The organism is Mesorhizobium sp. M0152 (assembly GCF_040322415.1).
In the GTDB taxonomy this organism is placed as follows: Bacteria; Pseudomonadota; Alphaproteobacteria; order Rhizobiales; family Rhizobiaceae; genus Mesorhizobium.
In genome coordinates this window covers 53,751-109,960 of sequence record NZ_JAMYTH010000019.1, presented here as the reverse complement: position 1 = coordinate 109,960, position 56,210 = coordinate 53,751, and the positions used below count along the sequence as shown (strand labels likewise).

Below are 56,210 nucleotides of genomic sequence, written 5' to 3'. Positions count from 1 at the left end.
TAGCCCAGCCGGATCAGCCCGTTGGTCATGGTCAGGACGATGATGGCGCCCATCAGTCCCTTGATCACCGAACCGCGCCCGCCGCCGAGGCTGACGCCGCCGACCACCGCCGCCGTCAGCGCCATGATCTCGAGGTTGAGGCCTGTACCCGGCCCTGCGCCGCTCAGCCGGCAGGCGATCAGGAAGCCGCCGATCGAGGCGCAGAAGCCGGAGAAGACATAGGTCATGAACACGGTTCGGCGCACGCGGATGCCGGCATTGTGGGCCGAGCGCCGGGAGCCGCCGACCGCCAGCACATGCCAGCCCGGCCGCGAACGCGTCAGCGCGACATGGGTGACGACGGCGAGGATGATCGCCAGCCAGACGGAGACGGAGAGCCCCCAGAAAGTGCTGTCGCCGATGAAGTCGAGCACATCCGATGTGGCTGTCGAAAGCTGCACATCGGCCGCATAAGTGGTGACCAGGATGTCGAACAGCGCCCGCCCGAAGATGAAGGTGACCAACGTGGTGAGAAAGGCGCGCAGCCTGAGATACCCGACGAGATAGCCGTTGACGGCGCCGAAGACGAGGCCGGTGGCAAGCGAAGCGGCCAGCGCCAGCCATATCGACTGTTCGAGGATGAAGAAGACGTAGACGGCGGAAAAACAGGACAGCGCGAAGATCGAGCCGACAGACAGGTCGATGCCGCCGCCCAGCATCACCACCGTCATGCCGGTGACCACCATCGAGAACTCGCCAAGCTGCCGGGTCGATTCCTGCAGCGACGTCAGCTTGAAGAAGCCAGGAATGATCGAGCCGAAGGTCGTCAACGTCGCCACCAGCGCCAGGAACGGAATGGCATTGTCGGTCCAGCGCTTGGTCAGGATCTCGCCGACGAGATGGTCGGGCACGAGATTGTAGCGCCAGGACTGGAGGCGTTCGCGAAAGGACATCGGCTGCTGTTCCGAGAAGAGAGAAAAAAGGGCAGAGCTATCGTTTCAGGGCAATTCCCAACCTCGGCGCCGCCCCTCATCCGCCTGCCGGCACCTTCTCCCCGTATAGTGACGGGGAGAAGGGTGAAGCTCCAGCGCCGACGCCCCTCTCCCCGTCACTATACGGGGAGAGGGTAAGGGTGAGGGGCAGCGCCGAGGTTGGAAGATTGCCAACCCGGCCGCCACTATCGGGCGCAAGCGCGCAGCTTACTTCGCCGCAGCTTCGGCCTGCAGCGCCTTCAGGTCCCAGCAGCTGTCGGGCTTGAGGTCGGCCTTGGTCGTCGCCTTCTCCAGCGTGTAGATGTAGGTGTGCGACGTGCCGGCCGGCTGGCCGCTCTGCAGCAGGAACTTGATGATGGCGTTCATGTCACCCGACTGGCGGGCAAGGTCGGTCATGACAACGGCGCCATAGGTGCCGTCGGCCAGCTTGTCGCAGTCGGCCGCCTTCTCGCCGCCGCCGGTGGTGACGAGAAAAACCTTGCCGTCGAGCTTGGCATCGCGGATCGCGGCCGAAGCGCCGGTGGCGTCGCCATCCCAGAAATCGATGATCGAGCAGATGTCCGGATTCTGCTGCAGCATCGTCGTCGTCACATTGCGCGAAGTCGTCGCGTCCCAGTTGGAGTCCGGCTTGGCCACCACCTTGAAGTCGGGATGCTTGTCCAGCACCTTCATGATGCCGGCATACTGGTAAAGGCTGGAAGAGTTCGCCTGGTCGCCCTGCACCAGGCCGATCTTCTTCGACGAGTTTTCACCGCAGCCCTTGATCGCAGCTTCGGCCTCTAATTGGCCAAGCCGATCCCAGTCGCTGCCGACAAAGGCGTCGGCGGGGAAATTGGCGGGATTGTCGACCAGCAGCACATAGGTGCCGGCGGCCTGCGCCTTCTTCATCAGCTTGGAATAGGAGTTGAGATCAGGCGCATGGATGATCAGCACATCGGGCCTTGTGTCCGAGGAGATCGCGTCGGTGATCGCCTGCGCGCCGGCGTCGACGACCCAGTTCGGGTCGCGCGTCTCGAACACGCCGCCCCAGGCTTCGACTTCCGTCTTCAGAAAGTGCGCCCAGCCCTGTGCCAGGTCGAAGCCCATCGCCAGCGGCACCAGCATCACGCGCTTCCCCTTGAGCGCCTGCGCATAGGCGGCCGGGCCTGGATCGTCGGCGGCGAAGCTCGGCGCCACGAAGGCCGTGACGGCAAGCGCCGTCGCGGCGGCCATCAATGTTCTGATCAGTTTCATGTCACGTCCTCTGGTTGGTCGTTGTTATCCGCGGCCGGCCCCAACCGTCCGCTTGGTTAAGTCTTCCTGTTTGAGCATGATCTTTTCCGAAAACCGGTTTCCACTTTTCGGGATCATGCTCTAGATATCGCCCTGCTGGGCGGTCTGCTCGTCGCGTGGATTGATGATGCCGTCAACGATGATCGCCCCCAGCAGGATCGCCGCCTTGATCAGGTTCTGGTAGAGCAGCGGAATGTCGATGATGGTCATGGCGTTCAGGAGAATGCCGATCAGCGCCGCACCCACCAGCACGTTGCGCACCCCGCCTCGCCCGCCGGACAGGCCGATGCCGCCGATCACCGCGACCAGCACGATGTCGTAGAGCAGCGTCGAATTGACGACCCGGGTGTTGATCGAATGCAGGCTGGCCGCCGTCAGCAGGCCGGCAATCAGCGCCACGAAAGCCGAGAGCACATAACGCAGCACCAGCATCGGCCGCACCGGGATGCCGATGTTACGGGCGGCAACCGGATTGTCGCCGGCGAAATAGATGTAGCGGCCCCATTTCGTGTAGCGCAGGAACAGGAAAAACAGGAAGGCGAGGCCCGCGAAGACGAACACCTCGATGGGGATGTCGAGAAAACGCAGGCCGCCGAGCAGTTCCACCCAATGGCCCTGCGGCACCGGCACGGCATCCTGCGTGATCAGTTGCGAGCGCACATAGCCGAAGACGAAGGAGCCCGTCGCCAGCGTCACGAAGATCGCCGGCACGTCGGCATAGGCTACGAGAAAGCCGTTGAGCAGGCCAATGGCGAGCACGCCGGCCAGCACATAGACGAAGGCCAGCCCGTCCGAGGTTCCGGTGTTGAGCAGTTGCAGATACCAGGCAACCGACATCGCCATGATCGCCACCGCCGACAGGTCGATGCCGCGGCCGATGATGACGACCGCCATGCCGAGCGCCAGTATGCCCAGCACCGACACCGAGCGCACGATTGCGACGAGATTGTTGGGATCGATGAAGCCCGGCAGGCCTATTGCCGCGGCAATGAACAGCACGACCGCTATGGCAAAGACAATGCCTTCCTGATTCAGGCTCCTGAAATTCGGCCAGCCAATCGCGTTCATGTCTGCTTTCGCCCCGATGGCAGCGCTGCCATCCCGAAAACGAAAGCTAATCGGCTCGATGCCGGCTCGTCAAATGAATCCGCTTTCAGGTGGCCGGGTTCATGGCGATATTTATCGAGTGGACGCATCGAATGCCCAGACTGGCGCAACGCCCGGAAACTCCTGCGCTTTTGGCATTTGATTGCGCCATTGAAGCGTCGCGCGAAAGCGCCGCCCCGATGCTAAGGAACAAGGCGGAATTTATCTCCGCTTCAGATCGAGAAATCCGATTTCAATTCCCAGGCGCGTGGCCTGAAACCTCGGCGCCGGCTCCGGGCGGCAGCACGAGAAAGCGCAATGCCGCCACCAGGCCGATGGCACCGATCGCCAGGAAGGCTACTCGAAAATCGACGAGACCGAGCGCCGTCCCGCCCCTGGCGATCTGCGACAAATTGAGGATCGCCGCAGCCACCGCGACCCCGAACAGCATCGCCACCTGCTGGAGCATGCTGGACAGCGTCGCCGCCGAGCTGCGCTGAGCCGCGCCGATATCGGCGAAAGCCAGCGTGTTGAGCGCGGTGAACTGCATCGAGCGCGACAGGCCGGCGATCAGCATCAGCCCGATCACCAGCGCTTGCGGCGTCTGCGGCGAGATGGCCGCGCAGGCAGCGATCGATGCCGAGGCGACCAGGCCGTTGACGACCATGACCGAGCGAAAACCGAAGCGCCGCAGCGTCGGCGTGGTCACGGTCTTCATGCCGAGATTGCCGAGGAAATAGGCAAGGATCATCATACCCGCATCGATCGGGCTGAGCCCGAAGCCGACCTGGAACAGCAGCGGCAACAGGAACGGCGTGGCGTTGATGGCCACCCGGAAAATGGTGCCGGCCGCGAGCGTCGAGATGGCGAAGGTCTGCACCTTGAATGACGAGAGGTCGAGCAGCGGATGCGGCGCGCGCCCGAGATGCCGTACCGCCAGCCAGCCGATGACGATGCCCGCCGCGACCAGGGCCACCGTCGGCAAGGCGCCGTCGTCGGGATGCGCGATGCGTTCGAGGCCGTAGAGCAGGCAGGTCAGCCCCAGCGACGTCAGGAAGAACCCTGGCCAGTCGAGCGGCTTCGGCTCGGCCTCGCGGTCGCCCGGAATGAAGCGGGCGACGAGCGCCAGCCCGACCAGTCCAAGCGGGATGTTGATGAAGAAATTCCAGTGCCAGGACAGAGCGGTGGTGATGAAGCCGCCAAGCACCGGCCCGACGACCGGCGCGAACAGCGCCGGCCAGGTGATCAGCGCGGTGGCGTTGAGAAGCTCGGATTTCGGCGCGTTGCGCAAGACGAGAATGCGCCCGACCGGCGTCATCAGCGCGCTGCCCAGGCCCTGCACGGCGCGCGCCGCGACGAATTGAGTGAGATTCTGCGAAAGCCGCAGGCGAGCGAGGCCAGCGTGAACAGCGCGATCGCCACCAGGAAGATGTTGCGCGCGCCGAAACGGTCGGCGAGCCAACCGGACAGCGGCACGAACACCGCCATGGTCAGCATGTAGACGGTGATGCCGATGCTCATCGCCACCGCCGGCACGCCGAACGAAGCGCCCATCTGCGGCAGCGAGGTCGAGATGATCGTCGAATCCAGCAACTGCATGAAGAAGGCGATGGCCACGATCAGCGCCACGCGCCGTGCCTGGCGCGCCGGCGTCGTCAATGATTGGGGCGAGGCTTCGTTTTCGGGAATGGCTGTCATGCGGGGAATTGGCGTGAAAACTTTCCGTACGGCCGGCATGGGACAATTGTCCGGCAAATCGATGGCGCACCGGTTTGAACAGCATTCGGGCGTTGGCGTCCACAGCCCGGCGAACAAACTTTCGCGATTATCTGCCTGGAGGCGTTAGAGAGACAGCGCGGCGGCGAGCGGCGGCTGATCACCCCTCGAGCCGATGGCTGCCGAACAAGCGGTGACTTGCGCGGCGGCTTGACGCTGGCGCCGCATTCGCCGGTGGAAATTGGCAGCCGGCCCTAGCCCCGGCCGACCTTGTCCAGGAACAGGCGTAGCTCCGCCGGATCCATGTGCACGACATGCCGGTCCTCGGGATAGGCCAGGCTGTTGACGTCGGCGACGTACTCTGAGAAAGCGGCGATGCGCTCGGCCTGCAAACGATCATATTCGGCGGCGAAATTGCGATAGACCTTGGAGTGCCGGGGCATGTGGCCGCGGTTCTGGCCGAGTATATCGTCGGCGAAGAGGTATTGCGCGTCGCACCCTGTGCCCGCCCCCATCGACAGCATGATCAGCGAGGTGCGCTCCGAGATCGCCTTGGCCACCTCGACCGGCACCACCTCGATCTCGGCGCCGACGGCGCCGGCGGCCTCCAGCTGCTTGACCGCCTCGAACACCTGCATGGCGGTATCGGCGGTCTTGCCGACTGCCTTGAAGCCGCCGGTCCAGGTGGCGCGGGATGGAATGAGCCCGACATGGCCGATGACAGGGATAGCGTCGTCCGCCATGCGCTTGATGGTGGCATAGCCGGCGCTGCAATAGACCGCGTCGGCGCTTGCCTTGTAGAGCCGGAAGGCCCAGCGCACGAAATCGTCCGCCGTGCCGATCTCGAAGAAGTTCTCGCCCGGCATGGTGAACAGGCTGGGCGCTGCGTCGCGATATTGCGGATTGAGCACCAGCTCGGGCGGCACCGACACGATGTCGACTCCTGCCCGTTCGGCCGCCTCGGCCTCGTCCATAGTCAGCACGCGCAGCATGGTCAGCTGACGCTTGCCTTTCATGGCGCGCAGATCGGCGACGGTCGGTCTCTTTCGGCTCATCGAACTCTCTTCCTTCGTTGCTCGGGTGGGCGGCTGCTCAGCCGATCTCGATCATCACCTTGCCAGCTTCGATCCGCACTGGATAGGTGGCGAGGTTGACGCAGACCGGCGCGCCCTTGGCCTGGCCGGTCTTGTAGTTGAAGCGGCCATTGTGCTTGGGGCACTCGATGATGTCGTCCATCACCAGCCCGTCGGCCAGATGCGCCTTTTCATGCGTGCAGTAGCCGTCGGTGGCGAAAAACTCGTCGTCCGGGCTGCGATAGATGGCGAAGGTTCGTCCGCCATGGTCGAAGCGGATGACATCCTCTTCCTCGACATCGTCCACGGTGCACGCTTCGACCCAATCGGCCATTTCAGTCTCCTCGCAATTGTAGCCCGCGGCCGGGGCAAACTATTCGGCCGCCGCCGACATATCGACCTGGTGGAATTCGCCGCGATAGGGCTTGGCCGTCGGCGGCAATTCGCGCTTGAGGTAATAATCCTCGTATTTCAGCTGCCTGAGCAGGACCGGCCAGACCTCGCGATAGGCGTGCCAGATCGACGGGTTCGGCTCTGGCAGATCGTGCTTGATCAATTCGTGCAGCCTGGGCAGCGCGTGATAGGGCACCATCGGGAACATGTGGTGCTCCACATGATAGTTCATGTTCCAGTAGATGAACCGGCTGATCGGGTTCATGTAGACGGTGCGGGTGTTGAGCCGGTGGTCGACGACATTGTCGGCCAACCCGATATGCTGCAGCAGGCCGGTCATCACCATGTGCCAGGTGCCGTAGAGCCGAGGCAGCCCGATCAGTACAAGCGGCAGCCACGACCGCGTGTAGAGCGCCAGCGCGACCGTCGCGACATAGATGGCGATATGCCAGCGGGCCGTGACCACCGCCTTCCCCTGCTCCATCTCGGGAATGTAGCTCTTCTCGTCGTCCGACAGTCTGCCGAATGCCTGGCGCACCAGTGTCGGCAGCGAATAGCGAAAATCGAGGATGCCGGTGAACGCGAGTGCCGCCTTCAAGAGGTCGGGCGGCCGCATGACGGCGATCTCGGCGTCGCGGCCGACGATGATCGTGTCGGTGTGATGGCGGGCATGGCTCCAGCGCCATTGCACGGGATTGCGCATCAGCATGAACGACGCGATGTGATAGACGACGTCGTTCATCCAGCGGGTGCGGAAAGCCGTGCCGTGGCCGCATTCGTGCCAGCGCGAGTCGCTGGACGAGCCGTAGAGAACGCCATAGACGAACAGGAACGGCACCACCCACCATGTGCCCCAGAACCAGGCGATGCCGGCGGCCGAGCCCAGTATCAAGGCGATCCAGACGATGCTGTCGCGGATCGCCGGCCCGTCGGAACGCTGCATCAGTTCCTTTATCGCCTTGCGCGAGACATCGGTGTGATACCATTCCGCCGAGGCCAGGCCGGTCTCGATCGCAAGGCGGGTGCTTTCGCCGACCAGGCTGTAGTCGCGCTTTTTGCCCATCACATCGACCTCCGGTTTCCGGCCTGCCAGCCGGAGCATTCATTTCGCATCATGCCCTGCCCGCCAATCTCGGGAAATTCCCCGATGGCCTGGGATAATCCTGCTGCGGCTGCCTGGCGATCGACGCGATCCTGTTTTCCGCGGCAGCGATGTCGCCGGCGCCGTCCAGCACGCGAAACATCGCATCGTAGGCGCGGCTTTCGCCATGCTCCAGCCAGATCATCTCGCCGCGCTCGCGCGCCGCGCGATTGCCGAGCACATGATGCGTCGACGGCTCGATACCCATTGCATATTGGCCGGCCTGGAAATTCTGCCACTGATAGGCGCAAGGCAATTGATCCTTGCGGGTAATCACCTCGAAGCCGAGGCCGAGGCGGTCGTTGACGACGGCCACCGGCACCGCGCCCGCCGCGTCGGCGCCGAGCTCGTGCTGCCAGACCTGCTCGCTGAACCCAAGTTGCGGCGCCGGCGCGGTGCGGTAGCCGACCTTCTGCGCCTCGTAGCGCTCGCCGGCATGCGCCGCCCACACCACGTCGCGGATCGGCGCCAGATAGCGCGAACCCTCGTCGAGCAAGGGATGGCTGACATTGACGTGGTAGAAATACATGTGCGGCGTGCGGTTGAAGCCGTGGTTGACGACACGGTCCGACAGCCGGATCTCGTTGCTCCCGACATCGGCCTCGATCCTGCGGATGAGATGCAGGTCCTCGCCGAACACCGTCGCCTGCTGGACGATGGCCTCGGCCCATAGCACGCAGCGGTCGCCGTCCCAGCTCTCGCCATAGCCGGTCAGCCGCGCCGGAATGGTGCCGATGCGGCCATGCAGCGAATGGACTACGGTCGTCTTGCCAGGATAGTTGTAGCTCTCGGCCGGCACTTCTTCCCGGCCCAATATGTGGTCGAGGCCGCAGGTCACCAGCAGGCCGGAGAACGACCGGCCCCAGCCCATCCCGCCTTCCCCCTCATACTCATGCAGCCCCGGGTGGCGAAAACCGCTCGGCGAATGCCAACCGATCGCCTGGCCCCTGAAATCGCAATCGGCAATGTCGAGCGCACGGTCGACGAGGGCCGTGAAGCGCAGGCCCGAACCGGTGCGGAACTCCAGCATGCGGATGCCGCGCTCTACCCCGTCGCCGAGCGTCATCAGCCGCACGCCGGCGAATTGCGACAGCATGCCGGAACGCTCCGCCACTTGCCTTCGCGACAGCGTCTTGCCGTAAAGCTCTACCATGCGACGTCCTTCACTTTGCCCTCGCCTCCTTGAGCAGGGCCGACATGTCGGCGCCGGTGATGATGCTTTCCACGGTCAAAAGGTCGGTGTCGGCAACCGTCTGTTCGGCGACGATTTCGCCGCGACGCATGACGATGATGCGGTCGGCGACCTGGAATACATGGTGGATATTGTGGGTGATGAGCAGCACCGAATGGCCGGCGTCGCGCACCTCCTTGACGAAGCGCAGCACGCCATGGGTCTCCTCGACGCCGAGATTGTTGGTCGGCTCGTCGAGGATGATCACCTTGGCGGCAAACTGCATGGCGCGCGAAATCGCGATCGACTGGCGCTCGCCGCCCGACAGCGTCGAGACCAACGCGTCGGCGTCGAGTTTCTTCGATATGCCGACACGCTTCAGCAGCTCCGACGCGGCATTGCGCAGTTTGGCGAGATCGAGCGGCGCGAACACGCCCAGCCATCCGAAATTGACCGGCTCGCGGCCAAGGAAAAGATTGCGCGCGATGCTGAGATCCGGCGCCAGCGACGTGTCCTGGTGGATGGTCTCGATGCCGAGGTCCATCGCGTCGCGTGTCGAGCGGATCGAAACCTTCTCGCCGCGAACGTAGATATCGCCGCGGTCGACGGGAAACACGCCGGAGATCGCCTTGATCAGCGTCGATTTGCCGGCGCCGTTGTCGCCGAGCAGTGCCACCACCTCGCCCTCGTTGAGGGTAAAGGAGGCGTTCTTCAGCGCGCGCACGCTGCCGAAGGATTTTTGCAGGTTTTGCAGCCGAAGCACTTCCATCGTCAGCTCCTTGCGGCGTTCTTCTGCAGCAGAGCGTGCAGGATGAGCATGGCGAGGATGATCACGCCGACGAAGATGTTGTAGGCCAGGCCCGGCACGCCGATCAGCACGATGCCGTTGCGGATGGCGCGCAGCATCAGCGCGCCGACGATGGTGCCGAGGATGGTGCCCCGCCCGCCGGTCAGCGCCGTGCCGCCGACCACAACCATGGCGATCACTTCCAACTCGTAGCCGGTGCCGGCCACCGGCGAAGCGGCCGAGATGCGAAACGCGCTGATCATGCCGGCAAGGCCGGCCAGCACCGAGGTCGCGATGAACAGCCAGATCTTGACGGCATCGGCCGGCACGCCGCGCGCCACCGCCGCGTTGCGATTGCTGCCGATGGCGCTGATCCAATTGCCGAGCTTGGCATAGCGCAGGACGTAGATCGCAAGCAGCGACAGGCCGATGAACCACCAGAGCGAGGTGTAGAAGCGGAACGAGCCGACATTGAAACTGCCCGCCAGCAGCGTCACGAAAAAGCCGGGCTGGTCCCAGGATTTCAGCGGAAAGCCCTGCGTGATGTAGAGCGCTGCCCCGCGCACGACGAGCAGCATCGACAGCGTGACCAGGAACGAGGAGATGCCGATCTTGGTGACGATCAGCCCGTTGATCGCTCCGATCGCGATGCACAGCAGCAGCCCGGCCAGAAGCGCGACGCCGATATCCACGCCGCCATTCTGCGCCAGAAGCATCACCACCACCGGCGCCAGTCCGAACACCGCGCCAACGGAAAGGTCGAACTCGCCCGCCGTCAAAAGCAGCGTCATGCCGAGCGCGATGATGCCGAGCTCGGGCAGGAAAGCCATCATGTTGGAGATGTTGAGCGGCGACAGGAAATTGGCGTCGGCGACCGCGAATACCGCCAGCAGGATGATGAGGATGATGAAGGAAGAAAATTGTGGAGAGCGCATCAGGGCGGACCTGCCCTTTGCTCCCGGCGCATCGTCTTCTGCTGTGATTGCCATGACTGTCTGAACCATGCGTTTCATGCGGCGCCCGCCATCTCGCAGGCGGGCACCGCTTCACATCACTTGTCGTAGAGTTTCAGGATCGGCTCGACGCTCGAGGCGTCGTAGAGGCCGAACGTATGGATGTCGTAGCCGATCGGCTCGCCCGAGGCGGCAAGCCCGAGCAGCGCGACCGGCATGAAGCCTTGCGCCGACGGATATTGCCAGGCGGCCGCGTTGACGAAGCCAGACTTGACCGCCTCGGCGGTCTCCTTGGAATTGCCCCAGCCGACGACCGGTATCTTGCCTGCCGGCACGCCGGCGCCGTCGAACACCCGCTTGACGCTGGCCGCGACGGAATCGCCAAGTGCGATGATCGCCGGCGGATTGTTGGCCACCATATAGTCGGTCATCTTGGCGATGATGCCGGCCGGATCGGTGCCGCAATCGACGACGTCGTATTTGATGCCGAGCGGATCGAAGACGCTGGCGATGCCCTCGGTCTCCAACTGCTGGTAGCTGGCACCGGGAACCTCGACCGGCAGGAACACCTTGTCGCCCTGCTTCACCATTTTGTGGTCGACCAGATACTTGGCCCAGACGACGCCGGCCTCCTTGAGATCGGCGCCGACATAAGCCTGGCGGCCGGTCGCCGGATCGTCGGTGTTGAAGAACACGATCGGGATGCCGGCGGCCTTGGCAGCCTTCACCTCCTCGGTCCACAGGCCGGGCTGCGCCGAAGTGGTGGCGATGCCGTCGGGCTTGGCGGCGAGCGCCGAATTGAAGGCCTCCTTCTGCGCCGCCATGTCGCCGCCGCTGAAGGAGATCTTGCAGGTCACCTTGAGCTGGTCGCAGGCTTTTGTCGCACCCGCATTCCAGTCGATCCAGAACGCATCCGACGGACCGCCATGCGACAGCAGATAGAAGGTCTTCTGGCCATCCTGCGCCTGGGCGGCCGAACCAAGCGCCACGCCGGCGAGCACTGTCGCGGCGGCCGCCAATTTCCAAGCGAATTTCAACATTCTTTCCTCCCTTGCTTCGGGCCGCGCCGCCGCGAGCCGGCGGCGCGGAGTGATCGTCAAAGACCGTTGGCGCGGAACTTCCCGTCGAGGAACTTCTTGGCGCGCGGCACGTCGTCTTCCGACAGATGCTCGATGATGACCGGGATGTTCGGATGCTTCTGCGCCAGGCGCTGGAGATACAGGTCGTAGTTCAGCGAGCCTAAGCCGGGGGCCGGCAGCTCGATCTCGCCGACACCGCGGAAGGTGTGGCTTTCCATGGCGTCCTCGTCGCCGATGTCGGCGTGCTTCTCCGATTTGTCGCTGCCCGAACGCTTGACGTCCTTGGCGTGGGCAATGCTGATCTTGTCGCTCAGCGTGTCGAACACCTGGTTCAGGATCTGGTCCATGCGGTCGATGTTGTGGGTCTCGAAATAGTTGGTCGGGTCCATCAACAGGCCGAGACCCGGATGGTCGACCTGCGCGAACATCTTCACCGTCTCCTCGACCGAGCCGACGACGTTGTTGACATAGGTTTCGAGCAGGAAGACCGCGCCGTGGTCATAGGCGGTCTGGGCGAGGTCGGCGACGACCTTGCGGCATTCCTCGAAACCTTCCTCGGTCTTGTTCTTGGGGTGATGAACCCAGTCGGATTCGGTGTTGTAGGTGCCGGTTTCCGAGATCACGTAGGGCGAGCCGAAATGACGGGCGTTGCGGATGATCTCCTTGAGGTAGCCGACGCGCTTGTCGCGCTCCGCCTTGTCGGGATGAATGATGTTGGTGTAGCCCGACACGCAGCAGACCGGCAGGTTCTGGTCGCGGAAGACGTCGCGCACCGTCTTGGCCTTGTCCTTGGTGATCTGCCCGGCCGACAGGTCGACATCCCTGAAGTGAAGGTCGAGCTGAACCGTGTTGAAGCCAAGCCCGCGGATCTTCTTCGCGGTCTCCTCGAGGCCATACGGGAAATAGCCCGTAAAAATACCTGCCTGCATCATGGTGTGAATTCCTCCCTGTAAGCGATTCAGTTGTCAGTGGTTTCAGTTGATCGAGATTTCCGAAAGCTTGACCGTGCGGCCCTCGTCGATCGAGCGGTAGCCCGCCTCGACCAGCGCCATGGTCTTGACGTTGTCGGCGACGGAAAGCGCCGGCGGCGTGCCGGTCTTCACCGCGTGCTGGAGCTGTTCCATGACGCCGATGAAGGCATGCGGAAACCACATCGTGTCCCAGCTCGGGCTGACCCACTCGCCGCCGGTGGTCTCGGCCGAGGCATAGGTCAGCGTCGAGGCAGAACCCGTCGGCCAGCCGATCGTGCCCTTGGCGACGCCCTTGGTGCCGTCGACGCGCCAGTTGATATGCTGGTCGTCCTTGTAGCCCTCCTGGCGCGGGCCGGACCAGACATCCTCCAGCGACACCGCCAGCACGCCGGACGGAAAGCGCAGCGTCGACACGGTGATGCCGTCGGAATGGTCGAATTTCGTGCGCGGATCCTTGCGCGTCAGCGTGGTGATCTCGTCGGGATCGCCGAACAGGAAGCGCAGCACGTCGAGATGGTGGACGCTCATATTGGCGAGCGTCAGCCTGTCATAATCTTCGAGGAAGCTCTGCCAATGCGGGATGGCATGCATGTCGATCTGCGCGAAGACGATCTCACCCAGCGCGCCGCTGTCGATGATCTGCTTCAGCACGCGCATCGACTGGTCGTAGCGCATGTTCTGGTTGACCGAGAGGATCTTGCCGGCCTTCGCCGCCTCGTCGCGCAGACTGATCGCTTCCTCGACCGAAAGCGCCAGCGGCTTCTGCGCCAGGATCGCCTTGATATGCTTCTGTTTCAGCGCATGCCGGATCAGGGCCGGCTGCTGGTCGGGCGGAAAGGCAAGATCGATGATGTCGACGTTCTGGTCCTCGATCAGCTGTTCCGGCGTGTCATGCACGGTGGGAATGCCCCAGCGCGTCGCCACCTTCTCGGCGCTGGCCCTGGTGCGCGAGGCGATCGCCACCACCGGGAACCCGGCCTCCCTGTAGGCGGCGAGATGGCACTCGGCCATGATCATGCCGGCGCCGACGCAGCCGATCCTGTATTCCTTTGCGCGGACCTTCACGTCCGGCTCGAAGCCATTGTTTGCCATCTGATCCTCCCGAAGTTCTTTTCTTGCGGCCGCATTCATCGTGCCAGCGCTCCCCCGCTTTGGTCGAAATAATGCACGCTGCCTGGCTCGCAGGATATCGCCACCATGGCATCGGGCCGAATGTCGGGCTGCCCGCGCAACAGCGCCTTCAGCCGCGCCTGCCCGGCTGCGAGCGTCACCACGGTGTAGCCGCCGAGCGGCTCGACCTCGAACACCCGCGCCGGGCGGGCCGAGCCCCCGTCCTCTGTTTCCTCATTGGGCCACGGTCTGACCTTGATGTCCTCCGGCCTCAGCCCGATCTCGACGGCGTCGGCGGGAGCCGCCTTGTCGGCAATGCGGATCGTACCATCGGCAGCCTCGATGCCGCCTTCGCCGCGCGCCGATTTCAATATGTTCATCATCGGCGAGCCGAGCAGCCGCGCCACATAGGTGCTGGCCGGACGGTCGTAGATTTCAGCCGGCGCGCCGATCTGCCTGATCCTGCCGTCCTCCAGGATGGCGATGCGGTCGGCGATCGACATCGCCTCTTCCTGGTCGTGGGTGACGTAGATCAGCGTCTTGCCGAGCTCGCGCTGGATGCGCTTCAGTTCGACGCGCGTCTCCTCGCGCAGCCTGGCGTCGAGCGCCGAGATCGGGTCGTCCATCAGATAGGCATTGGGATCGCGCACCAGCGCGCGCGCGATCGCCACGCGCTGCCGCTCGCCGCCCGAAAGCTGTGCCGGCGGCTTGTGCAGGATGTGGCCGATATGCAGCTTCGCCGCGACGTCGGCGACACGCCTTTCGATTTCGGCCTCGGCGACCCTGCGCTCGACAAGCGGAAAACGGACGTTGTCGAGCGCGCTCATATGCGGGAACAGCGCCAGGTTCTGGAACACCATGGCGACATTGCGCTCGGCCGGCGAAACCGCGTTGACCGGCTTGCCGCCGATCAGGATCTCGCCCGCATCCGGCGCTTCCAGCCCAAGCACCAGGCGCAGGATCGTCGACTTGCCCGACAATGGCGGACCGAAGAAGCAGAAGAACTCGTTGTCGTTGACCGTGAACGAGGCGTCGTCGACGGCGAGTGTCTTGCCGTAGCGCTTGGTGACATTGCGGAAGACGATATCGGCCATCTCAACCTGCCTTGCTGGTTGTGGACAGACTGTCGGCCTTGGCGCCGCCCCTCATCCCCCTGCCCGTCCTCCGCAGCAGCTGCGCTGCAGCTGCGGAGGGTGGACCGGCACCTTCTCCCCGTATAGCGACGGGGAGAAGGGGAATGGCCGCAACGCTGACGCCCCCCTCGCCCCGTCCTTCACGGGGAGAGGGTAAGGGTGAGGGGCAGCGCCGACCTGAGGGTATTTGTGCAAGCATCTCAGCCCCTCGCCTCGATCGCTTGGCCACTGGCAGCATCAAACAAACGCACCGACGACGCATCGGGCGCGATGATCGCGGTTTGCCCGATCGAGAGCCCGACATCATTGTCGAACACCGCCTTTGCAGCAGCCTCGCCTTGGCCGAGATGGACAATGGTGCGCGCGCCGATGCGTTCGACGAAGGTGACCGGCATGGCGAGCCCGCGCCCGTGCTCCACCAAAGCCACCTGCTCCGGCCGGAAGCCGTAGAGCACCTCGCCGCGCGCGCCACGCAAGGCGGCCGCGAGCCCGTCCGGCAGCGGCGGCGTGATGCCCAGCGGCCCGAGATCGACGACCAGCCCCCGGTCGCTTTCCGCCGGACTGCCCTTGAGCAGGTTCATGCCCGGCGCGCCGATGAAGCGGGCGACGAAGACGTTGGCCGGATTGTTGTAGACTTCGAGCGGCGTGCCGACCTGCTGCAAAACACCATGGTTCATGACAGCGATGCGGTCGGCCATGGTCATGGCTTCGAGCTGGTCATGGGTGACATAGACCATGGTCTGCCGGAACTGGCGCTGCAATTGCTTGAGCTCGGTGCGCATCACCGCGCGGAAGGCCGCGTCGACATTGGACAGCGGCTCGTCGAGCAGGAAGATGGCCGGTTCCATGATTGCCGAGCGGCCGATCGCCACCCGCTGCAATATGTTGACCGAGAGCCGATCGGCCTTGCGGTCGAGCAGCGGCGTCAGCTGCAGCAGCTCCGAAATGGCGCCGACGCGGCGGTCGATCTCGGCTTTCGCCGCGCCCCGCATCCTCGGCCCGTAGGCGAGGTTCTGGCGCACCGTCATATGGGTGAAAATCGCATAGTTCTGGAACACGAAGCCGACGCCGCGCCGACCCATCGGCACGCCGGCCATGTCGCGCTCGCCGAACAGGATTTTACCGCCGGTCGGCTCCTCCATGCCGGCGATCATGTTCATCGTCGTGGATTTGCCGCAGCCCGACGGCCCGAGCAGCGCCATGAACTCGCCGTCGGCGATTGCCAGGTCCATGGTCTTCAGCGCGGTGAAGTCGCCGAATTTCTTGACCAGGTTGTGGAGATGGATGGCGCTCATGCCGTCACCTGCCTTGCCCGCGCCATGCGCTTCATGGCGAACACCGCGACGATGGACAGCACGATCAATATGGCCAGCGCGATCGCCGCCACATAGCCCCAGATCAGGTCCTGGGTGGTGACCTTGTAGATGTAGACGGAGATCGTTTCGGTGGCGACGCCGGGGCCGCCGCCCGTCATGATGTAAAGCGTGTCGAAGATCTTGAAATTCTCGATCACCCTTATCGCCAGTGCGATGATGATGATCGTCTTCATCTTCGGCAGCACGATGGTGACGAAACGCTGCCACGGATTGGCGCCGAGCAGGGTCGCCGCCTTGATCTGGTCCTCCGGCACGCCGACCAAGCCGGCCAGCAGGATGAGGAACATCAGCGGCGTCCACTGCCAGATGTCGGCGATCATCACCGCGATCAACGCCAGGGTCGGATCCGACAGCCAGGCGATGGTGACCGGCGTGCCCGTAATCGCCGACAATATGTCGTTCACCGGCCCGCCCGACTGGAACAGCATGAAGAACATGTAGCCGGCCACCGCCGGCACCACCATCATCGGCATCAGCAGGATCGAATAGAAGATGCGCTTGCCGGGAAAATCGTCGGCGAACAATGTCGCCAGTGCGAGGCCGAGCAGGAACTCCGCCGGCACGCAGACGATCATGACGATGGCCGTGCGCTCCAGCGCGCTCCAGAAGCGCGCGTCGGCGGCGAGGTCGGTATAGTTGGCGAAGCCGTTCCACATCGACCACGCGTTCCACCAGCCGAGGCCTGACAGCGGCGACCAGTCGGTGACGCTGATGTAGAGCTGCATCAGCAGTGGGAAGGCCGAAATGAACAGCACGAGGATCTGCGCCGGCAGCGTCAGGCGAAAGCCGAGCTTTGCGCCTTCGTCGCGCGGGGCCGATTTTGTCTGGACGGCTTTCATCACGTCCTCCGAAATCGCTGCCGTCGCCGCGCTCATTGCTTGAGCGCCCCAAAAGTCAGCCCGCGCACAAGATGGCGCTGGATGGCGATGCCCATGATGACCGGCGGCACCGCCGCGATCAGGCCGAGCGCTGCCTTGGCGCCGTAGAGCTGACCGGTCATCGAGGAGGACAGCGACGCCATGTAGACCGGGATCGTCACCCATTCGCGCGTCGTCAGAAGCAGCGCGATCAGATAGTCCGACCAGTTGAGGATGAAGACGAAGAGCGCGGCACTGGCGAGCGGCGCACGCATCATCGGCAACGTGATGCGGGTGAAGACGCGCAGGCGCGAACAGCCCTCGACCAGGGCCGCTTCCTCGATCTCGCGCGGCATGTCGTCGAAGAAGGTCTTCATCAGCCAGAAGGCGAAGGGCAGCGTGACGATGCCGTAGATCAGCGCCAGCCCCCACCAGCTGTCGGTGAAGTTCAGGAAGGCCCACATGATCATGACGGGGATCATCACCGCCATCGGCGGAAACAGCCTGAGCTGGATCAGCGCCAGCGGCAGGTTCTGGCCGGAGCCGAAGCGCGACAGCCCGTAGGCGGCCGCCGTGCCGGCCGACATGGCGATCGCCGTGCCGAACACGGCCGACAAAAGCGACGACAGGATCGGCTTCAGCGCGGTGCGGTCGAGCGCAACGATCAGGCTGTTGGTGGACTCGCCGAAGACGAAGCGGAAATTGCTGAGCGTCGGGTTCTTCGGCCACCATGTCAGGTCGGCACCGGTCGCCGACCATTCGGCGATCGGCTTGAAGGCCATCGACACCATCCACAGGATCGGCACCAGCGTCACCGCCATGGCCGCAAATATCGCGGCATAGCGGAAAGTCTCGAAGGGAATGGAACGCTTCATCTGGCTGCTTTTGCTGGTGGCGTCATTGCGGAGGGGAAGAGCAGGCGCTCCTCCCCTCCAGGTCGATCCCGGGAGGTGGATCAGCTGATCGGATCGAGTACGGTCGGCCAGGCCTCCTTGTTGGTCCTGATGGCTTCGAGCAGCTTGTCCTCGCCGATGCGCCGGGCGATCTTCTTCCACTCCGCCTCGGTGTCGGCCATCGCCTGCTCCGGTGTCTTGGCCTTGGTCAGCGAGGCCATGAGGTTCTCGTCCAGCGCATTGTGGAAGGCGGTGGCGCCGGGATAGTTGATGGTCGGCACCGTGCGCGCGACCGTCTCGCGCACCACGTCCATGTGGTAGGCGTGGTAGGTCTGGCGCACCAGCGGATCGGAGAAATCCGAGAGCCGGAACGGGTCCAGATAGCCGCCGGGATTGGCGCTCATCCAGGCGTAGATGCGGGCCGAGCCCAGCCATTGCAGCAGGAGATAGGCGACCTCCTGGTTTTTCGACTGCGACGAAACCATGCCGGTCAGCGAGAACCACAGCACGGAACGGCTGATCAGCTTGCCGTCGATCTCGCGGCCGGGCGGCAGCATCGAGCCGATCTTGCCGGTGACGGCCGAATCCTTGTTGCCGGCATTGTCGAGGAATTTCGGCAGGTTGGAGAAGGCGCAGGTCATCGCAGCACCCCCCTTGGCGAAATTGCCGTACTGTTCCGGCCAGCCCCATGAGATCGCGTCCGGCGAATGGTGCGCCAACGAAGCGACATATTCGTTGGTGGCGGCAATGCCGTGCTCGGAATTGATCAGCGGCTTGCCGTCATCGCCGAACAGGAACTGGTTGGGCGACGCCATCGAGACATAGCGCTGGTACCAGTTGGTGTAGCCCCAACCCTGGTTGCGCAGGTCGGTCGAGCCGAACAGGCCCTTGTCGGGGCGCTGGAAGAAGGCGGCGATGTCGCCATGCTGCTTCCAGGTTTTCGGCGGCGCCAGGTCGTACCCGTATTTGTCCTTGAAAGCCTTCTTCTCGGCTTCGTCGCCGAACAGGTCCGCGCGGTAGACCCAGGTCTGGAAGTCGCCGTCCAGCGATACGCCGTAGTTGGAGCCGCGATATTTGTTGAGCAGCGACACGCCCTTGGCGCCGTCGACATAGCCGGTCTTGGGATCGTCCCACTCCGGCTTGTACTGGGCCACGAAGTCGTCGAGCTTGGCGATGCCGCCGGTCTCGGCGAGGTCGCCGAGGCGGTTCCATTCGGTCGAGTAGATGTCGTAGGCCCCACCCTTGGTGGAGATGTCCTGCATCGTCTTGGTGAATTCCTGGCCGTTCGGCAAGCCGACGATCTCGATCGGGATACCGGTTTCCTTTTCCCACAGGTCCTTGATCGAGGGCGCGCCGGCCGGGAAGGGCTGCGTAAGCTGGCCGATCGAGCCGTCCGAAAGGCCAAGCACGATCTTGGCCGGCGCCTTGCCGGCGCCTTTCAGCGCCTTGGCCGCCTCGATGGCGCGACCCTCGGGCGTGTCCGCGCCATATTGATAGCGCTCGGCGCCATCGAAGCCCGTCGGGCCGCCGATCATGCCGGGCGCCAGTGCGTCGGCGGCAAAAGCGCGGCCCGGACGAATGAATTGCGGTGCGATACCTGCCGCGGCTACGAACGCCGCCGCCTTTCCTCCGGACGCCAGCAACCGGCGCCGCGAGATGCGGATCAAATCAGACATTGGAATTCCTCCCTCAGGGCCCTGTTTCCTCCACGAGCCCATGAGGGATATTGACGGCAGTATAGGAAGGCTGTCAACATCATAAATAATCAAAACACATCATAACATCGCAAGAGGGCGAGGAAATGCATCGTGCCGGGGGCCATATACCACTCCTCATGCCTGGATTTGATGGGAACCTTCCTTCCCTGTCATGCACAATCCGGCCGGACGATTTGATTTAGCCGGGCGGCTTGCGCATGGGCCAAGGCCGGATACATCATTTCCCATCAGAATCGCGGATGGCGAGGCGCCGTCGCCATCAGCCCGGCCGTGGAAATTGCTTGACCTCGATGCGTGCAGGAGATGAAAGACGGTGCGTTCCACCCTGACTGACATAGCTCGGGAAGCCGGCGTTTCCGCCGCCACCGTCGACCGCGTGCTCAACAATCGCCCGGGCGTGCGGGCGCGCACGCGCGAAATCGTGCTCGAAATGGCGCAGCGCCTTGGCTACATCGCCGAAGGCCCGAACGGAGCACTGCCGAGGGCCTCGCCCGGCGAAGTGATCCGGCTCGACTTCGCGCTGCCGGCCGGCACCAATTCCTTCATCAAGATGCTGCATCGGCAGATCGAGGCGCAGGCGCAGGCGCGGCCCGATCTCGACGTCCACATCGCCACCATCGAAGGCTTCAATCCCGACCGGCTCGCCCGTCTGCTGCAGGAATTGCGCGGCCAGACGCAAGGCGTCGGCGTCATCGCGCTCGACCATCCGACCGTGCGCGAGGCGATCCGCTCGCTGTCGGCCAATGACGTCAAGGTGGTGACCATCGCTTCCGACATCCTGCATGTGCCGAGAGTTGCCTATATCGGCATCGACAACCGTGCCGCCGGGCGGCTGGCGGGTTATCTGCTCAACCGTTTCATGGGGTCGGGGCGTCCGGGCAAGGTGGCGCTGTTCGCCGGCTCGCTGTCCTATCGCGGCCACGAGGAACGCGAGATGGGATTCCGCCATATCCTGACCGAGGAATCGCCCAATCTCGAAATCGTCGAGATGCGCGAAATGCTCGATGACCGCGAGAAGGCATATTCGGAGGCATCAGCTCTTCTGGAGCGGCACCCCGACCTTGCCGCGATCTACAATGTCGGCGCCGGCAACACCGGCATCGCCCGAGCGCTCAAGGAGCGCGGCCGCGCTCAGTCGATGGTTTTCCTCGGCCATGAGGTGACGGAAGGCACCAAGGAGCTCCTGCTCGACGGCACGCTCGATGCTGTCATCGACCAAAACCCGCGCGTCGAGGCCAGGGAGGCGCTCAACACCTTGACCCACGCGGTCCGGGGGCTGCCTTATGAATTGCACCAGCCGAGGCTGCAGGTGATCTTCAAGGAGAACATTCCCGAGATCTGAGCGTTCAGGACGAACGGGGCAACGTTGCGAAAAACGCCTGCCCCGCTCGACGTTTCCGGTCTACTGGACGGTCGCGACTTCCGAGGTCGCGGCGTTGTCCAGCGATTCCCCGCTACTCCATTTCCGGATAGAGCGCCTTCGCCAGGTCGCGGATCGCATCGGCGGTACGCGGACCGAAGCCGATCATGTAGGCGCCGTCGAGCACGACCAGCGCCTTGTTGGCCGCCGCCGGCGTAGCCGCCAGTGCCCGGTTGCCGAATACCTGCTCGACGGTCGGACCGCCCTTGCCGTCGCTCATCATCAGGATCACGTCGGGCGCCATCTCGATCAGCTTTTCCTCGGACGCCGCCTTGTAGCCCTCGACGACATCCATCGGATTGATGCCGCCGGCATAGCGGATGATGGCGTCGGCCGAGGTACCGGCGCCGGCGGCACTCAACTTCACGAGACCGTGGAAGAACACCACCTTCCTGCGCCGCTCCAGCGGGATTCTCGCCGCGAGATCCGCTGCAGCCTGGAAAGCCGACAGCACTTCGCCGGAAACCGCCTTGCCTTTGTCCTCGAGCCAGAGACTGGCGGCGATCAGCGTGATCTTGCGCTCGATGCCTTGCGGGGTGTTGTCCTGCGGGATGAAGACGATCGGGATTGCCAGCGACTTCAGCACCTCGACCGCTTCCGGCGGGCCGCTGTCCTCCGCCGCCAGGATCAGGTCGGGATGCAGCCCGGCCAGCCCTTCAACCGAAAGCTGGCGGCGGTAGCCGACATTGGGCTTGTCGGTGACGGATGGCGGATATTTGCTGCCCCGGTCGACGGCGATGATCCGCTCGCCGGCGCCCAGCGCATGGACGATCTCGGTGACGTCGGAGCCAAGCGTCAGGATCCGCGTTGCCGGACCCGGCGCGACGGTTCGTCCCAACGCGTCGATCACCGTCCCGGCGGCCAATGCCTTGAAGCCGCAGGATGGCGCCAGCACCGACAGCGCCAGAAGCAGCACCGTGGCGATCCTGCCCGGCTGCGACCAGTGGATCCGCCTGCCCTTGCCGTCCGCCATGCTTCCGCTCCTGTGCAAATACCCTCGGTGATCTCCGGCCTATAAATTTAAAGTTGACTTGTGTCATCATGTTTTAATATGTGACCCCTGCTCGGACCGCCTGGTCGCGGGATTCCGTTCATGCCAGCCAAGGCCGTTCAGCCACCGCCAGCAGTTTTGCTTTTGCCTGGGGGCTGAATGACAACGACAACGAACACCACCTTGATGGCGAGCACCGCGCTTGCCCTCGTGCTCGGCCTGTGCGCCGCGCCCTTCGCCAGCGCGCAGGAACAGGGTCAGAAGGAAAAAAGCGCCGCCGCCAAGGCCGACCGCGTGGCGCCGCCCGATGCCGCGCAAAACCAGCCGGCGACCATGCTGGACCTGATCACCATCTCGGCGACCATGATCAAGACCGCGATCATCGAATCGATGGCTGCCATCAGCGCCGTCGACCAGGACGAGCTCGACCGCATCCAACCCGACACAGCCGCCGACATCTTTCGCACCACGCCGGGCGTCGCCGCCTCGATGAATGGCGACGATCCGGCGACCGCGATCAACATCCGTGGCCTGGAGCAGTATGGCCGCGTCGTGGTGACGCTCGACGGCGCCCGCCAGGATTATTGGCGCGTCGGCCATGGTTCGGGCTCGTTCTATGTCGAGCCGGAGCTGATCAAGGAAGCCACCGTCATTCGCGGCCCGGTGTCGAACGCCTATGGTTCGGGCGGCATTGGCGGCGTCGTCTCCTTCGAGACCAAGGACGCCGGCGATTTCCTCAAGAAGGACGAGAATTGGGCGCTGAGCGAAAAACTCGGCTATGAAAGCAACGGCGACGGCTTCACCACCAGCACCACGGGCGCCTACCGCTTCAGCGACGACGCCGACATCATCGGCAACCTCATCTACCGCGACCGCGACAGCTACACCGACGGCAATGGCGATACCGTGCCCTGGACCGGCGAACGGGTGACCAGCGGCTATCTGAAGACGACGTTGCGACCGGCCGACGGCCACGAGTTGAAGCTTGGCGCCATTCTACAGCGCTACAATGACCAGATCACCGGATCGAGCGGCTCGACCTCGCCGACGCTCAGCCGCTACGACACCAATACCACCAACCGGACCTACACCGCCGCCTACACCTGGAAGCCTGACGACGACGAGTTGATCGACTTCAGCGCCAATGCCTACCACAACCGCACCCGCGCCGAGCAGACGCAGGTCTGGCCCAGCTCGGCGATCGGCAATTTCCGCTTCTACGATGTGGCCACGTCAGGCTTCAACGTGAAGAACTCCTCGCGCTTCGACGCCTGGGGGATCGCCCACACGCTGACCTACGGCCTCGATTACTACTATCTCGAAGCCTCCTCGGAAGCTGCGCATTTCGGTGCCGGCGAGCAGCAGGGCTATGGCGGCTTCCTGCAATGGCAGGGCGACTACGAGAACTGGCTGCAAGTGATCGCGGCCGTGCGCTATGACGGCTATCAGCTCGATGGTGAAACCCGCGCCGTGCCGCCGCAGCAAGCCTCGGTCTCCGGCGACCGCTGGTCGCCGCGCCTCACCGTCGGCGTGACGCCGTTCGACGGCTTCCAGCTCTACGGGACCTATTCCGAAGGCTACCGGGCACCGGGCTTGCAGGATGTCTTCCGTGGCGGCGGCGCGCATGGCGGCGGCGACACCTACCGGCCCAACCTCCTGCTCGAGCCCGAAACTGCGAAGAACTGGGAGGCTGGCATCAACGTGAAGTACGACGATGTGCTGACGGCTGGCGACCGGCTGCGCGCCAAGCTCAACGTCTTCCATACCGACGTCGAGGACTACATAGACGTCGATCTCACCGTCCTGCCGCGCACGGCGATCAACATCGGCGACGCGCGGCTGAAGGGCGTCGAGGCCGAAATGGTCTACGATCAAAGCTGGGGCTTCGTGAACCTCGCCGGCGCGCTGATCGACGCCAAGGTCGTCAGCGGCGTCTATTCCGGACAGACATTGAACAACACTCCGCTCGACCGCTTCTCGGCCACTGTCGGCTTCCGCATGCTGGAGGATCAGCTCACCGTCGGCGCGCAATATCTCAGCGTCGGCAAGGTCACCCGCACCAGCCGCACCAATCCCAACGCCGCGCCGGTCGTCGACGACGGTTTCGATCTGGTCAACGTCTTCGCCAACTGGACGATCAACGACAACCTCAAGCTCGATTTCGGCGTCGATAACGTCTTCAACACCGCCTACACCGACCCGCAAAGCGCATGGTCGACCACGGCGGCAACGGAACAGGGCAAAGGCCGCACCTTCAAGGTGGCTCTCACCGGCAGGATCGGAGGATAGAATGATCGAAGCATCGGTGCGCGAACTGGCTTGCGAAGCGCGGCTCAACCTGCGGCATTTGCCGGAGTATATGGACAGCATCGCCGACAGGCTGCAGAGCTTCGAGGCCGATGCTTCGCATCACGGCCGGCGCATCGATTTCCGCTTCGCCTTCGGCGACGCCTCCATCGACATGGAACAGCTGGTGATGCGGGCCAACGCCGCCGGCCGCGACGGTCTCGCCCGCATCAAGGACCTGCTCGCCACCGCGGTGCAGGTCTACGCCAGGGAGGAAAACCCCGAGATCGTCTGGACCGGCGATCTCTCGGGCGAGACCAGCCTCGCCCAGTTCCGCGAAATGACGGTCACGGGTGTTCGCGACCTCACCCCACATATGCGCCGCCTCCGATTTGCGGGCGAGGATCTCAGCCGCTTCGCCAAGTTCGGCGGCATGCATATCCGCATGCTGTTTCCGACCCGCGATGTGCCAGATCCACTCTGGCCGGTACTCGGCGGCAATGGTTTGCCGGTCTGGCCCGCCGACGACCGGCGCCCGGTGGCACGGGTCTACACCATCCGCGCGCTCGATGTCGCCAAGGGCATCATCGACGTCGATTTCCTGGTCCATCCCGGCGACAGCGTCGGCTCCGCCTGGGCCACGCAGGCCGCGCCCGGCATGAAGGTCGGCATCATGGGTCCGGTCGGCCGCCCGGTGAGGCAGGCTGACTGGTATGTCATGGGCGCCGACGAAACCGGCCTGCCGGCGCTGGCGCGGCTGCTGGAAACGCTGCCCGCCGCAACCAGGGGCGTGGCCTTCGTCGAGATCGCCGATGATGGCGAGAAGCAGGAGATCGCCAACACAACAGGCATCGAATTTCACTGGCTGACCAGGGACGGCCTGCCGGCAGGCGAGGACAAGCTGCTGGCCGAGGCTGTCCGCTCGGTAACGTGGCCGCAAGAAGGCTCAGCTTTCGGCTGGTTCGCCGCCGAGGCGGCCGCGGCGAAAATCGTGCGCGAACACTGGCGCGGCGCGCTGGGGCTCGGCCGCGACCAGACGCTGGCCGCTGCTTACTGGCGACGTGGTGCTGCGGGACTGATGGCTGGGTGAAGCGCGTTTGATGGAGCGTGAAGTAGGAAGCGTCGGCGCTGCCCCTCATCTGCCTGCCGGCATCTTCTTCCCGTATAGTGACGGGGAGAAGGACAGCCTTCGCCGATGATTCCGCCAATCTGCGGCATTCAGAAGGAACGCCAGCGTTGCCGCCAGCCCCCTTCTCCCCGTCATTATACGGGGAGAAGTGCCCGGCAGGGCGATGAGGGGCAGCGCTGACTTTGAACGGCTGTTCTCAGACCTTGCTGACAATCGCCTTGCCGTCCCCACAAACACCGATCGCGATCCGATCGCCAGAAGCAATCCCGCCAATATCGCAGACCACCAGCGGCATATGGATCCCGTAGAGAAACTCCGCAACGATGGCGCCCACCGCCAGGATCGGGTCCGGCCGTTCCAGGAGGATTCCAGCCGGCGCCGTGCCCCTGCGCAGCGCTTCGGCCAGCACCGAGGACGAGGACGACGAGCCACGCCCGCTCGGCATGACCAGGATCTTGCCGGCGACATTCTGGCCGAGGCCAGGATGCGAATGGTCCGTTATGTCGCCGGTCTCCGCATCGATGCCGCCCCAGAAGCTGAGCGGCTGCGAAAACACCAGCGCCTCGCCCTCGGCCGCGCCGGCCAACTGGAAGGTGCCGGCTCTTTCGAAGGCCTGCGTTTCCACAGTCATGAGGCGCTCCGCACGACATGCCCGACCGCAGCCGAGCGAATGCAATCCTTCATCTCGGCGAAGGCGACGGACACGCCGATATTGCCGGGCGCGTAATGCGCCCATTTGCCGGAATTGGTCATCACCACGCCGTCGAGCCGCTCGAGAATCGCGGTCACATAGGTGCAGGTATCGGCCACTGGAATGAGGCCGAACGCCTCCATGCCATCAAGCGCGCCCTCCTGTTGCAATCGCGCCAGTGTCGCGCGGCCGGTGTTGACGTAGATCGGGATGCCCCTGTCCGGCGCAATATCGCGCAGCATTGGCAACAACCGCATCCATTCCTCATGGGAAAAGTGCGGCGTGCCCAGCGACACGGCGGCCAAAGGCGCGCCGGCCGGCACTCCAGACAGCTTTGCCAGCGCGTGGTCGATATCGGCGCCAGTGATGTGGATGGTTTCCTCCGGCGCCTGACCGTGGAACGCCTCATCGATCGTCCTGGCTTCCGGGGTAATTCCCACCGCATGGAACAGCGCCACCGCACCGGTCGTTGCCGCCGCCGCGCCCAGCGCCTTCAGCTGGTCCTCGTCGCGCGGTTGCGGCAGGCCGGCAATCACCGGAATGCGGTCGCCGCTCCGCTGCCCGACGATCAGCCCGACGCCGACGAACAGGCTGTCGCTCGGCTCCGGATCGGGAGGGGCCAATTCGAACAGGATGCGGCCGCGCCGGTTCTCGCTCAGATGCAGGCCCCAGGCCGGCGCGCGCCCGGTCATGGCGCAGCACAGGTCGATGAAATCGCCATAGCGGTTGGTGCGCGCGCCGATCACCGAGTTGGCGAAGACGATCGCATTGGATTCACCCCAGGCGATCTGCTGGCCGAAACTCGGCCGAAATCGCGTCTGATAAGGCGCGCAGGTAAACGTCGCCTGGCAGCCGAGTTCCATATGCGCCTTCATCAGCCGCCGCGCCGGCACTTCCTCGGCCGCCGGCATCTTCACCATGCCGGGATGAATGAGATCGAAGGAGCCGACATTGAGCGTCGTCGGCACCTGGACCCGCCCGCCGCCCTCGACCAGCCGTTCGACGAAATCGAGCCCAGCCTTGCCGTGATAGAGGCAGCCATCGATATGGGCGCCGGCAATGTCGAGCAGGCTACCGGCCCCGATGGCCTTGGAAAACGCGACGACGATTTTCATCGCGGCGGCCGCGGATGAGCCTTGCTCGCCGTCGAGCATGGAGCGGTCCCGCGCACTCAGTTCCAGGGTCATCGGCGTGCTCCGGGCCTTACTCGATCGTATGCGGGACAGCGCCCCCTCTGCCCTGCCCGTCCTCCGCAGCAGCTGCGCTGCAGCTGCGGAGGGTGGACCGGGCATCTCCCCCCTAGGGGACCCCTAGGGGGGAGATTGGCCGTCACTACCGCTTTCGCAAATTTCCTGCGTTGGAGAAAGAGCCGCAGCGTCGAAACCGCCGATCTCCCCCCTGCGAAGGAACGCGGACCGTCGTAGCTATCAGCGGCGCGACCTACCCTGCCGCAATCATCACCGTACTCTCCGGCGACCAGTGCAGCACCACCTCCTGCCCTTCCGCCAGCCTGTCGGCGCCGGTGTTCTGCACGATGACCTTCAGCGTCTGGCCGGCACGCTCGACGAAGTAGGTGCTGTTGTTGCCGGCGAAGATGCGTTTCGACACCTGTCCCCGCAGAATGTTGGCGCCGCCATCCGAAGCTCCGGCATCCCTGGCGATGCGGATGCGCTCGGGCCGCACGGCGCAGCTTGCCTTGGCGCCGGCGGCAAGCCTGGCGCCCGCGCCAGCGGCGATCGCCGTGCCGTCCGGCAGGCGGATGCCGTTGCCTGTCGCATCGCCGCGAAAGATGTTGGCGTCGCCGAGGAAGGTGGCGGCGAATTCGCTCTTCGGCCGGTCGTAGATCTCCTCCGGCGGCCCTTCCTGCACCAGCCTCCCGTCGCGCAATATGCCGATGCGGTCGCTCATCGTCAGCGCCTCTTCCTGGTCGTGGGTGACGAAAATAGTGGTGATGCCGATCTCGCGCTGGATGCGCTTCAATTCGATCTGCATGTCGACGCGCAGCGCCTTGTCGAGCGCGCCAAGCGGCTCGTCGAGCAAAAGCACGCGCGGCTTGGTGACGATGGCCCGCGCCAGCGCCACGCGCTGGCGTTGTCCGCCGGAGAGCTGATGCGGCCGGCGGCCGCCAAGCTTGCCGAGCTGCACCAGATCGAGCGCGCGCTGCACCTCCGTCGCAATCGCCGTCTTGGCCTCGCCGCGCACCGACAGGCCGAAGGCGATATTGTCGGCGACGCTCATATTGGGAAACAGCGCGTAGTTCTGGAACACCATGCCGATGCGGCGCTTTTCGACCGGCACCCGCTCGACGCTCTCGCCGCCGATGGCGATGCGGCCGGAGTCGGGAAAATCGAACCCGGCGATCTGGCGCAACAGCGTGGTCTTGCCGCTGCCGGATGGCCCGAGCAGCGCATAGAAGCCGCCATCGGCGAAGTCGATGGAGACATCGTCCAGCGCCTTGTGCGCGCCGAAACTGCGCGAGACGTTCGATACCTGGACGCCGGCCATTATTTCTCTCCGCCGAATTTGAAGAACCGCGCCGTGAGCAGCATCAGCGCCATCGACACGGCGATGATGATGGTCGAGACCGCGTTGATCTCGGGCGTGAAACCCTTGCGGATCGCGGCGTAGATTTCGACCGGCAGCGTTGTCTGCCCCGGCGTCGACAGGAAGTAGGAGACGACGAACTGGTCGAACGACACGGCGAAGGCGAACAGCCCGCCGGCAATGACGCCCGGCATGATCCACGGCAGCGTGACCCGGCCCGTCACCTGCCACTGGTTGGCGCCGAGCGAGCGCGCCGCTTCTTCCAGTTCCGGCGCGAAGGTCTGCAGCCGCGCCGAGACGACGACGATGACATAGGGCAATGCTAGCGCGACATGGCCGAGCAGGATGGCGAACAGTCCACGCCCGATGCCGACGCCGAAGAAGAAGATCAGCATTGCCGTGCCGGTGATCAGCCATGGAATGGCGATCGGCGGGAACAGCAGCGCCTGCAAAAGTTTCTTGCCGCGGAATTCATAGCGATAGAGCGCCAGCGAGGCCGCCGAACCGAGCACGACGCAGATGACGGTGGTGATGATGGCGATCTCCAAGCTGTTCCAGGTGGCGGAGATCAGCTGGTCGTTCTGCCACAGCGCGGCATACCACTCCGTCGTCCATTCGAACGGCAGCTGGTAGAAGGGCGAGACGTTGAACGACATCAACGCCATGATGATGATCGGCAGATAGAGGAAGGCGAGCAGCACCAGGATGTAGAGCCGGCCGAGCCATTCGAGGATGCGGGTGGTCGCCATCACGCAGCCCTGCGCAGCACCGGCGACGCCAGCGCCAGGATGACCAGCACCACCGCCAGTAGGATGAAGGAGAGAGCCGCACCCAGCGGCCAGTTGAACACCGCGACGAACTGGTCCTCGATCACCGTGCCGTAGAAGGTGCCGGTGCGGCCGCCGAGGATGCGCGGCTCCATGAACGAGCCGACGACGGGCACGAAGATGAGTGCCGCGCCCGCCACCAGCCCCGGTAGCGACAGCGGGACGATCACCCGCTTCAGCAGCTGCAGCCGCGAGGCGCCGAGCGAGCGCCCCGCCTCGATCAGCGAGTCGTCGATGGCCTGCAAGGTGAGATAACAGGTCAGCACCATGTAGGGGACGTAGGAGTGCACCAGCCCGATGATGACGGCCGGATAGGAATACATCAGGTCGATGTTGATCTTGAACGGCAGCACCGCATTGAGCGCGGTGTCGAGAATGCCGCCTTCGCGCAGCACCATGGCCCAGGAAAAGATGCGCACCAGCCCGTTCGACCAGAACGGCAGGATGACGAGCAGGAAGATCGCCTCGCGGCTGCGGCCCTTCAGCACCTTGGCCAGCACGTAGGCCGCGGGATAGCCGATGACGATGCACCACAGCGTCACTTCGAGGCCGAGCCGCAGCGAGGCGAGCAGCAGCGTCGGATAGAGGCTTTGCGAGAAGAAGGCGGCATAGTTGCCTGATGTGAACGCCCACGGTTTTCCCGTCAGCGGCAGCTCGGTCATGAACGAGAAAAACACCATGGCCGAGAGCGGCAGGAAGATCGCCACCGTCAGCCAGAGATAGGCCGGCGCCAGCAGCGGCAACGCCGATCTCAGCCCGCCGCGCCGTGCGGCTGCCCCTTGTGCTGCCATGCTACCCTCCCCCGGGACCCGGACAGCCGGCCGGCAGACAGCGCCGGCCGGCCTGGATGCCGATGTTACTTCACATCGACCTTGAGCTGCTGCCACAGCGCCAGATAGGCCTCGCGCTGCTTGTCGGTGATCGGCGCCTGGAACTGGATGCGCTTGGCCACCTCGGGGTCGCCCATCACCTTGCGGTTGAAGGCGTCCTCCGGCAGCGCTTCCACCGCCTTGGTGTTGGCCGACACCGGCGCGCCGACCTTGGTCACCCATTCGACATAGAATTTCGGGTCTATCATGTAGTTGATGAAGGCCTCGGCGCCGGCGACGTTCTTGGAACCGGCCGGGATGGAAAAGGCGTCGAGCCAGGCGACGGCGCCTTCCTGCGGAATGACCAGCGAGACCGGCAGCTTGAAATGCGTCTTGGCGCGGTCGGCCGAGCCGCTCCAATATGTGCCGATGTCGATCTGGTTGGAGGCGACCAGCTGGTTCCAGTCGTTCTCCGAACTCCAGAAGGTCTTGATCTGTGGCATCAGCGAGGCGAGCTTCGTCTTGACCGCATCCATGTCCTTGATGTCGTTGATGTTCTGGCCAGTGGCGATGGCGCCGAACTGCACCGCCTCGACGGCGTCGTCGCGGATGACGACACGGCCCTTATGCGCGGCATCCCACATTTCGGCGATGCTCGTCGGCGGCTTGTCGAAGGATTTTTCATTGATGGCGAGCGCGGTCAGGCCCCACACCCACGGCACGCCATAGACCTTGCCGTCATGGTCGAGCATCGGCGAACTCGCCTTGTCCTTGCTGATGTCGGCATAGTTCGGCAGCTTGGAGGTATCGATCGGCTGGATCAGCTTTTCGGCCATTGCCTGGTCGTTGAAGGCGGCGTTGATCATCACCACGTCGTATAGGCCGGGATTGGTCCGGATCTTGGTCAGCATTTCCTGTTCGGAATTGAAGAAATCGTTGACGACCTTGTTGCCGGTCGCCTTTTCGAAAGCCGCGACGGCCCACGGCTCGTCGGCGCCGTATCCCTTCCAGTTGAGCACATGGACTTCGCCGGCACTGGCGGCCAGCGTAAGTGCGGAGGTGAAGACGGCGGTCGCCGTCAAGAGAGCAGTCAAGTCAGGCATGCGCATGTTTCCGTTCCTCTCTTTGGTGTGCCCGCTTCCCGGGCTTGTCAGGCTGTCTGATTGGCCTTCCGGTTCTGGCCAGGCCCGCCGGTCGCGGTGGCTTGGCTCAGGAATGTCTGTATCTCGCGGTCGCTCGGCGCCGATGAGCCGCCGTGGCGGGTGACCGAAATGGCCGCCGCCGCATTGGCGTAGCGCGCCGCCTCGAAGGGATGCACGTTGCGCGCCAGCGCGCTGACGAAAGCGCCGATATGGGTGTCGCCGGCGCCGTTGGTGTCGACGGCGGCAACCTTGAAGCCAAAAATAGTCCGTGCGCTGCCGTCGGCCAGCCGCACATGGCAGCCCTTGGCGCCGGCGCGGATGACGGCGGCATCGGCGTTTGGGCAATGGACTTCGAGAAGTCGTGCCGCCAGAGCCTCGATATCGCCTTGGCCAGCGATCTCGGCGGCTTCCGTCATGTTGCAGCTCAGCCATGTCGTGCGGGCGAGCACACGCCACAGGATGGGGCGCGGAATATCTGCGACGACCGGCGTCGGATCGAAGACTAACGGTGTCCCGGCCGGCAGCGCCTCGATCCAGTCGGCCAGTGCGTCGCGGCTCCCCGGGTAGCTCAGCATATAGCCGGAGGCGAACACCCAGTCTCCCGGAGCGATCGCGACGGGCGCCATCGTATCGAGGCTGAGCACGCTCTCCGCGCCGGGCCACGACACGAAGGTGCGTTCGGCATCGCTCGAGATCATCGCGACGCAATTGCCGCTGTCCATGACAGGCGATGGCGGCGTCAGCGTCTCGATGCCTTCGGCGGCGAAAGCGGCGCGCAGGAAGTCGCCGTTCGGTCCGCTGCCGAGTTGGCCGCCGAACGCTACTTTCATGCCGGTGCGGCCGGCCGCGACCATCATGTTGAAGCCGCCGCCGGCGACTTGCGCAAAGCTCGATGCGGTCTTCTCCGTGCCGGGCGCCGGCAAGGCGTCGATGCGATAGACATAGTCGACCACCGCGCTGCCGATATGGACGAGACGCCCGCTCATGCCGCCGCGTCCTTGCCGGAACCGGCTTTCGCCACCCTTGCCTTCACGAGATCGGCGGCGAGCGCGCGAACCTCTGACATGTCGATGCCCTTAAGCCGCGCGACATGTTGTTGCGGCAGCCGCGAAAAGCCCGTGCAGGCGCCAGCCATGCCGGCGGCGATGGCGCCGATCGTGTCGGTGTCGCCGCCGAGATTGGCGCTGATGACGGCCGCCCGCCAGGGATCGCCCTGCGCGATCTCCAGCACGGCGAAGGCCGCCGGAACGGATTCCTGACTGGCGACGCCGGTGCCGACCAGACCGGTGATCAGCCGGACCGCATCTCTCGTCGCCTTGCCGCGCACCATATCCTGCGCCCACGCAATGCGCGCGGCGATGTCGCCGCCGGTCACCCAATGGCCGAGGCTCGCCCCTCGCCTCGCCGCCGCGATAGCGCTGTCGGACGCCGCGCGCCAGTCGCCGCCGGCAACGCCACGGCTGACAGCCGACGCGACCGCCGCGGCCGAAGCAATGGCGATCGAGGTGTTGTGCGTCGCCCGGCAGGTCTCGGCCACCTTGGCGACCAGCGCGTCGAGCGGCTCCGGCGGAAGCATGATGCCGGCCGGCGCGATGCGCATGGCCGCGCCATTGGTGTCGCCGCTACGCCCCGCTTCCTCGGCCGAAACGCCATTGTTGATGGCGTCGATGGCGCGCTTGGTCGAGGGTCCCAGCAGATCGTAGCTGCCGCGAGCCTTGACCTCGCGCTCCCAGTCGAGCAGCGCGTTGACCCAGCGCGTATGGTCGAAATGGTCGCCTGACATCACCAAGATGCGGCCGAGCAGCAGCGCCTGCTCGGTGTCGTCCGTGATGCTACCCGCCGCCAGCCCCTTCGACACCGGATGGTCGGCGAAAGGCGCGACGAAGTCCTCGACATGGCCATGGAGTTCGGCAATCCGGGCCGGCGACAAGAGTTGCGTCGGCATGCCGAGCGCGTCTCCCAGCGCCCCGCCGGCAAGCGCGCCCATGGCGCGGTCGAGCATGTCCTCGGTTTCGTCGGTCATCGCTCAAAACCTCATATGCAGCGCGAAATGCGCGGGGTTGAGCAAGCTGGTCACATATTCGATCGGCCTCTCGTCGGCTGCACGCGTCAACCGGCGGCCGCGCAGGAAGGGCGTGCCTTGCGGGCAGCCGAGGATGGCGGCGTCACCCGCGTTCAGCATCTCGATGTCGACCCATTCCTCGCCATGGTCGGGAATGAGGCCGGCGCCGCGCAATGTCTGGTGCAGCGAGCCTTCGCGCAGGCCGCGCAGCGGCACGTCCTCCAGTTCGGGCGACAGCGGCAGACGGCTGCGCTCGATCGAGATCGCATGGCCATCGCTGGCATTGGTGCGCACCCGGTCGACGGCGATGAAGAACGGGCTTTCTATGCCAAGCAGCGCGGCAAGCTCGGCGTCCTCCATCACCTCCAGCCGCAGCGTCCTTGTCTCGGCATTGGCGCCGGCATCGGCCAGCGCTCGCGACCAGCCGATCGCATCGTCGACCGGCTTGCCGTCGAAGGTAACGAAGGATCCGATGCCGACCTTGGTGGTGATGAGGCCGCGGCTGGACAGTTCCTCCAATCCCTTGCGGATGGTGTTGCGGCTGACGGAAAAGCGCTGGACGAGTTCGTTCTCGCTTTGCAGCCGGTCGCCGAAGCCGAGAACGCCGGAGCGGATCTCGTGTTCGAGAACAGTCGCGATCTGCTCGGGCTTGCCCGTGCCGGGAGACAGTTGAGCCACGCGCCGCTTCATATACGTACCTGTTCAGTGAACCTGTATAGTCCTGTTCAATATCGCGACATGGGAGCACTGTCAACGCTGGGCGGTTGGAGCCTGCGAAGCATACGCCGCAGCGATCCAGGCATTTCGGCTGGGCAACGAAACGCGTCTACAAGGAAAACAAAGCCCACTCCGGCAAACCGGGGCGGACCTTGGAGGAGGACCAGGGGTGGAACCCCTCTCCTATTGTTTCCACGTGGACCGCAATCACCATGCGGGAGTTTTGCCGAATGCCTGATCACAAGCCGGCCTGCGAACTTCACGATCCGGTGCACGGCGGCATCTGTCGGAAATTGCGGTCGCCCGCCGGGGTCGAGCAGCGCGGCTAGATGCGCCCGAGCAGGACAAGGATGATGACGATCAGCAGCACAAGACCAAGCCCACCGCCGCCATAATAGCCGGTTCCGTAGAACGGGCCGCCGCCGAGGCCGCTGAGGCCGCCGAGCAGCGCAAGGACAAGAATGATGATGAGTATGGTACCTAGGCCCATGAATCTCACTCCTCTATGCGCTTGTGCGCCGGTTTCGGCGTCAAGCGTTGGCGACATTATTCAGGAACAAACGCTTCGAACGGGTTTGCGTTCCCCCGATGTCCTGACTGGCATATCGCCGGGATCAGCATAGCGGATGCGGAAAGCCCGCCAGGGGCGGGCTTTCCGACCGGCCGGAAGCCAGGAGAGTGCGGTCAGCCTCACGGCTGGTTCTGCACTTCCGATCCCGGCGCTCCTGCGTCAGCGGCGGGCGATCATCAGGCAGAGCCGACGCAGGTCGCGGTCATAGGTGCCTTCGCTGCTGAGCACATCGACGCAGCGCTTCTTCATCCGCGCCGCCTGACTGTCCGACATGTCGGCGACGATGCCCGGCAGGTTCGGATGACTGGGATTGCTGGGATTCGATGGATTGCTCGGATTGGTTCCGCCGCCGATGCCGGCACCGACGCCGATGCCACCGGTATCGCCGACATTGGCGCCGAGCCCGGCGGTGACACCGCTCGATCCGCCGACATTGGCGCCGGCACCAGCGTTGACGCCACTGCTGCCGCCAATGGACGCGCCCACGCCGGCATTAACGCCACTGCTACCACCGATGGAAGCGCCGACGCCGGCATTGATGCCGCCACTGCCGCCCACCGAGGCGCCGACGCCGACGCCAATCCCGCCCGCGGCATTCGCAGGCAGGGAAAGAACGAAGACGATCGCACTACCGGCCAACACACTGGCGACTGTTTTGTTGGTAAAAGCCATAACACTCTCCTGCTGTCGTTGCGCCAAAGCAGTCGGCACACAGCCGATTGCGATTCCAATTACGCAGGAGACAATTTTTCGGTTCAGAATTTCATGCTTGAGTAAAAGACATGATATCCGTCGTATGAATACGATCGGCACAATATTAATAAAATTGTAATTGTTAGAGAACTGGCGGAATTGCCATTCACGATGTCACAGAACCAATTTGGGCAGTTAAATCCGACGGCGCCGGGCCAGGAACTGTCAGACGATCCCGTAGAACAGCCGGTAGGGTACGCGGTTCATGTAATCGCGATATTCCGGCAGGGCGGCCAGCAACGCCTCTTCACGCATGATACGGTGCAACTGGAGGAAGGTGATCACGGCGTAGACGGCGAAATTGTAGAAGGAAAAGGCCGACAGCAGGAACAGGACATGGCCGGCGAGGTAGCCGGCATAGATCGGGTGCCGCACCAGCCGGTAGGCGCCGCCGGTCATCAAGCCGCGGTTGGCGGGCAGGATGGCAAAGGACCGGCCCAACGATATCTTTCCCCAGATGACGAAACATACAGCCAGGAACTGCAGCGGCGCGGCAACATGGACCGGGATGATGGCGACGCCCGGTTCGAGGGCGATCAAGGTGGTGCCGAAGCTGGCGGTCACGGAAATGACTACGGTGAGCGGGTTCCAGTCGCGCGTCACCGGTCGCCGCGACAACAGCAGCCATGTGAAGGTAAGCACCTCGGAAAACACCAGCAATGCGACATTGATCCGGGTCGGGTCCTGCAGGAGGTGATACACGCCGCGGTAAACGAATAACCACGCGCAGGCCAGGGCGCAGGTACGAAAGAAGCCTTCGCGCAGGTCGATCAGTATCTCGCGCTTCCGCACCGCGGAGAAGTAACCGTCTCCGCTGGCAGGCAAAAGCGTTTCACTTTTCGACACAAGCAAGGCAAGCACCCCCGATGATCCCCCGCGGGGACCATTGCACGCAACAATTGCCGGGCGGTTAACCGGGAAGATCGGATCGGCCCTAAACCGGCGCTGGACGGGGCGCGAGGCGCCGCGATACGCCATTGTGGTCCAGATTTTTCCGCCACATTGCAATTTGTGCTTGCATTTTTGGAACAAATGAGGAACAATAGAAATCTTGCCGTCAGGGCGGATCAAGGGGGACCAGCGATATGATGAGCTGGAAGGATGCGAGGCTGGCCGCCGCCGCGATTGGAATCTTGACGTACCTTGCGGCCGGCTGGTGGCCGTTAGCCGGGCTTGGCGCCGTTCTCGCCTTGAACACGCCGGCGCTCGCAGCCCAGAAGGACTATGCCACTTGCATCGGCGAGAACATCGAGCCGGACAAGCGCATTGTCGCCTGCACCGCGGTTGCGGAAGATGCCGCAGAGCCGGCGCGCATCCGCGCCATAGCCTATTTCCAACGGGGCGTCGCTCGGGACGACAAGAAGCAATACGACCAGTCGATCGCCGACTACGGCGAGGCGATCGCGCTCGATCCGAGGGACGCTTCCGCATACTTCAACCGTGGCGTCGCCTGGTACAACAACGGAAACGACGATCGCGCGATCGCCGACTTCAACATCACCATCAGCCTGGAGACGTCCTCCAGCGATGCCTACACCAGCCGTGGTCTCGCCTTCCTGCGCAAAGGCGAGACCGACGCGGCCATACTCGATTTTCAACAGGCAATCGAGGTTGACCCTCAAAATGCCAAGGCGCGTACGGGCCTGGGCATCGCCTGGGACAGGAAGGGCTCATCGAAACAGGCCCTGGCCGAGTACGATGAGGCGATCGATCTCGATCAGAACGATATCAACCGCCGCATCGTTCGCGCGGCCGGGGGCGAATTCGACCCCGCTATCACCGATTCCGATGTTGAACAGGCGCCCGGCGAAGATTTGTCCGCCGCCGAGGATACGACAAGGGATGCCGCAGCCGCGAAGACCCTGATCGAGCGCGCCGGAATGCGTCTGTCGAAATATGGCGTCGAGGGCGCGCTTCTCGATTTCGACAAGGCGATCAGCCTCGATCCCGACAATGCAGACGCCTATCTCGGGCGCAGCCGCGCACGGGCACTCAAGGGAGACGGCGCCGGAGCGGTGGCGGATTGCCTGCGTGCCATCGAGCTTGACCCGACGCGGGCAGGAAGCTGCGGCGACCAGCTTGGCGCCGGCGAGAGCAAGCCAACACTGTCGCCCAACACCCAACAGCCGAAGCGGCGAGCCGTCGTTCCGGTTATCACGGCCACGCAAGACACGCTGGCCGCAAGAGCCCTGGAGGCGACCGACCCGCACGCCCTGGAAGCGGTCCTTGGCGGCGATGCCTTCTTTGACATGGGCAAGTACGATCAGGCAATCGGCGCCTACAACCAAGCGATTGCGCTCGATCCGAACAATCGGTTCGCCTATTACGGCCGCGGCAAGGCGTGGGCCGCCAAACGCGCTTACGAGCAGGCGATCGCCGATTACGACACCGTCATCCAGCTCGCCCCCAATTTTGCTGCGGCTTATTTTCGCCGGGGACTCGCCAAGATCACGTCAGACGATGCCGAAGGCGCTCTTGCCGATTGCAGCCGGGCTTCGACGCTCGACCCAAAAGCGCGCGACCCCTACTTCTGCAAGGGCATCGCCTGGCTGGCCAAGGGTGACCCGGGACGCGCGATTGCCGCCTATTCTGTAGCCATCGAGATCGATCCGAAAGACGGCGCCAGCTATTATGGGCGCGGCATGGCGCGTGCCGACAGGAAGGATTATGACGAGGCAATCGCCGACTTGGGCCAGGCGATCAAGCTCGATCCAGACAATGCGGACTATGCGGTCGCCCGCAAGGCCGCATTGGCTGCGAAGGGACAAGGCAATATGGCGGCCGCTGCGGCCGCCGCCAAACCCGCAGCTCCGCAGGCAACTGGCCGCAAAGCCCGGCCTGAAAGCAAGCTCTCCACCGCCAAGTTGACGGAACTCATTCAGTCGACCGATCCGCGCGTCGTGGCCGCCGTTCAGAAGGCTGACGGACTGTCGGATGCCGGCCAGTACGTGAAGGCAATCGGCGCGTATGGCAAGGCGATCGCGCTCGACCCCGACAGTCCCCTCGCCTATTTCGGCCGCGGAAATGCCTGGTCCGCCGAGCGAGTGTATGACCGAGCGATTGCCGATTATGATCAGGTGATCCGACTCCTGCCAGGCCTGGTCTCTGCCCATGTTCGCCGGGGCATGGCCAAGGCCACGTCCGGTGATCCTGAAGGTGCTCTGGCCGACTGCGGACAGGCAGCCCAGCTCGATCCGAAGGTGCTCGATGCATATTTCTGCATAGGCATGGCCTGGCACGTGAAGGGCGACGCCGGGCGAGCGATCACAGCCTATTCGGCGGCGATCGAAATCGATCCGAAGGACGCTCCCAGCTATTACGGACGTGGCATAGAACGGGCAGACAGCAAGGACTACAGCGGCGCCATTGCCGATTTCGACCAGGCGATAAGGCTCAATCCGGGCAGTCGTGACTACGCGGTCGCCCGCGAGGCGGCGGTGGCTGCGTCCAGGAAAGGCGGTGTCGCACCAGAGGCCGTCGGCTCGGATCCAAAGAATCTCAAGGCGTTCATGGATCGCGGCGAGGCATTCTACAGCAAGCGCAAATACGATCGCGCCATTGCCGAATACAGCCGCGCGATCGCGCTCGATCCAAGGAAGGCGGCCGCTTATGTCGGGCGAGGAATGTCGCGCACCGAGAAGGGTGATTATGATGGAGCCATCGTCGACTACAGCAAGGTTATCGAACTCTTTCCGACTTATTTCGACGCTTACCTCGGCCGCGCCATTGCCTTGGGCAAGAAGGACCAGTTCGATCGCGCCATCGCCGACTTCGATCGCGCTGCTGAGATAGAGCCCGCCTACGCGCCTGTCTATTTCGGACGCGGCAGCGCCTGGTTCGCCAAGGGCGACTATAACAGGGCCATTGCCGACTACGACAAGGCGCTTAAACTCGATCCGAAGATGGCTATCGCGCGAAAAGGCCGCAAGCTTGCGGTGGCCGCAAAGGCGAAAACGTCAGCCCCGGCAGCAACTGGTCGGCTTCCGAACAAGGTCGTCGAAGACGCCATCGAATCGGGCGCGATCTGGCGCTCTCAAAATCAATTCGACAAGGCGATCGAGCAATACAACATCGCAATTGCCGCGGACCCATCCGATGCCCGCGCCTATAGTTTGCGCGGCTTCACCTTCACGCTGAAGGGCGATCCCGGCCGAGCGATGGCGGACCACAACAAGGCAATAGAACTCGACCCGAACTTCATCGACAGCTATTTCTATCGTGCCTTGCTCTGGCAGCAGAGGGGCGACATCGACCGCGCCATCGCGGATCTGAGCACGATCATTTCGCTGCAACCCAACAATGCGGACGCCTACGTACTGCGCAGCCGCGGTTGGGCGGCCAAACATGACTGCGATCGCATCATTGCCGATTCCACAAAGGCGATTGGTCTACGGCCGATGGGTGCCGAGGCCTGGTACAATCGAGGTTTCTGCTGGAACAAGAAGGGGAAATACGGCCGCGCCATCGCCGATCTCGACGAAGCCCTACGCCTCGATCCAAATTACCCCAGTGCCCGCAAGGAGCGTGATGCGGCGGCCAAAACGAAGAGATAGAGCGGTTCGGCGTTTCCGTGAAACGGTGAACCGCTCTGGTTTTCGGGAGGGCAAGCGGATGTTGCTTGGGACAGGTTTGGACGTAGTGGCGGTCGCCACTTTGTCCTTCATTGCGGTTTTGTCCTTCATTGCGGTAAAGTTTTTGCCTCAGGCGCTCGACTTTGACGAGGCTGACGAACGGGGTCAACCAGCTTGAGCAGCTTTCCACGCCGGCGCCCCGTGCGGTTTTGATCCCTACCCCAGATAGCCGTTACTGAAATAGCTCCCAAAATCCGGCTGCCGGGCAACCGGCTCGCCGTCGCCGTTCCGGAGGATCCCTGCGGCGAAGAGGTAGGAGCCGATGGCTTCCATCTTGGCCGGATCCATGGTGCCGATGGCGCCGCTTTGACTGCGCAGGTAGTGGCCGTCGATCAATGCCTTCATCGAGGCGTGGATCAACGCCGGATTGGTCAAGGCATCCTTGTTGGCGGCGATCAACAATGCGGCAGCTTCCTCTGGATGGTCGACGGCGAACTGGTAGCCGCGCCGTGTTGCCTGGATAAAGGCGGACGCGGCTTTGGCGTTTGCCTGGAGATAGGCCTCGCTGGAAGAAATCAGCGTCGTGTGCTCGTCGGGCACGCCATAATCGGCATAAACGAAGCTGCGCTGTTTGACGCCCTTCAGTTCGGCCTCGACGCCTTCCCAGGTCGAGACCTCAAGCGTGAAGTCGACGGAACCATTGGCCAGCGCTTCGTAGGCCGACGTTCCCAGCGTCACCGTCTCGAAATCGCCCTTGCCGCCGTCCTGACGGATAATGGTCGAGATCAGCGCGTTCTCCCAGGCGCTGCCGAAACCACCGTAGGTCAGCCCGTCGAGGTTTCTCGGGCTCTTGATTTCGCCGCGCGCCGCATTAAAGACCACCCGGCCGGTTTCGGATTGCACCACGGCATAGACGGCCTTGAGGTCGGCCCCGGCGGTTTTCTGGGTGAAAAGGCCGATGGTGCCGTTGATGCCGAAATCGGCAACGCGGTTGGCGACCAGCGTGCCGGCACCGGTATCGCTGTATGGCAGGATATCGACCTCGAGCCCGGCCTCGCGATAGAACCCGTTGTCGCGGGCGACGAACAGCCCGATATGGTTGGTGTTGACCGTCCAGTCGAGTGCGACGGTAACCTTCTGCGCGGCCGATCGGGCCTGAACCCGGCTCGATGCGGCGACCAGCGGCAGGCCGCTGGCAAGGGTGAGCAACAGGGCCTGCCGGCGCGTCAGATCAGTCATGGTCGTGTCCTTCGGAGGGTTGCGAATTGAGGATGATGTCGAGTATCTCGGCCTCGATCACACCGGCTTGCCGCGCGGCGGCACCGGTGGGATGGCGCGGGCGCGGCAGCAGCACCGTGATTTCACGCACGATGCGGGCCGGGCGTGCCGACAGCACATAGATGCGGTCGGACAGGAACACGGCTTCGCGCACATCGTGGGTGATCAGCAGCGCCGTCCAGCTATGGTGCCGCCACATCCGTTCCAGCCAGCGTTGCATGGCGGTGCGGGTCAGGGCGTCGAGGGCGCCGAACGGCTCGTCGAGCAACAGCATGTCGCGCTCCTGCACCACGGTGCGCAGAAGCGCCGCGCGCTGGCGCATGCCGCCCGAAAGCTGTGCCGGAAAATGCCGCTCGAAACCTTCAAGTCCGAACTCGGAAAACAGCGGCGCGACCCGCGCCCGCGCCGCCTTGCGCCCGATGCCCTGCACTTCGAGCCCAAGTGTCGTGTTGTCGAGGACGCGCCGCCAGGGCATCAGCGCGTCACGCTGCGGCATGAAGGCGAAATGCCTGCCATGGTCGTCGAGGGGAGCGCCGTCGAAGAACATCTGTCCCTGGCCGTGCTCGGCGCCGGTCAGAAGCTGGAACAGCGTCGACTTGCCGGCGCCCGAAGGACCGAGGATGGAGACGAACTCGCCGGCGCCGACGCTGAGCGAGATGTCGGCGAGCACATCGAGCCCGCCAAACGCCTTGCGCACATGCCGCAATTCGAGCCGGCTCATCGCGACGGCCCCTTCCCTGCCGGCTCCCTGCCGGCTCGTTCCCAAGGCATGGCCAGGCGCTGCAGCAGCACCGTCAGCCCGAACAGGACGAGTGTGAGCGCGGCGCTTGCGCCCACGGCCGCCAGCACCAGATCGGGGCGGAAATTGTTCTTGGCGTTGAGCATGTAGATGCCCAGCCCCTTCGCCGCGCCCGCATATTCGGCGAAGATGGCGCCGACCACGGCGTAGGTGATCGAGATCCTCAGGCCCGCGAAGAAATAGGGCAGCGCCGAAGGCAGCCGTGCCAGCAGGAAGACGCGCCAGCGCCCTGCCCCCATGGCGCGCAGCATCTGGCCGATCTCGGCCTCGGTTGCCTCATAGCCCTGCACCAGCGCCACCAGCATCGGGAAGAAGGTGACCAGCGCCACCAGCATGATCTTGGGCTTCAGCCCGAAGCCGAACCACAGCACCACCAGCGGCGCGATCGCCACCAGCGGCAAGGTCTGGCTGACGATGAGGACGGGAAACAATGCACGCCGCAGCGGCCGGAAGAAATCAACCAGCATCGACAGCGCGAAGGCGCCGCTGATCGAGCAGGCAAAGCCGATCAGCGTGGCGCGAATGGTGGGGATGGCGTTGTCGACCAGCGCCTCGCGATTGAGCATCGCTTGCGCGAAGACGCGCGACGGCGCCGGGAGCGTCGTCGGCCTGATCCCGGAATAACGGGCGTAAAGCTCCCATGCCACCAGGAGCAACCCGACTGAAATCACGGCCGGTGCTGCCTTGGCGAGGAGGTCCGCGAGGCGACGCGGATAGCTGGATGGCGATGAGACCACGGATGAACAGACCTGTGACGGCGGTACGCGCGAAAAAGGCGCTGAGCTTCAGGCAGCGGTGGGGCTGTTGGCCGAAACCGTGACGTCGAGGGTGACATGGCCGGCGCCCGGCCCGAAGCGGCAGAAAGCTTCGTTCAGCGTGGCGAAGATAGCGCCGGCATCGCCGCGTAGTTTGGTGCAGAAATGTTTTGAGCGCTCATAGACGCCGGACTGTTTCAGGAAATCGATGCAGCCATAGATCTCGTCCATGTGATCGCCCGTGCCCATCACATAGAGCGAGAACTGCGCCGCGGCCGGCTGACCGGTCGAGGGCATAGCCTGCACGGCGCGGATGGCGGCCACCTTGCGCTCCGCAAGCGGGAGGACGGGGCCGCCGATCGCGTCGGAGCGGCAGATCGGATCGTCCGGCTCGCCCGGGCAACCGCGCGAGATCGCCGCTGAAAACACGCAGTGCTTGCCGCTGGCGCAAGCCGCCACGAACAGGTCGCGCATGGCCGGAAACAGCACCTCGGGCGGTCCGACCAGCAAGGTCGAGATGTCGTCGGTCTCGATCCGGAGCCTGTCTCGGTATGGATCGAGCGCACCGAGCGCCCCCAGAATGACGCCGACGAAATCGTCGGCCATGGGATAAAGGGAAATCTGTGCGCCTGAAAACATCGCCCGCCTCGCTCCGCTGGTATTACCCAGATCAGCTTCTAGGGTCTGTGGGCTTGCCGCCCCCGTCTCAGCCCCGACCGTACGGAGCACCCCTGTGGATGGGCGGGTTAAAGCACCATTCGCCCGATTTGGGAAGTCGTTTTTGTGTCGATGCCGCATCAAAAAACAATGCGCCAAGCCCGATCATGGAACGAAAGAAGTCGAAACCGCCGGGCGAAATTTATCCGGAACCTTTCACTGCCGTGATCGGTTCCCCCAACAGTCGCGATGCGATCACCATCGTAGAAATGAGCGACGACTTCACAGAAATGGAGACAAACCATGTTCATGAAAATCCTCGCAGCTTCGGCTCTCACGATTGGTCTCGCCACGTCGGCCATGGCGCAAAGCGCTGGCAATGACGGCGCCGACGGAAACGGCGGTAGCGGCCGGTCGGTTACAGTCGACCCGAACACACCGGCATCGCCGAACACGATCGATCCCAGCACGACCAACAGCATCATCGGCGTGCCCGGCGATCTGAACTCGAATGCCGATAGAAACTGTCCCGCCGGCCCGCAGGGTGCACAGCCGGACGCCACCCACACCTCGCCCGGCACCACTACGCCGACAGTCAACGACAATCATTGCGGCAAGTGAGGCTTGCCCAATCAGAGAGAAAGCCGCGGAGCATGGGCTCCCCGGCTTTCTTCAGATGGCTTGGCATTCCCGGACACGGAACGCTGAAGTTAGGCGCATTTGAGGCCTGACACTGCCGGTCGGCAACCGGGCGGCAGTGTCGCCTTAATCGCTATGAAACGGCCTTCTCACGAACCGGCAGTTTCCAGCCCGGCCTGACGAAATGGCAGGTGTAACCGTTGGGGTATTTCTCCAGATAGTCCTGATGCTCGGGTTCGGCTTCCCAGAACGGGCCGGCCGGCGCAATTTCGGTAACGACCTTGCCCGGCCACAGACCGGAAGCATCGACGTCGGCAATGGTGTCCTCCGCGACGCGCTTCTGCTCGTCGTTGGTGTAGTAGATCGCCGAACGGTAACTCATCCCGACATCGTTGCCCTGGCGGTTGCGTGTCGTCGGATCGTGGATCTGGAAGAAGAATTCCAGGAGCGTGCGGTAGCTTATCTTGGCCGGGTCGAAATTGATCTCGATGGCTTCGGCATGGGTGCCATGATTGCGATAAGTGGCGTTCGGCACGTCGCCGCCACTGTAGCCGACCCGGGTGGAAAGGACGCCCGGAAAGCGTCGGATCAGGTCCTGCATGCCCCAGAAGCAGCCGCCGGCAAGCACTGCGCGTTCGCTCGAAGTCGCCATGTCTCGTCTCCCAAAAAGCAATTCCGGCTATGACTTCTGTCCGGAATTGCGCGAAGAAGTTGGATCTCCCGATAGATGGGCATTGCCGCCTGCTTCGTCCAGTCACCCGCAAAGGCACAGCTGCCCGGATGCGTGCGGCCTTGCAAGTGAATATCACCACCGCGCGAAACGAGCGACGGGGCTCAGTTGCGCGCATCCAGGGTTCGACTGTCGATGGCAACCGGCAGCCGCATGCCCGGCGCAATGGCGGCAAAACTGACGAAGCTGGCCGGACCAGACCGACGTCGCATCCAAACCGGCGGCAGGCAGCCCTGCAGGCACCCAGCGATTCATGGAGTCGTCTATTCCCGCCATGCGGCGCTTAAAACCACATCGTCCGGCTTACCGAACAGCCCCAACATCAAAGCTTACGAAAAAGTGTACTTGCATGCCATTGCAGGACCAAAATTGGGCAGGAATTTCGGCGCTCCCTTGCCCTCCCCTTCCAGGCAGAACGGCCCGCATGGTGCTGTCTGAAACACCCCGGATACTCGATGCGTCACCAGCATGCCGTCATCCACCACCGCGCGCTCGACTTCTGGCTGGCGCGTGCGGCCGTCCTCGTCATTATCTGCCTGCAGCTTCTCGTCATCAACAATCTCTCGTTCGGCCCCCGCTGGCTGGCGCCAGCGCTGGAGGCCGCCTTGCTCCTGCCTTTGTCCGTCGCGACAGCCTGGACACAGGCCGCCACCCAGAAAGCGATCGAGGACGAGCACTGGTACATGGTCGGCCGATTTCGCGTCATGATCCGCAGGACGGCCCTGGTGATGACCGGCGTCGTCAGCATCATGAACTGCGGTTCGCTGGTGTTTCTGGTGCGCGCCTTGCTGGCGGGCCATGCCGGCAGCAGCGGCGAGACGCTGCTGGTCGACGCGCTCAACATCTGGGTCACCAACGTCATCGTCTTCGCCCTCTGGTTCTGGAGCACCGATCGCGGCGGGCCGCCGACCTGCGGCCTTGTCAAACGCGCCCATGCCGATTTCCTGTTTCCGCAAATGACCCTGAACGACCGCGAGATCCGGGACTGGCTGCCCGGCTTCGTCGACTACGTCTTTCTCGCCTTCACCAATGCGACCGCGTTTTCGCCGACCGACACCTTGCCGCTCTCCCGCCGCGCCAAGCTGCTGATGATGGCCGAGGCGATGATCTCGCTGCTGACGATCGCGCTGGTCGCGGCCCGCGCCGTCAACATCTTGGCTTGAGCTTGCCAAGCCCTTGGCACAAAGCTCCGGACCGGCGTTGAAACACGCATCGCGACCGACCGGCAACGGCATCGCACATCCGGCTGAAAACGCAAAAAGCCCGCCCCGGCGCGAGCCGAGGCGGGCTATTCGGTTGTCTTCGACAGTTGAATGCGGAGCGTATTAGAGCAATTTCAGGTCGCCCCGGATCACTCTTCCTCCGCCTGCTTGAACCTGCGCACGATCGCCTCGAACATGATATCCGATATCCACATGGCGCAGACGCCGATCAGGAATGCCGCCGCCAGCGTGGTCGTGTCGTCATTGGCCAGCGGCAGGCCGGTGGCGCGGGCATACTGGACCACGGGCAGTGTCAGATAGGCCGCGGCCAGCGCACCGCAAATTGGCGAGGCCACCATTTCGCGCAGCTTGTACCGGTGCCGCGACAGGGCGCGCAGAACACCGCCGGCCAGGCCGGCGGCGACCACCGGTCCCTTGATGCCGAGCAGGTCGAAGAGATCATACATCATGCCATTGCCCTCGCGATCTGGAACCTGAAGACCGATCTCGCGCCGAAAACGGCCAGCGCCCCGGGTGCAAGCGCGAGGTCCGTCATGGCTTCCACCCGCACAGCCTCTCGCCCTTGCGGTTGTGCGCCAGCAGCGCCTTGACCTCGGCGTCCGACAGCGCGTCGACCGTGACCGCCCGCAGGCGCAGCGGGCTGGACACCGCGCAAAATCCGCCTTTGACGGTGGTGCAGCCGGCCACCATGACCAGGGCCGCGGCCGATGCGAGCTTCAATCCCTTGCCCATGATTTGAGCTCCTTTCGGGCAGCGGCGGCAGGCAGCGCGCCGACATCGTTCTGGACCTCGTCGGCGACATCGCGCGCCGCGGCCTCTAGGGCGGCCTGCCTGGCGCGCTCGGTGCGTTCGCCGGCAAGCCGCTGGCGAACACCCCAGCCGAGTCCCGCGATGATGGCCGCACCGATGCCGAGAACGTCCGGATTGCCGAGGAAGAATGTGAGGAGAGCGCTCATTGGTTCGGCGCGTCCTTGACCAGATAGCCGACGGCGAAGACGGCGATCGGCAGTAGCGTGGCCCAGGTCTCGGCATCGTACCAGGAAGGCCAGATGTTGCGCACGAAGACCCCGGAAACCGAAACCGCCGCGGCGGCGATGGTCGCGGCCGTCAGCTTGTTGGTCGGACGGACGGTCGGCTGGATGACGGTGGCCATGGTCAGAATATCCTTTGCAAGGCGGCGGCGATGTGGCGGCAGGCGGCGTAGGCGACGAGCAGGCAGGCGGCGATAAGGCCGCCTGCCCTGGCGGCAGCTGGAATGTTGGAACCAGCCGGCGCCGGCGACCCGGGCCGCGGCGCTTCGCCGGCGGTCGTTGCGGTCCCGGGCGGCTGCGGCGCCGGGTTTGACACCGCCGCTGGAGGTCGGGCGGACATCAGCAAGGCTTGAGCCCGCACCGTTTTGACGCGATCGGACCAGCCGCGCCCGAATGTCGCCCATGTCGGCAACCGTTTGAGAAACGCCAGCCGCGCATCGCAAAGCTGGTCGATGACGACGCCGGCCGGCCTTGCCCTGGCCGCGGCAAGCGTGACGGGCCCGATACGGCCGTCCTGGGCGGCGCCGGCCGCCGCCTGAAGGTATTTGGCGGCCCGGCCGGGCCCGCTGTTCACGGCGAAATCGAAGACGGCGTAATCGATCCCGTCGGGCAGTTCCGCGCCGAGTACGGCATCCCAGTAGAAGCGGCGGTAGACCGTGGCCACCTCAGCGTCGCTGATCCCGCGCAGATCGGCCTTGCTGGCGTCGGCCTTCACATAGCGGCGAAAATTGGCGAGCGTCACGCCCTTCATCGTGGCGCCGCCGGGGTCTGCCGGATTGTCCGCCCAGCCGCCTTCGGATTTGAGAACGAGCGCAAGCGAACGCGCGAAGTTGCGGTCCATGGATTTTCCTTTCGGATTGTGGGGTTTGGCCGGCGCCAAAAAGCGGCCGGCATTTCAAGGTCAAGACGGGCAACGCGCCGCCCCGACAAGTAACGTGCCCCAGGAAGAACATCGAGGCGCAGCCAACTGGGCGGCAGGTTCAAAATCCAGACTGCGGTCGTGAAATGAACCCAGAGCGAGCGGAGGCTAGGTAGGATACTTTGGAAATGCGAGCGATTGCCCGGTGGCGCCAGTCTTTGTCGGGATCCAAGACGGTACCTGCGATCGATAGTTGCGTGCTTACACGCCGGCCGGAGCATGATAGAAAATGTGGTTTTCAGGACGAACGGGCTTGGGATGTGTTTTCCTGCAAGGCGATTCCCTGTTTCAGTTGCCGAAGCTTGGTGTGAACCGTCCACTCCGCCTTCATCGACACGCAGCACGCGACGAAAAATGTCCTGCTCAAATATCAGCTCGTTTCCACCCTTCGACAGACAGGCGACATGATCGCATTCGAGAGCGTGACGCGCGGTCAATTTGACGGCATGGTTGAGGCGGTCGCGCTGATCGAACGACAAGGGCGATACGAGATACACCGGCTCGTGGCGTCAGAGACGCGAGCCTATTCTTGGGGGGTGAGGCGGAGATGAGCCAGTCACATGCGCCATCGCCGGGGACACCGCACGCCCATGGCGGACGAGTCCGGTTATTCACAAGGCTGATAATCGGCACAACATTCGCCCTTGCCGTCTGGAGGGTGGACTGGGTAGCAATCCGAGGTGCACCTTTCCCAGACCTGCAAAATTACATCATGAATTTCGACAAAGGCGTTTACTATGTTTCCCCCGATGCAGCTTCGCTGGTCGAATGGTATGCCCAAGAATATCTCTGGCGAAAGGGTATTTACGCGCTTAATAATATCATCGAACTTGAAAATTTATTTTCCATCCTGACGCTAATTTCTTTGGCAAGTTTTAGCATTTATGTGGCAGTCAAAGCGTCGCCCATTTACATCCTATTGCTGGTTCATCCCCAGTTGATCGATCTCGCTTTCTCGCAGGTACGATCAGCCGTCGCAATGGCTGCAATCTATCTGGCCTTGCTGTTGCCATCGCGGCTGGTCAAATATGCTTTTGTTGCCGCCGCTGCTTTTATCCATTCAGCGGTCGTGATCTTTGCCGGTGCCTTCGCAGTTGGCCAATTGGTTACCCGCTTTGAGGCATTGCGGCGGCGTCATGTGCTGATTTCTGCTGGCTATATCGCGGTCACCGTCGTCGCCCTGACTGTATTCAAAACTTATCTGCTGGGCTCGATCGGCGACAGGCGGGCAACTATCGAAATCAACACGAGCGGATTCCTGCTGACGGCGATGGTGACCATGTACGCTGTCCCTTTCATTTTTTTTGATCATTTGTTTAGCAGGAAATTCGCCGCGTTTGTTGTAGTGCTAGCGTCGTCCCTTTGCTTCGCGATGTACCTTTACAATCAGAACGGCATACGATTCGTCGCTCTTGCGCTCCCTGCGCTCGCAGTTGCAATCTCGGGCATCCCTGATACTCATTGGCGTCGGCTTACGTTGGTCGCGGCGATCGCGGCACAGGTGGTTTTCTTCGGTTACTGGGCCAAGGGCATTTTGTGATGAATTCTATCCGCTGGGCAGCTGATCAATATCTCGCCGAGGTTGACCGCTGGCGAAACGCTTGCATTGAGATATTGGGCTCGATTTGGCGGAATGCATTTTTTCAAGCCTTCTTCTGGGTAGTTGTCGCCGGCAACATTTTTGCGATCTTTTTTGGTGACGCCTTGGTGCGTTAATTCAGCCGCCGAATTGCCATTTGCGGACAACAACGGTCATAACGCCGCTGCCTGGGTCTTTTGTTAATCCCGTGTCATTCGCAATGACTATGTCAACCAAATCGGCCGTAACGACGCCGGCATATTTGATCGTACAACCTAGCAAATCAGCAGTAAAACCGACGCCTACCACCATGTCGCCACGAACCGCGCCAGGCAAGGATACCTGAACCGTAAACGTCGATCCGGTTGCAATGGCAGGCGTCGGGTTGACGAAGACTTGCCCCACCGTCCGCAACTCACTTTCGGTAATGCCCGAGAACGGACTGGTGATCGCGCCGCCGCTGATGTTCATGGCGTTCCCGCCAAGCCAATTCTTGCCGCCATCTGTCACGCTGGCGAAGCGAATACCGTTGGTGAACGTCACCCCGGATGTAGCATCGAAGGTGTTATTTGAAATCCGGCAACCGACAAGTTTAGCATTCTCGACCAGAATGCCGTCGTCGACGATCGTGCCGGAACTCGGCGCGAGGAAGCCGCCCAGCGTGTTGTTTTCGATCACAAGGCCAGCGAACAGCCGATTGCCAGAAGGTGCCCCTACACGGATGAAAGACGAGATGCCCATGCCAGGAGAGAACCGGAATTGGTTCCCGCGCACCGACCCGCTGACCGGATCGTTAGCTTGGTCGTTGGTGATCTGGATACCTTGGTTCTTCTGGCTCGCCAGATAGGTCGACTGCGACATGTCGAACGTATTGTCGTTGACGGAAAATCCTGTCGTCCGGTGCATGATGATGCCGTTGTGCGGCACGTCATTAAGCATGTAGACCTGAAGCCAGTTCTTGCGAACCTTCACTCCCGCACCGTCGCGCACGTAGATTTGGCAGTTCCCACCCGCGCCCTTCGTCTTCACGCCCTCGATAACGGTGCCGTTGCCGAAGTAGGAAACAATATTTCCGGTCGGAATCGCGGCCGGCACTGTCAAATCTGCGCCAACCCTACAGCAATCCTGCACATCGCCGTTAATGATACGCAACGAGGCCGACCGATAGTCGAGAATTCCGAACCTATCGATCTGGGAGAATAGTGGATTTGCAATCAGACAATTCTGTGTATTGCCCATGTAGATGCCACCGCCACAGCGCAACACCTCGACATCACGGAAAACGCAACCGAGACCGCCCTTGTTGTTTACGGCACATGCAGGCATCGAGCCGAGACTGTCCAGCGGTCCGCCTTCCGGCCCAGTACCGCGGAAACCATCGATGACAACGCGCTCCATGATGACGGATTGAGGAAGAGCAGAGCCACTGGAAATGCCATCGGTGTCCCAGAGTGCAAAAGCATGGCCGTTGCCCGAGGCGCCGGTCAGTTGGTTGCCTAGAACCTTAAAGTCTCGGATGCCAAGCCGCAGCAGGTGGCCGACCGACCGGAAGAGCGGTGCACCGTTGACGACGACGCTGGTGACTGTCGACACGTCACGGCCGAAACCGTCGATATTGAACAGACCAAACGTGATGTCGATCGTTTGGTTGATAGTGACGTTCGTCGGGGGAAGGCGGATCGTGCCGCGCCCCTTGCCGTCGACGAGTTGGATCGCCGCGATCAGTGCCGCCGTGTCGGCATTAGCATCCCCTTGGCCGCCACCGAGCATGTGCAGATCAACGATGCTCTCAACCAACACCCAATACCCGCCATTGACCGCGTCCACCGTGCCGTTCGGCATGAAACGGTCCGTCGACCGGAACCGGGACAGCGCCGGATAATTGCCGGCGGTGATTGCCGCCAGCGACATGCGCGCATAGTTGGCGCCGCCCACCAGGGTCGCCGGCGTCGTGAATACCGGGGCGTAAAACTGCGTTCGGATGGCTTTCACGCCAGCGGCGATGATGGCGCCGGCGGCCGCCGCGACCGAAACGTGGATCGGCACGTTGACACCTGACACCATGACCGCGTCGGCGGCATATTGCTGCGCCAGGTCGCGTGCGCGCTCGGCCTCGGCGATCACGGCGGCCAGTTCACCCCTGACCGCCGCGGTCGCGTCCCCGATAAGATCGTCGGAGTTGAAGAAAGCCAGCACGATTTCGTCGCGGCCGACTGCCGGCACCGGCGTCTGGAACGAAAAGACGAAGCTGGCTGACACCACACCCTCTTGCACATGCACCGTCGTACCCTTCTGCATGGTGCGGCTGGTTCGGGCATCGGCGGCGCGGTACCAGTAGCCTTCCGAGGCCGTGTAGATGCCGTTCAGCCTGGCGTCGTCCTGGTCCTTGACCAGCACGCGGTCGCCGACCAGGGCCTGGACCCCATCGATGATCTTGAGGCCCTGGATCCAGGCAACGCCGTCGACGATGACCGTCTCCAGGTTCGCGGTCGTCGCCAGGCGCACGGGTTCGCGTTCGCCTGTCAACAGGCGAACGGCGGCGGTTGCGGGTCGGGCCATCAGGCTTGCTCCATGAGAATGCCCTGCGAAAGCGGGCTGTGAAGATTGCGGATCGTGTCGCCTGCTCAAGCGCGGCGGCCCTGCCGGTCCCGCCCGAAAACAGTCAATGGCAGGACGTGGCTCGGCGGCGAGCAGCATTGCTTTGCGCAGAGAGGTTCGAGCCGATGGCAGTGCGCGTAAAGTTGCCTGGTGACGCCTTTGACGCCAGCTACGACGCGGCTGACACGAATGGCTCGATCAAAGCATCACGTGGCATTACGGTGACAGTACACTTTTACCATGTCCGTCCGACTGTCATTGTGGTGGGTCAACCGGGAGGGCGAGGCAGGTGACGAAAAGATGCACTGTCACCGCAATTCCGAACACGTTTTGCCGTCAGTTTACCTCAGTATAACGCTGAACTATAAACCAGAGACCGGTGCATTGACCGGTCATGAAAACACTACCTGTACCTGGAGAACGAATTCCACAATCTCGACAGTATCGATTTCGTTGGCGCCACCAGTGGCTTGGCAGGTTCGGGCGGTTTGATATTTAAACGCGTTCCCGGCGGCAGGCCTTTGGCCTTGGCCATGATCTGGCCCATGATGTGCCAGTAGACATCCAGATCCGACAGTTCCATGTTCTCGATTGCATCTTCTCCGCTGAGAAACAGTGGTCTTTTGTACCCTATGCATTGTGCAAAGGCCGGCTCTGCCCCGCCGGCCTCCCGCCAATCTGCATAGATGTTGGGAACCAGTACAGCATCCGCGTTTTGTATAAGCTGGACCTCATGAAAGGTGCGGATATTGGCCGGCACATCGAGAGCTTCGCCTGTGCCCGGCTCGAACATCAGGACGCCCGGCTCGCCCTCCTCCAGCCTCTGATTGTCGAGCGCGAACGCGGTTCCCTGCCAATCGTAGCCAAAGCAGATGATCCGCCCGGCGAACTCTGGAAAACCCAAGCTGACCCTGGCATTCCATCGGGCCATGTCTTGTGCGCGGATGATCCGGTAGAGCCCATGCTTGAACGAGGCCCCACCGAAGCTGGCCAGCAATTGATTCAAGCCGGGGATTTTCGTGTCGCCGGCCTGCTGACCTGCATCCGCAGCCACCCTGCTTTCTATCGCAAAATTCTGTCGAAATATCTCGAACAACGTGCCCCCCATGATTCTCGCCCCTGCTTCGGCCTGCTCTCGCTGTTTGCGAAGATATCCAGTTGGTTGCGCTACACCTCCGCCATAGCCGTCCAATCCCGACCAGAATGCGTTCCTCGCCGGTCGGCCCGCCCGGCCCGGCCGGCATGCCGAGTTCGATTCTCATTCTCGCCTAGACGCGCACCTTGTCCTTCTTGGCCATACCCGGTCGGGCGATTTGCTCGTGGGCGAAACTTACGTAGATATTACAACTAATTCTACCCAACATAGCAAATAATGCAACATTGATCGCGTGTCTGTTCATGCAGCTATTTGACCTCGAAGTTCATCTTTTCAGCTGGATAAACAATATTATGATCTTGAGCTGCCGAATTAACGGCCCGATAGCATTGTGAAGGGCCTGGCGATCTTCGGGCGCCGGCACATCACTCCTGAAGCAGCGGCAAAACCTTCTCGTCGAGGAATTTGAGACGCCCGTCCAACATCTCCGCGTTGGCGGGATTAGCGGGGACATTAACAGGGATCAGCTTCGCTACCGACTTGCCTTGACGCGCCGCTTCAACCCAATCTTCCATTGCGCCGATATATCCATCCAGCGCCTCATAGGGAGTCTCGACATCGTCGCCGGGCATATATGCTGGAGGTACATCACCTACGATCACCCATATCCATCGGGGCACATCTCGTCTCCCCGAAGAGATCTCGAAGAGAAAAATGTATATTATCCCCTCGGCACCGTACCCAAAATACTCGGCTTCGATATTCTTTACCCAATCATAGGACCGAAGGTATTCACGAGCTTCGAGAAGTGCCGCATCAAGGTTATTGTCTGCGTCGGGATCGCCTGCCGCAAGGGGCAAACGACTGACTTTACTGAGATCTGGCGTAACTGCGTTCACGATTTCTCTCCACTACTCATTTCGTCTGGCGCCATCGTCTCTTGGCCCAGCGCTGAAAATCCCCAGCGTCTTTGTGGTGCTGTATGTGATCTTCCCTGGTACGAGGCCCAATATTTGATACGTGATCCAGGCCCCCATCGGCCAGCGGTTTTTCATGGGAAACATCCATACTTCGGCCTGTAGCAGGGTCTTTGGGCCAAGGTTTGCCGTGCAGCAACTCCCATTCCTTGCGAAGAGCTCTGCTCGTCATGGTGCGCCTAGTCGGAACAAGGTTTAGATCGTCCTCGTCCGTAATTTTTGCAACCGGATTCTCTGCGGTGGCAGAGCGTTCCAACGCCTCGACTTCTGCCGCCTTCGGGTCACGAACTCCTTCTTTTCCGAGTACCTCGGTTGCCGCTTCAGCAGGTCTGGCTTGCGCAAGTTCGGATGCTGTCGAGTCGTCCAACGAGCCAGTGAGCCGTCCCACCACCTGCCTGGCAACGGCACTGAGCCCTTCGGCTAGGACATTGCCGCCAACGCCCCAAAGCACGCCGGCGCCGGCGCCGCTCAAGATGTCCTCGTCTTGACCGTGGGCATAAACTGCGCCATACGCGCCGCCTTCGACGCCCATAAGCGCGGTTCGCGCGGCCAGACCTGTCAGCCCATCCCAGGCCGCGGTGCCGAGTCTGCCCGTGAGCGTAACGCCCGAACTCGCCAGGCCATGTCCGGCAATGGCACCGCCGAGCAGTTCAGCTGGCAAAGCTGCCGAACCAGCCCGGTCTTCGGCATCTTCTGTTTTGATACGCTCGGCGGCGAGTAGTTCCTGGTAGCTTTCCTCGGAAAAGATAGAACTTAGGCCAGCCGAGATCTTGTCGGCGTGACCCAGTGTCATGCCCTTGGCCATGATCCGGGCGACGTCATCGGCAGCCTGGAGGGGCTGCAGCCAGAACGATGCAGCGTTATATTGTGCACGAGCCGGATGCAGCGCGATGGCCAACAGACCGGTCGCTAAAGCGTCCTCGCGCGCCTGAAGGTCTGCTGGCGTCACCTTCGGATCGTTTGCCGCGTTCTGGCGCAACCGAGGCAAGCCGGACCGAAGCAGCTGCCTGGCCATATCAAGTCGCAAGCCTGGATCGCGTACCGCCAGAAAAATCGAGCTTAGATAGGTAATGCGCTGTTGCCACCGCAGGCTTGGATCGACGAATTTTGTGGCTAGATCGTCTGCAGACGACTGCGGCAGCGGCAATATCCTGTCGAAACCCATCTGCTGTTGGGCGGCAATGGCCCACGTGACAGCAGCCTGGAAATCCTCTGGAGTGGAAAGCTTCTTCCAGTCAGGAGCGTGACCCGGGAACATTTGGCTGATACAGTCAGCGGGGTCGGCCCGTCTGGCGCCCAGCACCAGTTGCGCGGCGCCGACCTTGACCTCGTATTGCTCGCGCTGTTCTGGCGAGTCATCGGGGGCGGGTTCAAGATCCCGAAGCTTGGCGTGTATTGCCTGGTTCGGCGCGCGGCGCATACCGAAGACCGAACCGGCGATGCTAGCCGTTATGTTGAATGTCTGGAAATGCTCGGCGCCCTCTTGGGCTCCGTAGATATCGGTGAAATCCTGTTCGGTGGGCTTCTCCTCGGGATATTCGCCCGTGCTGGCGATGACGGCCGGTGCGTTTTGCTCCGCGAGTTGCACCTTCGCGCGGGCATCAACCAATTGCGCGGCGGTCGCCGTGTTGGCCTGATCCCTTAGCGCAGCGAGATCGCTGGACTTCAGGTAGCTGATGGCATCGAGGGGGATAACTGCCTTGTCATCCGGCGTCG

At 63.2% G+C, this 56,210-nt stretch carries 53 protein-coding genes, 1 pseudogene and 1 riboswitch (2 of these 55 cut by a window edge); of the genes and pseudogenes, 9 read left to right on the top strand and 45 right to left on the bottom strand.

What is annotated here, in order from left to right; all coding sequences use genetic code 11:
- The 18 genes and pseudogenes from NKJ26_RS19885 to NKJ26_RS19800 all read right to left on the bottom strand — a co-directional run.
- Positions 1 to 932: the 5' end (the start) of an ABC transporter permease gene (locus NKJ26_RS19885; RefSeq protein ID WP_352696616.1), read on the bottom strand. Its footprint begins 1,192 nt before the window's first position; the window shows 932 of its 2,124 coding nt (coding positions 1–932); the start codon lies at positions 930 to 932; the stop codon falls past the left edge of the window.
- A gap of 246 nt (positions 933 to 1,178) precedes the next feature.
- The gene (locus NKJ26_RS19880; protein WP_352696615.1) at positions 1,179 to 2,204 is read right to left on the bottom strand and encodes a sugar ABC transporter substrate-binding protein; all 1,026 of its coding nucleotides are present in this window, start codon (positions 2,202 to 2,204) and stop codon (positions 1,179 to 1,181) included.
- 120 nt (positions 2,205 to 2,324) lie between these two features.
- Positions 2,325 to 3,311, bottom strand: a complete 987-nt coding sequence (locus tag NKJ26_RS19875) for an ABC transporter permease (RefSeq protein WP_352600682.1) — start codon at positions 3,309 to 3,311, stop codon at positions 2,325 to 2,327.
- A 271-nt stretch (positions 3,312 to 3,582) separates the two neighbouring features.
- Positions 3,583 to 5,027 (bottom strand): annotated as a pseudogene (locus NKJ26_RS19870) (DHA2 family efflux MFS transporter permease subunit).
- Between the two features lie 272 nt (positions 5,028 to 5,299).
- Complete coding sequence (locus NKJ26_RS19865; protein WP_352696614.1) at positions 5,300 to 6,100, bottom strand: 3-methyl-2-oxobutanoate hydroxymethyltransferase; 801 nt, start codon at positions 6,098 to 6,100, stop codon at positions 5,300 to 5,302.
- Positions 6,101 to 6,137: 37 nt separating this feature from the next.
- Positions 6,138 to 6,452, bottom strand: coding sequence for a MocE family 2Fe-2S type ferredoxin (locus tag NKJ26_RS19860; protein ID WP_027025340.1), 315 nt, complete (start codon positions 6,450 to 6,452; stop codon positions 6,138 to 6,140).
- A 39-nt stretch (positions 6,453 to 6,491) separates the two neighbouring features.
- Positions 6,492 to 7,574, bottom strand: a complete 1,083-nt coding sequence (locus tag NKJ26_RS19855) for a fatty acid desaturase family protein (RefSeq protein ID WP_352696613.1) — start codon at positions 7,572 to 7,574, stop codon at positions 6,492 to 6,494.
- Between the two features lie 49 nt (positions 7,575 to 7,623).
- Positions 7,624 to 8,805: an aldose 1-epimerase family protein gene (locus NKJ26_RS19850; protein ID WP_352696612.1), complete on the bottom strand. Its 1,182-nt coding sequence runs from the start codon at positions 8,803 to 8,805 to the stop codon at positions 7,624 to 7,626.
- A gap of 10 nt (positions 8,806 to 8,815) precedes the next feature.
- Positions 8,816 to 9,598 carry an ATP-binding cassette domain-containing protein gene (locus NKJ26_RS19845; protein WP_352600863.1) on the bottom strand — a complete coding sequence of 261 codons (783 nt, stop codon included), beginning with the start codon at positions 9,596 to 9,598 and terminating at the stop codon, positions 8,816 to 8,818.
- Positions 9,595 to 10,599, bottom strand: coding sequence for an ABC transporter permease (locus tag NKJ26_RS19840; RefSeq protein WP_352696611.1), 1,005 nt, complete (start codon positions 10,597 to 10,599; stop codon positions 9,595 to 9,597). Before NKJ26_RS19840 ends, NKJ26_RS19845 begins: the two co-directional genes overlap by 4 nt.
- Positions 10,600 to 10,661: 62 nt before the next feature.
- Positions 10,662 to 11,603 carry a sugar ABC transporter substrate-binding protein gene (locus NKJ26_RS19835; protein ID WP_027025335.1) on the bottom strand — a complete coding sequence of 314 codons (942 nt, stop codon included), beginning with the start codon at positions 11,601 to 11,603 and terminating at the stop codon, positions 10,662 to 10,664.
- Between the two features lie 56 nt (positions 11,604 to 11,659).
- A complete protein-coding gene (locus tag NKJ26_RS19830) occupies positions 11,660 to 12,574 on the bottom strand; it encodes a sugar phosphate isomerase/epimerase family protein (RefSeq protein WP_352696610.1) in 915 nt (304 codons plus the stop codon).
- Positions 12,575 to 12,616: 42 nt separating this feature from the next.
- Positions 12,617 to 13,705 (bottom strand): Gfo/Idh/MocA family protein, encoded by a 1,089-nt coding sequence (locus tag NKJ26_RS19825; RefSeq protein WP_352696609.1) that lies wholly within the window; start codon positions 13,703 to 13,705, stop codon positions 12,617 to 12,619.
- Positions 13,706 to 13,740: 35 nt separating this feature from the next.
- Complete coding sequence (locus tag NKJ26_RS19820; protein ID WP_352696608.1) at positions 13,741 to 14,817, bottom strand: ABC transporter ATP-binding protein; 1,077 nt, start codon at positions 14,815 to 14,817, stop codon at positions 13,741 to 13,743.
- A 239-nt stretch (positions 14,818 to 15,056) separates the two neighbouring features.
- Positions 15,057 to 16,151, bottom strand: a complete 1,095-nt coding sequence (locus NKJ26_RS19815; protein ID WP_352696607.1) for an ABC transporter ATP-binding protein — start codon at positions 16,149 to 16,151, stop codon at positions 15,057 to 15,059.
- Complete coding sequence (locus tag NKJ26_RS19810) at positions 16,148 to 17,107, bottom strand: carbohydrate ABC transporter permease (RefSeq protein ID WP_352696606.1); 960 nt, start codon at positions 17,105 to 17,107, stop codon at positions 16,148 to 16,150. The genes NKJ26_RS19815 and NKJ26_RS19810 overlap by 4 nt, the downstream gene beginning before the upstream one ends.
- Entirely contained in the window at positions 17,104 to 17,964 is an 861-nt protein-coding gene (locus tag NKJ26_RS19805; protein WP_352600662.1) for a carbohydrate ABC transporter permease, read from the bottom strand. The genes NKJ26_RS19810 and NKJ26_RS19805 overlap by 4 nt, the downstream gene beginning before the upstream one ends.
- An 80-nt stretch (positions 17,965 to 18,044) precedes the next feature.
- Positions 18,045 to 19,658 carry an extracellular solute-binding protein gene (locus NKJ26_RS19800; protein WP_352696605.1) on the bottom strand — a complete coding sequence of 538 codons (1,614 nt, stop codon included), beginning with the start codon at positions 19,656 to 19,658 and terminating at the stop codon, positions 18,045 to 18,047.
- Between the two features lie 355 nt (positions 19,659 to 20,013).
- Here NKJ26_RS19800 and NKJ26_RS19795 point away from each other — a divergent pair, with 355 nt between their 5' ends.
- The gene (locus tag NKJ26_RS19795) at positions 20,014 to 21,042 is read left to right on the top strand and encodes a LacI family DNA-binding transcriptional regulator (protein WP_352600658.1); all 1,029 of its coding nucleotides are present in this window, start codon (positions 20,014 to 20,016) and stop codon (positions 21,040 to 21,042) included.
- A 112-nt stretch (positions 21,043 to 21,154) separates the two neighbouring features.
- Here NKJ26_RS19795 and NKJ26_RS19790 read toward each other — a convergent pair whose 3' ends face one another.
- The gene (locus tag NKJ26_RS19790; protein ID WP_352696604.1) at positions 21,155 to 22,093 is read right to left on the bottom strand and encodes a heme/hemin ABC transporter substrate-binding protein; all 939 of its coding nucleotides are present in this window, start codon (positions 22,091 to 22,093) and stop codon (positions 21,155 to 21,157) included.
- 177 nt (positions 22,094 to 22,270) lie between these two features.
- Between NKJ26_RS19790 and NKJ26_RS19785 the strand changes: the two genes are divergently transcribed.
- Positions 22,271 to 24,400 (top strand): TonB-dependent hemoglobin/transferrin/lactoferrin family receptor, encoded by a 2,130-nt coding sequence (locus NKJ26_RS19785; RefSeq protein ID WP_352696603.1) that lies wholly within the window; start codon positions 22,271 to 22,273, stop codon positions 24,398 to 24,400.
- Between the two features lies 1 nt (position 24,401).
- Complete coding sequence (locus NKJ26_RS19780) at positions 24,402 to 25,487, top strand: SIP domain-containing protein (protein ID WP_352696602.1); 1,086 nt, start codon at positions 24,402 to 24,404, stop codon at positions 25,485 to 25,487.
- Between the two features lie 235 nt (positions 25,488 to 25,722).
- Here NKJ26_RS19780 and NKJ26_RS19775 read toward each other — a convergent pair whose 3' ends face one another.
- From NKJ26_RS19775 to NKJ26_RS19720, 12 genes are all read right to left on the bottom strand, one after another.
- Entirely contained in the window at positions 25,723 to 26,157 is a 435-nt protein-coding gene (locus NKJ26_RS19775; protein WP_352696601.1) for an aconitase X swivel domain-containing protein, read from the bottom strand.
- Positions 26,154 to 27,404, bottom strand: a complete 1,251-nt coding sequence (locus tag NKJ26_RS19770) for an aconitase X (protein WP_352696600.1) — start codon at positions 27,402 to 27,404, stop codon at positions 26,154 to 26,156. The genes NKJ26_RS19775 and NKJ26_RS19770 overlap by 4 nt, the downstream gene beginning before the upstream one ends.
- Positions 27,405 to 27,657: 253 nt before the next feature.
- A complete protein-coding gene (locus tag NKJ26_RS19765) occupies positions 27,658 to 28,722 on the bottom strand; it encodes an ABC transporter ATP-binding protein (RefSeq protein WP_352696599.1) in 1,065 nt (354 codons plus the stop codon).
- On the bottom strand, positions 28,722 to 29,510 hold the full coding sequence (locus NKJ26_RS19760) for an ABC transporter permease (protein WP_352696598.1): 789 nt from the start codon (positions 29,508 to 29,510) through the stop codon (positions 28,722 to 28,724). Before NKJ26_RS19760 ends, NKJ26_RS19765 begins: the two co-directional genes overlap by 1 nt.
- Positions 29,510 to 30,379, bottom strand: coding sequence for an ABC transporter permease (locus tag NKJ26_RS19755; RefSeq protein WP_352696597.1), 870 nt, complete (start codon positions 30,377 to 30,379; stop codon positions 29,510 to 29,512). The genes NKJ26_RS19760 and NKJ26_RS19755 overlap by 1 nt, the downstream gene beginning before the upstream one ends.
- A 65-nt stretch (positions 30,380 to 30,444) precedes the next feature.
- A complete protein-coding gene (locus NKJ26_RS19750) occupies positions 30,445 to 31,506 on the bottom strand; it encodes an ABC transporter substrate-binding protein (RefSeq protein ID WP_352696596.1) in 1,062 nt (353 codons plus the stop codon).
- 41 nt (positions 31,507 to 31,547) lie between these two features.
- Positions 31,548 to 32,525, bottom strand: a complete 978-nt coding sequence (locus NKJ26_RS19745; protein ID WP_352696595.1) for a PfkB family carbohydrate kinase — start codon at positions 32,523 to 32,525, stop codon at positions 31,548 to 31,550.
- Positions 32,522 to 33,562: an ADP-ribosylglycohydrolase family protein gene (locus tag NKJ26_RS19740; protein ID WP_352696594.1), complete on the bottom strand. Its 1,041-nt coding sequence runs from the start codon at positions 33,560 to 33,562 to the stop codon at positions 32,522 to 32,524. The genes NKJ26_RS19745 and NKJ26_RS19740 overlap by 4 nt, the downstream gene beginning before the upstream one ends.
- 3 nt (positions 33,563 to 33,565) lie before the next feature.
- The gene (locus NKJ26_RS19735; RefSeq protein ID WP_352600634.1) at positions 33,566 to 34,291 is read right to left on the bottom strand and encodes a GntR family transcriptional regulator; all 726 of its coding nucleotides are present in this window, start codon (positions 34,289 to 34,291) and stop codon (positions 33,566 to 33,568) included.
- 352 nt (positions 34,292 to 34,643) lie between these two features.
- Positions 34,644 to 34,808, bottom strand: a complete 165-nt coding sequence (locus NKJ26_RS19730) for a DUF3309 family protein (RefSeq protein WP_081689478.1) — start codon at positions 34,806 to 34,808, stop codon at positions 34,644 to 34,646.
- Between the two features lie 240 nt (positions 34,809 to 35,048).
- Entirely contained in the window at positions 35,049 to 35,561 is a 513-nt protein-coding gene (locus tag NKJ26_RS19725; protein ID WP_352696593.1) for a hypothetical protein, read from the bottom strand.
- A 246-nt stretch (positions 35,562 to 35,807) separates the two neighbouring features.
- Positions 35,808 to 36,713 (bottom strand): methyltransferase family protein, encoded by a 906-nt coding sequence (locus tag NKJ26_RS19720; RefSeq protein WP_352696592.1) that lies wholly within the window; start codon positions 36,711 to 36,713, stop codon positions 35,808 to 35,810.
- A 62-nt stretch (positions 36,714 to 36,775) separates the two neighbouring features.
- Here NKJ26_RS19720 and NKJ26_RS19715 point away from each other — a divergent pair, with 62 nt between their 5' ends.
- Positions 36,776 to 40,195 carry a tetratricopeptide repeat protein gene (locus tag NKJ26_RS19715; RefSeq protein WP_352696591.1) on the top strand — a complete coding sequence of 1,140 codons (3,420 nt, stop codon included), beginning with the start codon at positions 36,776 to 36,778 and terminating at the stop codon, positions 40,193 to 40,195.
- Between the two features lie 234 nt (positions 40,196 to 40,429).
- Here NKJ26_RS19715 and NKJ26_RS19710 read toward each other — a convergent pair whose 3' ends face one another.
- From NKJ26_RS19710 to NKJ26_RS19695, 4 genes are all read right to left on the bottom strand, one after another.
- Complete coding sequence (locus NKJ26_RS19710; protein ID WP_352600628.1) at positions 40,430 to 41,452, bottom strand: ABC transporter substrate-binding protein; 1,023 nt, start codon at positions 41,450 to 41,452, stop codon at positions 40,430 to 40,432.
- Entirely contained in the window at positions 41,445 to 42,212 is a 768-nt protein-coding gene (locus NKJ26_RS19705; protein ID WP_352696590.1) for an ABC transporter ATP-binding protein, read from the bottom strand. Before NKJ26_RS19705 ends, NKJ26_RS19710 begins: the two co-directional genes overlap by 8 nt.
- The gene (locus tag NKJ26_RS19700; protein ID WP_352696589.1) at positions 42,209 to 43,027 is read right to left on the bottom strand and encodes an ABC transporter permease; all 819 of its coding nucleotides are present in this window, start codon (positions 43,025 to 43,027) and stop codon (positions 42,209 to 42,211) included. The genes NKJ26_RS19705 and NKJ26_RS19700 overlap by 4 nt, the downstream gene beginning before the upstream one ends.
- Positions 43,028 to 43,075: 48 nt before the next feature.
- Complete coding sequence (locus tag NKJ26_RS19695; protein WP_352696588.1) at positions 43,076 to 43,684, bottom strand: YkoF family thiamine/hydroxymethylpyrimidine-binding protein; 609 nt, start codon at positions 43,682 to 43,684, stop codon at positions 43,076 to 43,078.
- Positions 43,675 to 43,788: riboswitch (TPP riboswitch) on the bottom strand. (Overlaps the previous gene by 10 nt.)
- On the opposite strand from NKJ26_RS19695, the gene NKJ26_RS19690 reads away from it, so the two are divergent.
- Positions 43,783 to 44,085 (top strand): hypothetical protein, encoded by a 303-nt coding sequence (locus tag NKJ26_RS19690; RefSeq protein WP_352696587.1) that lies wholly within the window; start codon positions 43,783 to 43,785, stop codon positions 44,083 to 44,085. (Overlaps the previous riboswitch by 6 nt.)
- Entirely contained in the window at positions 44,006 to 44,323 is a 318-nt protein-coding gene (locus NKJ26_RS19685; RefSeq protein ID WP_352600618.1) for a hypothetical protein, read from the top strand. The genes NKJ26_RS19690 and NKJ26_RS19685 overlap by 80 nt, the downstream gene beginning before the upstream one ends.
- 151 nt (positions 44,324 to 44,474) lie before the next feature.
- Here NKJ26_RS19685 and msrA read toward each other — a convergent pair whose 3' ends face one another.
- Positions 44,475 to 44,993 carry a peptide-methionine (S)-S-oxide reductase MsrA gene (gene msrA / locus NKJ26_RS19680; protein WP_352600616.1) on the bottom strand — a complete coding sequence of 173 codons (519 nt, stop codon included), beginning with the start codon at positions 44,991 to 44,993 and terminating at the stop codon, positions 44,475 to 44,477.
- A 533-nt stretch (positions 44,994 to 45,526) separates the two neighbouring features.
- On the opposite strand from msrA, the gene NKJ26_RS19675 reads away from it, so the two are divergent.
- Complete coding sequence (locus tag NKJ26_RS19675) at positions 45,527 to 46,234, top strand: hypothetical protein (protein ID WP_352696586.1); 708 nt, start codon at positions 45,527 to 45,529, stop codon at positions 46,232 to 46,234.
- 188 nt (positions 46,235 to 46,422) lie between these two features.
- Here NKJ26_RS19675 and NKJ26_RS19670 read toward each other — a convergent pair whose 3' ends face one another.
- The 5 genes from NKJ26_RS19670 to NKJ26_RS19650 all read right to left on the bottom strand — a co-directional run bounded on the left by NKJ26_RS19670 (position 46,423) and on the right by NKJ26_RS19650 (position 48,166).
- Positions 46,423 to 46,740 (bottom strand): hypothetical protein, encoded by a 318-nt coding sequence (locus tag NKJ26_RS19670; protein ID WP_352600859.1) that lies wholly within the window; start codon positions 46,738 to 46,740, stop codon positions 46,423 to 46,425.
- A gap of 85 nt (positions 46,741 to 46,825) precedes the next feature.
- Entirely contained in the window at positions 46,826 to 47,026 is a 201-nt protein-coding gene (locus NKJ26_RS19665) for a hypothetical protein (protein WP_352600612.1), read from the bottom strand.
- Positions 47,011 to 47,250 (bottom strand): ABC transporter permease, encoded by a 240-nt coding sequence (locus tag NKJ26_RS19660; RefSeq protein WP_352696585.1) that lies wholly within the window; start codon positions 47,248 to 47,250, stop codon positions 47,011 to 47,013. The genes NKJ26_RS19665 and NKJ26_RS19660 overlap by 16 nt, the downstream gene beginning before the upstream one ends.
- The gene (locus NKJ26_RS19655; RefSeq protein WP_352600608.1) at positions 47,247 to 47,447 is read right to left on the bottom strand and encodes a hypothetical protein; all 201 of its coding nucleotides are present in this window, start codon (positions 47,445 to 47,447) and stop codon (positions 47,247 to 47,249) included. The genes NKJ26_RS19660 and NKJ26_RS19655 overlap by 4 nt, the downstream gene beginning before the upstream one ends.
- 2 nt (positions 47,448 to 47,449) lie before the next feature.
- Positions 47,450 to 48,166: a glycoside hydrolase family 108 protein gene (locus tag NKJ26_RS19650; protein ID WP_352696584.1), complete on the bottom strand. Its 717-nt coding sequence runs from the start codon at positions 48,164 to 48,166 to the stop codon at positions 47,450 to 47,452.
- Between the two features lie 625 nt (positions 48,167 to 48,791).
- Here NKJ26_RS19650 and NKJ26_RS19645 point away from each other — a divergent pair.
- Entirely contained in the window at positions 48,792 to 49,784 is a 993-nt protein-coding gene (locus tag NKJ26_RS19645; RefSeq protein ID WP_352696583.1) for a hypothetical protein, read from the top strand.
- On the top strand, positions 49,784 to 49,960 hold the full coding sequence (locus tag NKJ26_RS19640; RefSeq protein WP_352696582.1) for a hypothetical protein: 177 nt from the start codon (positions 49,784 to 49,786) through the stop codon (positions 49,958 to 49,960). The genes NKJ26_RS19645 and NKJ26_RS19640 overlap by 1 nt, the downstream gene beginning before the upstream one ends.
- Before the next feature lies 1 nt (position 49,961).
- Here NKJ26_RS19640 and NKJ26_RS19635 read toward each other — a convergent pair whose 3' ends face one another.
- From NKJ26_RS19635 to NKJ26_RS19620, 4 genes are all read right to left on the bottom strand, one after another.
- Positions 49,962 to 52,382 (bottom strand): right-handed parallel beta-helix repeat-containing protein, encoded by a 2,421-nt coding sequence (locus tag NKJ26_RS19635; protein WP_352696581.1) that lies wholly within the window; start codon positions 52,380 to 52,382, stop codon positions 49,962 to 49,964.
- 442 nt (positions 52,383 to 52,824) lie between these two features.
- Positions 52,825 to 53,529: a DUF1851 domain-containing protein gene (locus tag NKJ26_RS19630; RefSeq protein ID WP_352600602.1), complete on the bottom strand. Its 705-nt coding sequence runs from the start codon at positions 53,527 to 53,529 to the stop codon at positions 52,825 to 52,827.
- Positions 53,530 to 53,942: 413 nt separating this feature from the next.
- Entirely contained in the window at positions 53,943 to 54,416 is a 474-nt protein-coding gene (locus NKJ26_RS19625; protein WP_352696580.1) for a hypothetical protein, read from the bottom strand.
- A gap of 16 nt (positions 54,417 to 54,432) precedes the next feature.
- Positions 54,433 to 56,210 carry the 3' portion of a hypothetical protein gene (locus NKJ26_RS19620; protein WP_352696579.1) on the bottom strand. 847 nt of this gene lie beyond the right edge of the window, so 1,778 of the gene's 2,625 nt are visible here — the last part of the coding sequence; its start codon lies beyond the right edge, outside the window; it ends in the stop codon at positions 54,433 to 54,435.

What these genes read in the sequence shown, in the direction of transcription:
- NKJ26_RS19880 (WP_352696615.1), bottom strand. Translation starts at nt 2,204, where the DNA reads ATGAAACTGATCAGAACATTGATGGCCGCCGCGACGGCGCTTGCCGTC.
- NKJ26_RS19875 (WP_352600682.1), bottom strand. Translation starts at nt 3,311, where the DNA reads ATGAACGCGATTGGCTGGCCGAATTTCAGGAGCCTGAATCAGGAAGGC.
- NKJ26_RS19865 (WP_352696614.1), bottom strand. Translation starts at nt 6,100, where the DNA reads ATGAGCCGAAAGAGACCGACCGTCGCCGATCTGCGCGCCATGAAAGGC.
- NKJ26_RS19860 (WP_027025340.1), bottom strand. Translation starts at nt 6,452, where the DNA reads ATGGCCGATTGGGTCGAAGCGTGCACCGTGGACGATGTCGAGGAAGAG.
- NKJ26_RS19855 (WP_352696613.1), bottom strand. Translation starts at nt 7,574, where the DNA reads ATGGGCAAAAAGCGCGACTACAGCCTGGTCGGCGAAAGCACCCGCCTT.
- NKJ26_RS19850 (WP_352696612.1), bottom strand. Translation starts at nt 8,805, where the DNA reads ATGGTAGAGCTTTACGGCAAGACGCTGTCGCGAAGGCAAGTGGCGGAG.
- NKJ26_RS19840 (WP_352696611.1), bottom strand. Translation starts at nt 10,599, where the DNA reads ATGGCAATCACAGCAGAAGACGATGCGCCGGGAGCAAAGGGCAGGTCC.
- NKJ26_RS19835 (WP_027025335.1), bottom strand. Translation starts at nt 11,603, where the DNA reads ATGTTGAAATTCGCTTGGAAATTGGCGGCCGCCGCGACAGTGCTCGCC.
- NKJ26_RS19830 (WP_352696610.1), bottom strand. Translation starts at nt 12,574, where the DNA reads ATGATGCAGGCAGGTATTTTTACGGGCTATTTCCCGTATGGCCTCGAG.
- NKJ26_RS19825 (WP_352696609.1), bottom strand. Translation starts at nt 13,705, where the DNA reads ATGGCAAACAATGGCTTCGAGCCGGACGTGAAGGTCCGCGCAAAGGAA.
- NKJ26_RS19820 (WP_352696608.1), bottom strand. Translation starts at nt 14,817, where the DNA reads ATGGCCGATATCGTCTTCCGCAATGTCACCAAGCGCTACGGCAAGACA.
- NKJ26_RS19815 (WP_352696607.1), bottom strand. Translation starts at nt 16,151, where the DNA reads ATGAGCGCCATCCATCTCCACAACCTGGTCAAGAAATTCGGCGACTTC.
- NKJ26_RS19810 (WP_352696606.1), bottom strand. Translation starts at nt 17,107, where the DNA reads ATGAGCGCGGCGACGGCAGCGATTTCGGAGGACGTGATGAAAGCCGTC.
- NKJ26_RS19805 (WP_352600662.1), bottom strand. Translation starts at nt 17,964, where the DNA reads ATGAAGCGTTCCATTCCCTTCGAGACTTTCCGCTATGCCGCGATATTT.
- NKJ26_RS19800 (WP_352696605.1), bottom strand. Translation starts at nt 19,658, where the DNA reads ATGTCTGATTTGATCCGCATCTCGCGGCGCCGGTTGCTGGCGTCCGGA.
- NKJ26_RS19790 (WP_352696604.1), bottom strand. Translation starts at nt 22,093, where the DNA reads ATGGCGGACGGCAAGGGCAGGCGGATCCACTGGTCGCAGCCGGGCAGG.
- NKJ26_RS19785 (WP_352696603.1), top strand. Translation starts at nt 22,271, where the DNA reads ATGACAACGACAACGAACACCACCTTGATGGCGAGCACCGCGCTTGCC.
- NKJ26_RS19780 (WP_352696602.1), top strand. Translation starts at nt 24,402, where the DNA reads ATGATCGAAGCATCGGTGCGCGAACTGGCTTGCGAAGCGCGGCTCAAC.
- NKJ26_RS19775 (WP_352696601.1), bottom strand. Translation starts at nt 26,157, where the DNA reads ATGACTGTGGAAACGCAGGCCTTCGAAAGAGCCGGCACCTTCCAGTTG.
- NKJ26_RS19770 (WP_352696600.1), bottom strand. Translation starts at nt 27,404, where the DNA reads ATGACCCTGGAACTGAGTGCGCGGGACCGCTCCATGCTCGACGGCGAG.
- NKJ26_RS19765 (WP_352696599.1), bottom strand. Translation starts at nt 28,722, where the DNA reads ATGGCCGGCGTCCAGGTATCGAACGTCTCGCGCAGTTTCGGCGCGCAC.
- NKJ26_RS19760 (WP_352696598.1), bottom strand. Translation starts at nt 29,510, where the DNA reads ATGGCGACCACCCGCATCCTCGAATGGCTCGGCCGGCTCTACATCCTG.
- NKJ26_RS19755 (WP_352696597.1), bottom strand. Translation starts at nt 30,379, where the DNA reads ATGGCAGCACAAGGGGCAGCCGCACGGCGCGGCGGGCTGAGATCGGCG.
- NKJ26_RS19750 (WP_352696596.1), bottom strand. Translation starts at nt 31,506, where the DNA reads ATGCGCATGCCTGACTTGACTGCTCTCTTGACGGCGACCGCCGTCTTC.
- NKJ26_RS19745 (WP_352696595.1), bottom strand. Translation starts at nt 32,525, where the DNA reads ATGAGCGGGCGTCTCGTCCATATCGGCAGCGCGGTGGTCGACTATGTC.
- NKJ26_RS19740 (WP_352696594.1), bottom strand. Translation starts at nt 33,562, where the DNA reads ATGACCGACGAAACCGAGGACATGCTCGACCGCGCCATGGGCGCGCTT.
- NKJ26_RS19735 (WP_352600634.1), bottom strand. Translation starts at nt 34,291, where the DNA reads ATGAAGCGGCGCGTGGCTCAACTGTCTCCCGGCACGGGCAAGCCCGAG.
- NKJ26_RS19730 (WP_081689478.1), bottom strand. Translation starts at nt 34,808, where the DNA reads ATGGGCCTAGGTACCATACTCATCATCATTCTTGTCCTTGCGCTGCTC.
- NKJ26_RS19725 (WP_352696593.1), bottom strand. Translation starts at nt 35,561, where the DNA reads ATGGCTTTTACCAACAAAACAGTCGCCAGTGTGTTGGCCGGTAGTGCG.
- NKJ26_RS19710 (WP_352600628.1), bottom strand. Translation starts at nt 41,452, where the DNA reads ATGACTGATCTGACGCGCCGGCAGGCCCTGTTGCTCACCCTTGCCAGC.
- NKJ26_RS19705 (WP_352696590.1), bottom strand. Translation starts at nt 42,212, where the DNA reads ATGAGCCGGCTCGAATTGCGGCATGTGCGCAAGGCGTTTGGCGGGCTC.
- NKJ26_RS19695 (WP_352696588.1), bottom strand. Translation starts at nt 43,684, where the DNA reads ATGTTTTCAGGCGCACAGATTTCCCTTTATCCCATGGCCGACGATTTC.
- NKJ26_RS19690 (WP_352696587.1), top strand. Translation starts at nt 43,783, where the DNA reads ATGGGCGGGTTAAAGCACCATTCGCCCGATTTGGGAAGTCGTTTTTGT.
- NKJ26_RS19685 (WP_352600618.1), top strand. Translation starts at nt 44,006, where the DNA reads ATGTTCATGAAAATCCTCGCAGCTTCGGCTCTCACGATTGGTCTCGCC.
- msrA (WP_352600616.1), bottom strand. Translation starts at nt 44,993, where the DNA reads ATGGCGACTTCGAGCGAACGCGCAGTGCTTGCCGGCGGCTGCTTCTGG.
- NKJ26_RS19675 (WP_352696586.1), top strand. Translation starts at nt 45,527, where the DNA reads ATGCGTCACCAGCATGCCGTCATCCACCACCGCGCGCTCGACTTCTGG.
- NKJ26_RS19670 (WP_352600859.1), bottom strand. Translation starts at nt 46,740, where the DNA reads ATGTATGATCTCTTCGACCTGCTCGGCATCAAGGGACCGGTGGTCGCC.
- NKJ26_RS19665 (WP_352600612.1), bottom strand. Translation starts at nt 47,026, where the DNA reads ATGGGCAAGGGATTGAAGCTCGCATCGGCCGCGGCCCTGGTCATGGTG.
- NKJ26_RS19660 (WP_352696585.1), bottom strand. Translation starts at nt 47,250, where the DNA reads ATGAGCGCTCTCCTCACATTCTTCCTCGGCAATCCGGACGTTCTCGGC.
- NKJ26_RS19655 (WP_352600608.1), bottom strand. Translation starts at nt 47,447, where the DNA reads ATGGCCACCGTCATCCAGCCGACCGTCCGTCCGACCAACAAGCTGACG.
- NKJ26_RS19650 (WP_352696584.1), bottom strand. Translation starts at nt 48,166, where the DNA reads ATGGACCGCAACTTCGCGCGTTCGCTTGCGCTCGTTCTCAAATCCGAA.
- NKJ26_RS19645 (WP_352696583.1), top strand. Translation starts at nt 48,792, where the DNA reads ATGAGCCAGTCACATGCGCCATCGCCGGGGACACCGCACGCCCATGGC.
- NKJ26_RS19640 (WP_352696582.1), top strand. Translation starts at nt 49,784, where the DNA reads ATGAATTCTATCCGCTGGGCAGCTGATCAATATCTCGCCGAGGTTGAC.
- NKJ26_RS19635 (WP_352696581.1), bottom strand. Translation starts at nt 52,382, where the DNA reads ATGGCCCGACCCGCAACCGCCGCCGTTCGCCTGTTGACAGGCGAACGC.
- NKJ26_RS19630 (WP_352600602.1), bottom strand. Translation starts at nt 53,529, where the DNA reads ATGGGGGGCACGTTGTTCGAGATATTTCGACAGAATTTTGCGATAGAA.